The sequence below is a fragment of the Burkholderia cepacia complex sp. TUM26381 genome, from assembly GCF_057439935.1.
Window position 1 is genome coordinate 3276638 of the sequence record NZ_CM172006.1, and the last position, 56467, is coordinate 3333104.

Here is a 56467-nt window from a genome sequence, read left to right on the forward strand (position 1 = left end):
AGCGCGCGCCAGCCGGCCGCGTCGTGCGGGTTGTCGATGCCGATCTTCTTCAGGCTGCGCGCGAGCCGCTCCAGATGCGGGTCGATCCGGAACGGCACGTGCGCGCCGTCGTGTGCATAAACGGGGACGACTTCATACACGCCATCGCCGAAGATGAACCCGCGGTCGAGCACCGGGACACGGGCTTCGGACAGCGGCACCAGTTCCTCCTGCGCCGAGACGCTGAGGTAGACGATCGGTTCGAATTCGGCTTGGCTCATAGCTATGACAGATGGGGATGAAGTCGTAAAAACAAAGGCCCGTCGCGCTTACTTCTTCTTGCTGAACATCAGCAGGATCGAGTCCCAGATACGCCCGAAGATACCCGCTTCCGGCACCGCCTGCAGCGCGACGACCGGGAATTCCGACAGCGTCTTGCCGTCGGCGACGATCTTCACGGTGCCGACCTGCTGGCCTTCCGCGAGCGGCGCGATCAGCGGCGCGTTCACGTCGACTTCGGTCTTGACCTTGTCGCCGAGGCCGCGCGGCACGGTCGCCCACTGGTCGCCCTTCACGCCGACCTGCACGGTGTTTTCCTTGCCCTTGTAGATACGCGGCGTCGACATTGCCTGGCCGCCCTTGAACAGACGCACCGAATCGAACGCGCTGTAGCCGTAGTTCAGCATCTTCATGCTGTCCTGCGTGCGCTCGCCTTCCTTCTGCTCGCCCATCATCACCGACACCAGGCGGCGCTGGCCGTCGACGCCCGGGATCGCGCGCTTCGCCGATGCGATCAGGCAGAAGCCGGCCGCCTGCGTATGGCCCGTCTTCAGGCCGTCGACCGTCGGATCCAGCCACAGCAGGCGGTTGCGGTTGCCCTGGCGGATGTTGTTGTACTTGAATTCCTTCTCCGAGAAGATGCTGTAGTACTGCGGAAAATCGCGGATCAGGTGCGCGGACAGCTTCGCGAGGTCGCCGGCCGTCGTGTAGTGGTTCGGGTCGGGCATGCCGTTCACGTCGGCGAAGTGCGTGCCCTTCATGCCGAGGCGCGCCGCCTCGTCGTTCATCAGCGTGACGAACTGCCCTTCGCTGCCGCCGACGAGTTCGGCCAGCGCGATCGCGGCATCGTTGCCCGACTGGATGATCATCCCGTACACGAGGTCATGCACGGACACCGGCTTGTTCGCCTCGATGAACATGCGCGACTCGTCGCGGCCGACGCGGCGCACCGCGTCGCTCGGCGTGACGATCTGCTCCATCGAGATCTTCTTCTTGTCGAGCGCCTCGAACACGAGGTAGGCGGTCATCAGCTTCGTCAGCGAGGCCGGCTCGACGCGTTCATCCGCATTGCCCGACGCGAGCACCGTGTTGCTGGTCGCGTCGACGAGCACCCACGAGCGTGCGTTCACGCCCGGCGGCGGCACCGCGCCCGGCATGTAGGTCGCGGGCGCGCCGGTGAACTGCTCGGCGGCCGGCGCCGCATGCGCGGCCTTGGCCTTGGCGGCCGGCTTCGCCTCGGCGACGACGATCGTCGATGCGAGCGCGACGGGCAGCATCACGCCGAGCGCGACGTTGCGCGCGGCGGTGCCGAAGGCGATGGAGGAAGCGAGGGACTTGAGGCCTTGGGGAGACAGACGCATGATCGATTCAGGCTGATGGCAGAAAGTGCGGTGCGAAACGCGCAGGGTTGAACGGCAAGGCGGCGGGCGTTTCGGGCACTCGCCCGGAAATCGCCGGGCGACGCGAAACGCGCCGGTTGGACTCGTGCGGACGCGTTCGGTTCGCGGCCGTCGCGAGCGGGCGGACAGGCGGCGAAACGAGCGCCGCATGGGCCCAGCCGGGCCGCGGGCGACGCGGAATGCGGCCATTATACGTGGCCGCGAACGGCGTTTTCGCGAACCTGGCGCCGGACGGCCGCACACCGGCTTCGGGAGCATAGCGCGAGCAGGCTGCGGACCCGCGCACTCGAAGCCGCGCGAAAGGCGTGCGCAGGCGGTGTGCAAGACGGGTCGTGTCGCCGTGCGGCAGGCGGAACGCCGCGCGGTGCGGCGCGATGTCGCGCGACGTTTCGGGAAGGGTCGTGCATCCGGCCGGGTGCCGGTGCGCGGGACGGGCCGCCGGCGCTTACGCCGGCGCCCGCACGCAGGCCGGGGCCGGTTCGCGCGCTTGGCGGGCTTGCGCCGGCCCTAGCGCCACGCGTCGACGATGATGCGCTTCAGCACGTGCAGCTTGCGATGAAGGAAATGCTCGGCGCCGGGAATCACGACGACCGGCAGTTCCTGCGGCCGCGCCCAGTCGTACACCGACGCGATCGGCACCGTGTCGTCGGTTTCGCCGTGGATCACGAGCGTGTTCTCGGGCACGTCGGCCACCTGCCAGCGGCTCGCGGCCGTGCCGACGAACACCATCCGCTCGATCGACTCGCCCGCGTCGCGCAGCCGCTTCGCGACGTGCGACAGCACGAACGTGCCGAACGAGAAGCCCGCCAGCACGAGCGGCAGGTCCGCGTACGCGGGCTGCGCACGCATGTGCGCGAGCACCGCAACGAGGTCGTCGGCTTCGCCGGTGCCGTTGTCGTGCACGCCTTCGGTCGCGCCGACGCCACGGAAGTTCGACCGGTAGACGACGTAGTTCAACTGCACGAGCGTGCGCGCGAGCGTCTGCGCGACCTTGTTGTCCATCGTGCCGCCGAACAGCGGATGCGGATGCGCGACGAGCGCGATGCCGCGCGGCGCGGCGCCCTCTTCACGCACGGCATCAGGCAGGTCGACCGCGATTTCGATCTGCCCGACCGGGCCCGCGATCAGCGATTTCTGCGTATGAACGTTCATTCGGCCGGCCCGCTCAGATCTTCAGGCGGTCGACGACCTTGCCGTCGCGCAGGTGCGATTCGACGATCTCGTCGATGTCGGCCTGGTCGACGTACGTGTACCACGTGCCTTCCGGATACACGACCATCACGGGCCCTTCCTCGCAGCGGTCGAGGCAGCCGGCCTTGTTGATGCGCACCTTGCCGGGCCCCGCGAGGCCGAGTTCCTTCACGCGTTTTTTCGCGTATTCCTGCATGGTCTGCGCGCCGCATTGCGCGCAGCTCGGGCGTTCGGCGCCCGGTTCGCGCTGGTTCAGGCAGAAGAAGACGTGGTGCTGGTAGTAGGAATCCATGATGGTGGCGAGCGGCCCGGCGCGAGGCCGTGCGGAAAGAGGAGCGATTGCCGTTGCGCGGGGCAACGGAGGATGCCGAAGATTATAGCGACCGGCGCGCGCGGCTGCCCGCGATACGGCCGCCGCCGCGCGGCCCGGACCGCCGCGTCAGCGGCGCAGCGCGGCCGGCAGCCACGCATGCTCGACGCGCTGGCCGAGCCAGATCAGCGCCGCGTAGGGCCAGATCCAGGCGAGCCAGCGCGCGATGCTGTTGAAATGCACGTAACGCCCCTGCCGCCAGCCCGACAGCGTGAAGTCGAAGAACGGGTTGACCGGCAGCAGGTTCACGAGCGCGACGCCGGCCAGCAGCGCGAGCGCCGCGAGCGTCGCCCGCCAGGTCTCCGGCACGCGCAGCGCGACGAGCGCGGCCGCGAAGCCGAGCTCGATGCCGAGCCGCGCGCCAGGCGTCGCCCAGACGACGACGAGGCCGGTGGCCGACTGCATGAACGTCGCGGCCGCCTTCAGCACCAGCGTCGCCACGACGAGCGCGATCAGCAGCCGGATGCGCGGCGCGCGCGGCCGCATCGCGAGCGACGCGATCGCCAGCGCGGCGAACAGCATCAGCCCCCCGAGCGTGGCCTCCCACGCGGAATCGGACAGCCAGCCGTCGACCCGCTCGGGCCATTCGCTGACGCGCCACGCGTCCGGCAGCCACGCGAGCAGCGTGTCCTGCATCGACGCGTCGGCGCGCTCCCACAGCGCGGCCGGCCAGTCGCCGATGCCGAACAGGAACGGCGACGGAAACAGGATCGCGAACGGCCACAGCGCGGCGAGCAGCAGCGGCGTCGCGCCGTCGGCCTCGAACCATGCGAAGCGCAGCCGGCGCAGCGCGCCGCGATCGAGCAGCGCGCCCGTGGCCGGTGCGGCGAGCGCCGCGCCCAGCAGCGCGCCGAGTGCGTTGGCGCCAAGATCGAGATTCGATGCGACGCGCGTCGGCAGGTAGGTCTGCAGCGCCTCCATCGAGCCCGACAGCAGCACGCCGAGCCCGCCCGCGATCAGCGTCGCGGCCACACCGCGCCAGCGCGGGTGCAGCGCCAGCACGCCGAGCGCGCCGAACGGCAGATAGCCGAGCACGTTCGTGACCACGTCGAAGGCGGTCACGTAGCGCTGCATCGGCGCGAACAGGTAGTCGAACGGCCCGATGCCGAGCGACACCCAGCCTTGGAACGGATACAGCGACGCGTAGACGATGAGCGCCGCGTAAGCGGCGAAGGCCTGCCGCGCGAGCGGCGATGCGCGATGCGAGCCGGTCGCGTTCATCGCGGCTGCGCGGCGCGCGTCACGGGGTGCCCGCGTACGCCTGCATGCCGACCCACGCGGCGATCTGCGACACGAGTTCGTCGCTCGCCGTCGCGAGCGCGCGGGCGCCGCCGGCCGCGTCCGGCGTGCTCGACGGGGCGCGCGCGACGAACGTGCGCTGGCCGAGCACCTTGCCGTCGAGCGTCAGTGTCGCGCGGGCGGTCACCGCGCCGTGGCTCTGCGACTGCCCGTCGAACACCTGCTCGAATTCGTTCAGGTCGACCTTGAGGGTCGGCGCGCGCACGCCGTCGGACCCTTCGAGCACCGCGCCGCGCGACGACAGCGCGCCGCGCAGCCGCTGCGTGAGAAGTTGCGCGGGCGGCGCGGTCCAGCGGCTGTCGCGATAGACGGCTACATGCTGCGCATCCGCGTATGCGAGGCGGTACGCGAACTTGTCCGAGTCGAGCGCGTCGGGCGCGGCGACGTCGAGCACCTTCAGCGCGGGGCCCGAACCGGCCGTCACGACCGACGCGGCCGGCCCGAGGTCGTAGCGGACATTCGACAGCACCGCGCTGTTGCCGGCGCAGCCGGCCGCCAGCGCGAGCGTCAGCACGGCAAGCGCGGCCGCGGCGGGACGCAGCGCGCGGTCAAGGATTCGTGGCATGGCGTGTTCCTGCATGATGTTTCCGGTTTCGATGGGCGTCATGGCCCGGCCGTTTCCGGCCGGACGATCGATGGATTTGCGCTTCACTTCCCGGCCGTCGCACCCGGCCAGACGAAGCCCGCTTCGCCGGGCCCCGGCGCCGCGCCCGGCGAACCGAACAACAGACTGCGCGGGTTGCGGCCGAGTTCACCGGCCACGTCCTTCAATTGCCGCGACGCATCGCCGACGCTGCCGGCCAGCATATTGAAGCGCGGCAACGTGTCGTACTGCACGCGCGCGTTCAGGTCGTTCAGCGCGACGCCGACCTGCTCGGCGGCCGTGCCGGCCTTGTTCAGGTTCGACACGAGCGGCCCGTTCGGCTGCAGCAACGTGTTCGCCGACGCCATCGCGCGATTTACCTCGTGCATCGTTTCCGGCAGCGCGGAGACCGCCGGGCCGAGCTGCTTCGTCAGCGTCGTCGCGCCGTCGGCCGCGTGCTGCAGGCTTTCGGCCGTCGCACGCAACTGCTCGCGCATTTCGGGCGACATCAGCGCATTCGCGCTCTTCGCGGCCAGTTCGAGCTGCCGCAGCAGCACGTCGCCGCGCTCCTGGATCTGGTCGAACAGGCTCGGCCGCATCGGGATCTGCGCGATCGACTTCGCCGACGACGGCAGCGGCGCCAGGTCGCGCCCCGTATCCTCGAGCTGCACGAACGCGATGCCCGTCACGCCCTGGAAGCCGAGGCTGCCGTAGGTCGACTGCGTAATCGGCGCGTCGTGGTCGACGAGGATCCGGATCCGGATCTGGCCCGGATGCGTGCGATCGAAGCCGATCGACTGCACCTTGCCGACGTCGAGGCCGCGAAAGCGCACGGCCGCGTCCGGGAACAGCCCCGTCACGTTGGTGCGCGCGAGCAGGTCATACGGCACGCGCACGGTGCGGTCGACGTTGAACCAGAACACGGTGCCCGCGATCGCGAGCGTCAGCGCGATCGTGAACAGGCCGGCCCAGAACGCATGTGATTTGTTTTCCATCGGAGGGTTCCTTGTCCTTGCCTGTTACAGCTCGACGCTCGACAGCGCCGGTTCGAGGGCCGCCTTCGGCAGCTTCGCGCGCCGCTCGGGCGGCAGCGCCTGCAATGCGCGGCGCCCGCGCAGCCCCAGGAAATATTCGTGGATGAACGGATGATCGACGTTCGCGGCCTCCTCGACCGGCGCGGCGACCAGCACCTTGCGGTCGGCCAGCACCGCGACGCGCGTCGACAGCGCGACCATCGTGTCGAGGTCGTGCGTCACCATCACGACGGTCAACCCGAGCGTGCGATGCAGCGTCGCGATCAGCTCGACGAATTCGTCCGACGCCTGCGGATCGAGGCCGGCCGTCGGCTCGTCGAGGAACAGCAGCTCGGGCTCGAGCGCGATCGCGCGCGCGATGCCGACCCGCTTCACCATCCCGCCCGACAACGCGGCCGGCATCTTCGACGCGTGCTTGCACGGCAGGCCGACCATCTCGAGCTTCAGCATCACGATGTCGTGCAGCAGGTCCGGCGGCACGCGGCCGAGCTCGCGCAGCGGCTGCGCGACGTTGTCGAACACCGTCATCGACGAGAACAGCGCGCCCTGCTGGAACAGCATCCCCGAGCGCGTGCGCATCATCCGCGCGCTCGCGTCGTCGATCGTCGCCGTGTCCTCGCCGAACACCTTGATCGTGCCCGACGTCGGCCGCTCGAGGCCGAGGATCTGCCGCACCAGCGTCGTCTTGCCGGAGCCCGAGCCGCCGACGATCGCCACGATCTCGCCGCGCCGCACGTCGAAGTCGAGCTTCTGGTGAATGATGTTGCGCCCGTAGCGCTTGGTCAGGTTGCGCACCTCGATCACGAGGTCGCCGGCATCGGCCTCCCCGGCCGGCTGCGTGCCGACCGCCCCGGCGCCGCTGGCCGCCGCATGCGCCGACGTTTCGTTCGATGCGTTCATCCGAGCCCCACGTTCTGGAACAGGATCGCGAACACCGCGTCGGCGAGAATCACGACCGTGATCGACGACACGACCGACGTGGTCGTGCCTTCGCCGAGACTCTGCGAGTTCGCCTTGATCCGGAAGCCGAAATGGCACGCGACCAGCGCGATCAGCATGCCGAACACGACGCCCTTGCCGACGCCGATGTACAGGTTCGCGATCGGCACGACGCCCGGCAGCGAGCGCACGAAATAGTTGACGTCGATCCCGAGCACGAGCTTCGCGGCAAGCGCGCCGCCCGTCAGCGCGATGATGTTGGTCCACATGACGAGCAGCGGCATGGCGATGCCGAGCGCGAGCACGCGCGGCAGGATCAGCCGCAGCCCGTGCGGGATGCCCATCACGCGCATCGCGTCGAGCTCCTCGGTCACGCGCATCACGCCGATCTGCGCGGTGATCGCCGAGCCCGAGCGGCCCGCGACGAGGATCGCCGACAGCACGGGGCCAAGCTCGCGGATCACCGACAGCCCGAGGATGTTCACGATGTAGCGGTTCGCGCCGAACATCTGCAGCTGCTGCGCGGACAGGTAGCTGAGCACGATGCCGATCAGGAACGCGACGAGCGCGGTGATCGGCAGCGCCTGCGCGCCGGCGCTGTAGATGTTCGCCGAGGTTTCCTTCCACGGCATCGTCTTCGGGCGGCGCAGCACCGACAGCGCATCGAGGATCACGAGGCCGAACATCGCGATGCCGCCCTGCAGGTGCTCGCCGAACGCGAAGATCGCCTGGCCGAGCCGCGTGACGGGATCGAAGCGCACGACGCGCTCCGGCGCCTCGCGCTCGCTGTCGAGCCGTTCGATGCGCTCGAAGATCGTGCGCTGCGTGACGCTCAGCTCGACCCCGGCCGGCAGCTTGCGGCCCCACACGCGCCACAGCGCCTGGCCGCCGACGTGATCGAGCCGCTCGATGCCGGACAGATCCCATTCGCTCACGCGCCCGGTGGCGATGCTCGCGACGCGGCGCGCGACGGCGCCGCGATTGCGCGCAAGCGCGAGCGCGGTCCACTGGCCGTACAGGCGCACCGTCTGGCCCTGGCCGCCGGCGTCGACCGACAGGCCGGGAGGAGTCTCGAAGTCCAAGGGCAGGTTGTTTGCAAAAGGATGACAGCGGCCATTGTAGCGAACCGCCCGGCGCCGCGACGTGAGGATTTCCGTGGGGTGCCGGGCCGGGTGCACGCGGCCGGGGCACTGCGGCCGGGCCCGCCGGACGCCGCCGCCTGCCGCGGCCCGCGGCCGGTGTCGCGACCTTTCATTCTTCCGTCACGTTTCCTTTCGATACTCTCACGCGCCGCACATCAGGCCGTCGGCGCGCCGCGCCGCCATTTGTTGCGTACCTCGCGTTTCATAAAACAGAACACCGAACAGGACAACCGATGCGTTTCCCCCCGCTTTCCCGCCGCCACGTACCGGCCGCCGCCGCGCTCGCCAGCCTCGCCTTCGCCCTCGCCGGCTGCGGCGGCGACGACGTCACCGCCACGCCGCCGTCGCAACCGCAGGCCCAGGCGCCCGTCGGCACGACGGCCACGCTCGCGCTGCTCGAGACGACCGACCTGCACACCAACGTGCTGTCGTATGACTATTTCAAGCTCGCCGCAGACAATTCGCTCGGCTTCGAGCGTGTGTCGACGCTGATCGCGCAGGCCCGCGCGCAGTACCCGAACACGCTGCTGCTCGACAACGGCGACACGATCCAGGGCACCGCGCTGTCGGACTACCAGGCGCTCGTGAAACCGGTCGGCTGCGACCAGACGCTCGCGATCTACAAGGTGATGAACGCCGCGAAATTCGACGGCGGCGGGATCGGCAACCACGAGTTCAACTACGGGCTGCCGTACCTGTCGCAGGTGACCGGCAACACGTTCGAGGTCGACGGCCTGCCGGCCCCGGCCCAGCAGAAGAAGTGCGCGGGTCCGAATTTCCCGCAGGTGCTCGCGAACGTGATCAGCGCGAAAACCAACGCGCCGCTGTTCACGCCGTACACGATCCTGACGCGCACGGTGACGGCGACGACGCCGGACGGCAAGACGGTCAGCGCGCCCGTGAAGATCGGCATCATCGGCTTCACCCCGCCCGCGATCATGAACTGGGACAAGCGCTGGCTCGACGGCAAGGTCTACACGACCGGCCTGAAGGAAGCGGCCGAGAAGTACATTCCCGAGATGCGCGCGAAGGGTGCCGATCTCGTCGTCGCGATCTCGCACGGCGGCCTCGACAATTCCGCGTACTCGCCGACGATGGAAAACGGCAGCTGGTGGCTGTCGAAGGTGACGGGCATCGACGCGATGCTGATCGGCCATTCGCACCAGGTGTTCCCGGACGCGAACAGCACCGTGTCGCAGTTCAACCTGCCGGGCGTCGACAAGGTCAAGGGCACCGTCAACGGCGTGCCGACCGTGATGGCCAACTACTGGGGCAAGCACCTCGGCGTGATCAAGCTCGGCCTGAAGTTCGACGGCAAGACGTGGAGCGTCGACAAGTCGCAGACGACCGTCGAGGCGCGCTCGACCCAGAACGCCGACAAGAGCTACGTCGCGGCCGACCCGTCGGTGTCCGCGGCGATCGCCGGCGAACACCAGGCGACGATCGACTACGTGAAGACGCCGATCGGCTCGACCGACTACCGGATGAACTCGTACTTCGCGGATGTCGGCGATCCGGGCGCGATCCAGATCGTCAACGAGGCGCAGGCCGACTACGTGAAGACCTACGTGCAGGCGAACCTGCCGCAGTACGCGTCGCTGCCGGTGCTGTCGGTCAGCGCGCCGTTCAAGAGCGGCTTCGGCGGCGGCACCGACTACACCGACGTCGCGCCGGGCGCGCTCGCGATCAACAACGCGGCCGACCTGTACCTGTATCCGAACACCGTGTACGCGGTGAAGGTGAGCGGCGCCGACGTGAAGAACTGGCTCGAGACGGCCGCCAAGCGCTTCAACCGGATCGACCCGACCAAGGCGACCGTGCAGCCGCTCGTCAGCACCTTCCCGGGCTACAACTTCGACATGTTCACGTCGGCCGATCTCGCGTATGAAATCGACGTCACGCAGCCGCTCGGCAGCCGCATCAAGAACCTGACGTACAAGGGCGCGCCGATCGATCCGAACGCGCAGTTCATCGTCGCGACCAACAACTACCGCGCGAGCGGCGGCGGCAACTTCCCGGGCCTCGACGGCAGCAAGACGATCTTCGCGTCGCCCGACGCGAACCGCGACGTGCTGATCGCGTTCGTCAAGAAACGCGGCGCGATCACGCGCGCAGCCGACGGCGCGCAGCGCAGCTGGCGCTTCACGAAGCTCGCGAGCTCGGTCGCGCACGTGCAGTTCGCGTCCGCGCCGAACCGTCTCGGCGACGCCGCGGCGGCCGGCCTGACCGGCATCACGCAGGTCGCGGCCGACGACGGCTCGGGCAAGAACCTCGCCACTTACGAGATCGACCTCACGCAATGAGACACGCGATGCAACCGATCCGGACGATGCGGCCGGCCGAAACCGGCCTCGCCGCCGCCGCGCGGCGCGTGCTGCGCGCGAAACTCCCGCCGGCCGCGCTGCTCGCGGCGGCGGCCGTGACCGTCGCGGCGGTCGTCGCGACGGCCGGCCTGCGCGGCACCGGCCCCGCGCCGAGCGCCGCGCAGCTCGACGAGTGGCAGGCGATGGTCACGCAGGCGACCGAGCCGCACGCGCTGGCGCAGTTGCGCACGCTCGCGCGCCGCGGCTCGGGCGCCGCCCAGGCGGCGCTCGGCATCGCGCTCGTCGATGCGCGCGAACCGGGGCTGCGCGACGAAGGCCGCGGCTGGCTGGAAACAGCCGCGGCGGCGGACGCCAAGGCCGACGCACCGGCCGCACGGCGCGCGCAGCTCGCGCTCGGCAAGGCGCTGCTGCTCGGCAGCAGCGACATCCCGAAAGACTACGCACGCGCCCGCGCGCTGCTCGGCGCAGCGGCCGGACAGGGCGACCCGGCCGCCGCGTATTACCTCGGGCTGATCTACCGCAGCGGTTACGGCGTCGCCGCCGATCCCGTGCAGGCCGCGCACTGGTTCGAGGTCGCGTCGCAAGCCGACATCCCGGCCGCGGACTTCATGCTCGCGAACGCGTACCGCGACGGCAGCGGCGTGCCGCGCGACGACGCGCGCGCACTGGCGCTGTATCGCCGGGCCGCCGAGCACGAGTTGCCGGAAGCCGTGCAGACGCTCGCGATGGCCTATCGCAACGGCGAGCTCGGGCTCAAGCCCGACGCGGACGCGTTCCACGCGCAGTGGATCGAGACCGCGCATGCGCTGAAGCACCCGGTGGTGGCGCCGTGACGGCCGTCCGGCCAGGACGCGCGCGCGATCTGGCCGGCGGCGTGACACGCACCGCCCGTGCTCCGTGCATCGATCGTCCGGAAGCGGCATCGGGGCGCGGGGCGCGGGGCGCGGGCGCAGGCCCGCCCGCCCGCCGATACGCGCGCGGCAATGCCTTAACATGCAGCCTCACGATAAAACCTGAGAGCACTGCATCATGTCCGATCGCCTGTCGCGGCTTCGCGCCGCCCTTGGCGTGGCCGTCGTTTCCGTCACGGCCGCTCCGCTCGCTGCCCTCGCCGCGCCGCCCGCACACTACGACATCTTCAACGCCGCGCTCTGCAAGCCGCCGTTCACGTCGGACCTGATGGACTCGATCTACAACACCGCGAAGGCGGCCGATCCAAAGCCGGACGAGTCGATGCTCGGCGCCGCGGTCTATCGCCTGCCGGAGCCGATTCGCCGCGACGGCTTCACGACCCGGCACGTCGTATTCGTCAGTACCGGCATCGGCGTGCTCGTCGACGGCGAAGTCGCCAGCCAGCTCGCCGAGCGTTACCGGCTCACGCTCGAGAAGGGCCACCTGCTGGGCGCGTCGTCCGTCGGCTATTCGCGCCGGCTGACCGTCCGCGGTCCCGGTGGCGCGCTGATCCTCGTGTCGGCCCGCCAGGGCCCGGCGCTGAAGGGCAAGACGCTGCTCGCCTGCGAAATGACGTCCGAAGACGACATCAAAGCGCTGGAACGGATGGAAAAGCAACACTAGGCGGCGCGGCGGTGCTCCGCCGCCCTGCCGGTCGCATGCGCCGTCCGGCGCGCGCCAACGCCCCCTGTCGCTACAATACCCACCATGAACGCCCCCACCTCCCCCGACACGCCCGATTCCGGCGACGCGCACATCGCGCGCAACCGGCTCGAGGCCCATCTGGACGCCGCGCCGCGCGCGTGGCCGCTCGACATCGTCGCCGCCACCGGCTCGACCAACGCCGACGTCGCGACGCGGCTCAAGGCGCTGCCACGCAGCGCAAAAGCACTGCCCGCGCCACTCGTGCGCGTCGCGTTCGAGCAGACGGCCGGCCGCGGCCGGCAGGGCCGCCCGTGGTTCGCGCAGCCCGGCAATGCGCTGCTCTGCTCGGTCGGCTGCATCGTGCCGCGCCCCGTCGACGCGCTCGGCGGCCTGAGCATCGCGATCGGCGTCGCGCTCGCCGAAGGACTGGCGGCGCTGCCGCTCGACGCCCGCACGCGCGTCGCGCTCAAATGGCCGAACGACCTGCTGCTGACGGCCGACGACGACGGCACGCCGCGCATCGTCGGCAAGCTCGCCGGGATCCTGATCGAAACCGTCTGGACCGCCGCCGACGCCACCGCCGTCGTGATCGGCTTCGGCATCAACGTGCGCGGCGCGGAAGCGGTCGCCGCGCAGGTCGACGCGCTGCGTGCGCGCGAAGCGACACTCGCGAGCGGGCTGCCGCCGGCCGCACTGTCGATCGCGTGCGCGTCGGCCAACCTCACCGATACGCTCGCCGCATCGCTGAACGCGCTCACGCCCGCGCTCGCGCAGTTCGGCACCGACGGCCTCGCGCCGTTCCTGTCGCGCTGGCACGCGCTCCATGCGTACGCGGGCCGCGAAGTCGTGCTGCTCGAGCAGGGCGTCGAACGCGCGCGCGGCATCGCGACGGGCATCGATGCGACTGGGCAACTGCTGCTCGACACGCCGAACGGCGTGCAGACGATCGCGGCCGGCGACGTGTCGCTGCGCGAGGCGCAATGAGCGAACCGCACCTGCTGATCGACGCCGGCAACAGCCGGATCAAGTGGGCGCTCGCCGACGCGCAGCGCACGCTCGTCGACACGGGCGCGTTCGGCCACACGCGCGACGGCGGCGCCGACCCCGACTGGTCGCAGCTGCCGCAGCCGCGCGGCGCGTGGATCTCGAACGTCGCGGGCGCCGACGCGGCCGCACGGATCGACGCGCTGCTCGACGCGCGCTGGCCGGGCCTGCCGCGCACGACGGTCCGCTCGCGGCTCGCGCAATGCGGCGTGACGAACGGCTATACGACGCCCGAACAGCTCGGCAGCGACCGCTGGGCCGGCCTGATCGGCGCGCACGCGGCGTTTCCGGGCGAGCATCTGCTGATCGCGACGTTCGGCACCGCGACGACCCTCGAGGCACTGCGCGCGGACGGCCGCTTCACCGGCGGGTTGATCGCGCCGGGCTGGGCGCTGATGATGCGCGCGCTCGGCACGCACACCGCGCAGTTGCCGACGCTGACCACCGACGTCGCGAGCGGGCTGCTCGCGGGCGCGCAGGCCGAACCGTTCCAGGTCGATACGCCGCGCTCGCTGTCGGCCGGCTGCCTGTACGCGCAGGCCGGGCTGATCGAACGCGCATCGCGCGACCTCGCCGAAGCGTGGCAGGCGCCCGTGCGGCTCGTGCTGGCCGGCGGTGCGGCGGACGACATCGCGCGTGCGCTGACGGTCCCGCATACGCGGCATGACGCACTGATCCTGTCCGGGCTCGCGCTGATTGCCGCGGAAGCGGCGCAGGATTGATGGGAAGCGAAAGGCACCGCCATCGCGCCGGTGCGTGGCGATGCGGTACGGGCGGTACCGCGCCGGCGGCCCGCGCGAACGACCGGCGGAAACCATGAAAAAGCCGGCCCTGCGGCCGGCTCGACTGAATGACGTGAACCACGTCGATGACGACAAGGAGTTTCGACAATGCTGCGCTGGCTGATCGCTGTTCTCTTTCTCGCCAACATGCTCGCGTTCGTGGTGGCGCACGGCGTGTTCGGGCCGCTGCCGTCGGCCGGCCCGCGCGAACCCGGCGTGCTGTCGCGGCAGGTGCGGCCCGATGCGCTGCGCGTGACGCCGCTCGCGCAGGCGACCGACCAGCCCGTCGTCGGCGGCCCGATCGCGCCGCCGGCCGTCACGACCGCGCCGCTCGCGGCGTCCGCGCCCTGACGGCGCCGGTCCGCGCTCAGGACTGCTGCGCGCGCACCTTCTTCAGCAACGCGGTGGTCGAGCGGTCGTGCTCGAACGGAATCGCCAGCGCACGGCCGCCCCAGCCGCGCACGAGCGCCGATTCCGGCAGCGCATCCATGTCGTAGTCGCCCCCCTTCACGAGGATGTCCGGACGGACCGCCTCGATCAGCGACACCGGCGTCTTCTCCCCGAACGTCACGACCCAGTCGACGCTTTCCAGCGCCGCGAGCAGTGCCGCGCGATCCTCTTCGCGGTTGATCGGCCGGTCGTCGCCCTTGCCGAGCATGCGCACCGACGCATCGCTGTTCACGCCGACGATCAGGCACGCGCCGAGCGCTTTCGCGTCGGCGAGATACGTGACGTGGCCGCGATGCAGGATGTCGAATACGCCATTGGTGAACACGACGGGCGACGGCAGCGAGGCGCGCAGCGCGACGAGGGCATCACGGGTGATCAGCTTGCGTTCGAAAGTGGCGGACATGGCGAAGGTCGGACGGAATGAACAACGGCGCGCGCGACGCGCGGCGCCAGATAAAAAGCCCGCCGGACTCACCAGGCGGGCTTCATGCAACGGGCACGGCGCCGCACGGCCCGGCGCGATTCACGCCGGCGGCGGCACCTGCCGGCCTCAGGCCGGCTGCGCAGCCGACGACGGGCCGCTTTCGGCCTGCAGGCGGCCGGTGACTTCCTTGCGGTAGCGGTTCAGCTCCTGCGCGGTCGCGAACGTGCGCTCGAACAGGATCGACAGGTTGTGCAGAATGCGCTCGACGACCTTCTTTTCCCACTCGCCGTCGAAACGGATCTGCTCGTCGAGCCAGCGCTCGAGCCATTCCGGATCCGGCAGGCGCGACTGCACGGTGTCGCGCGGGAACAGCGCCTGGTTCACGTGCAGGTTGGTCGGGTGCAGCGGCTTCTCGGTGCGGCGCGCCGACGCCATCAGCACGCCGATCTTCGCGAATGCGGCACGCGCGACGTCGCCGCAGTTGTTCAGCGCCTTCTTCATGTAGCGCAGGTACGCGCCGCCATGACGCGCTTCATCGCGCGAGATCGTTTCGTAGATCTGCTTGATGACGGGCTCCGTGTGCCAGTCGGCCGCGCAGCGATACCAGTGGTTCAGGCGGATCTCGCCGCAGAAGTGCAGCATCAGCGTCTCGAGCGGCGGCGCCGGGTCGAACTGGAAGCGCACCGCGTGCAGCTCCTCCTCGGTCGGCACCATTTCCGGCTTGAAGCGGCGCAGGTATTCCATCAGCACGAGCGAATGCTTCTGCTCTTCGAAGAACCACACGCTCATGAATGCGGAAAAGTCGCTGTCGTGCTGGTTGTCGCGCAGGAACATTTCCGTCGCGGGCAGCGCCGACCATTCGGTGATCGCGTTCATCTTGATCGTCTTCGCCTGCTCGTCGGTGAGCAGCGAAGCGTCGAACTTGTCCCACGGAATGTCCTTCTCCATGTCCCAGCGGACAGCTTCGAGCGACCTGTAAAGTTCCGGATAAAGCATCGTGTTCATGATGGTCCCACCCCTGTTCTGCGCAATGCGACTTCTCTAAACGTGACTGTTGCCGCGCAAGCACGCCGAGCGCGCTTTTTGCAGCCAAGACTCTAATTTTACGCGGGAAACCGGCCCGCCGGACGGGGATTCCTCGTCCGGCAGCCGGGCGGCCGCGTCGCCGCCGTTGGGCATCCCGCAGCCCCGCTCCGTTCGGACGGAGCCGGCCGCGCTTGCCTGAGTGGGGGCCGGCGCTGGCCGGCTCGTTGACGCGCCCGTCCCCTGCCCCAGGCGGGTTCCCCGGAGGGTCCCGTGCGGATGCCGGATCGGCGGGCTGCTCGATATGGTGTATACGGCGGCGGCCATGATATCACGCGTCCATGACGGTTCCGAGACGCCTGCCCGGTCGCGCGCCGCCCACCGCGGGTGCGGCGATCCGTCGCGGTCGACCGTGGCGAAAACGCAACCTTACATTCCCCTGCGCGTGTCAGACCCGTATTTCGCCGGCAGCAAGACCGTCTTCCGGCGGCGTGCCGGCCGCCGGCGCGCTGCCGCCGTCCGCCTGCGCGATCCAGCCGGCCAGCGCGTCGCGCTGCGCGCGCCCGTCGACGTAGCCGAGCTCGATCAGTTCGCGCGTGAAGGCCTCCTCGAACAGCAGATAGCTTGCAAACGACGCGCCGGCCGGCTGGCTGCCGCCGATTGCGCCGAGCAGCCCGCGCATCGGCGCCGGCATCTGCTTCAGGTGTTTCGCGGCGATCAGCTCGATGCGCTCGGACGGCGCGATCGCGAGCACGTCGACATGCCGCCAGCCGCTGTCGATCTCGACCTGGTGCGGCAGGTGCTCGATCATCCGGTTGATGTGCTCGATGCGTTCGATGTCCGAGCCGATCGAGTCGAGGAACACGCTCGCGAGCACCTGCTGGCCGATCTGCGCGAGCGTCGGGTAGCCGCGCACCAGCCCGGCGCCGTTCGCAGCCGGGATCTCGGGCCGCGGGTCGGCCGCGCCGACGACGACGATCCGGTCGGCACCGAAGTGGATCGCCGGCGACAGCGGCGCGATCTGCCGGATCGAACCGTCGCCGAAGTATTCGATCTGCCCGTCGAGCACGAGCGGCACGGCCGGGAACACGAACGGAATGGCCGACGACGCGAGCAGGTGCGACGCCGACAGGTCGACGAGCCGCGCGGTACGCTGCGCGCGCCGCCACGCCTGGATCGGCTGCGCCGCCTGGTAGAACGTCAGGTGCCGGCCGCTCGAATAGCTGAGCGCGGTGATCGAAAGCGCATGCAGCAGGCGGGCCTCGAGCATCTGCTCGATCCGGTGGAAGCTCAGCTCGCGCTGCAGCAGGTGCGCGAGCGGCGCGTTGTCGAGCAGCCCGCGCGGCGAGCGGCGGGACGCCCAGCCGAACGTCATCGCCGCGAGCCAGCGTGCGCCGGCGGCCGCGATGCCGAGCCAGTCGCTGCGATACACGTAATCGGCGCGCAATGGCTCCCAGAATTCGAGCAGGCGCCGCACGCCGTGAGAGAAATCGTCCGCGTGACTCGCGATCGACGTCGCGTTGATCGCGCCGGCCGACGAGCCGCACACGACCGTGAACGGCAGCGTGTGCCGTTGCGGATCGGCCTCGCGCGCGATCTCGGCCAGCGCCTTCAGCACGCCGACCTGGTAAGCGGCACGTGCGCCGCCTCCCATCAGAACGAGCGCGAGCCGCATGATCGACCTGCTACCTGCGCCGCGTCACGTCGAGCGCTTCGGCGGACGCGTTTCGGGCGACGAAGCGGCGGCGGCGCGCGCCGCGGCCGAACCGGACGGCTTCGCGCGCTTCGCGGCCGGCTTGCGCGGCGCGGCGGCGGCCGGTGCGGGCTTGGCGGCCGGCTCAGGCGCGGCAGCGGCATCCGGCGGCGCGCCGTCCGGCGCAGCAGGCTGCATGCCCGGCTGCGCCATCGCAAGGCTTGCGAGCTGGTTGAACTGCGACTGCAGCAGGTTCCACCAGCCGGCCGGGTCGAACGCCTGCTGCTCGGCGTCGCCGGCGGGCACATCGGCGGCACCCGGCGCCGGCGATGCATCGCCGGACGGCGCGGCCTTCGCCGCCTGCGCGGCTGCAACGGCCGCTTCCTCGGCCGCCGACATCGAGCTTTGCGCGAACGCGCCGAACGCACGCAGCGTCGCGAGCGTCGCACGCTGCACCTCGAGCCCCTGGATCGCGGACTGCAACATGCTGAGGTTGAGCTTCAGCCACTGCTCGACCGCGCGCAGATCGGTGATCCGCTTGTCGAGCTCCTCGACACTCGTGAGCGGCGACATCATGTCGGACATGCTCGACAGCGACGGCGGCAGCCCTGACGTGGCGCCCGGGAAAGACGTCATCCCGCCGAACGGCGACATCCGGATCATGTCCCACATGCGGTCCATCATGTCGGCGGGCTTGAAGCCGGCAAAGCCGGCGAAAGGGTTGGCGCCGGAGGCATCGGTCGTCATACGGGCATCCTGGTTGACTGGGGGAGCGAGGCGGCCGCCATGCGTCGCGCAGCCGCGCGTGGTTCGATCATAGCGCGCGTCAGAACGGCGCGTCGCCGGGGAACGCGGGCGGGCGCCGCTCGCGCAGCGAACGGATGCCCTCCTGCACGTCGGGCCCCGAGAAGCCCATGAATTCGAGCGCGAGCGACGAATCGAAGGTCGGCCCGGCCGAGCGCAGCCAGTTGTTCAGCGCGTACTTGGTCCAGCGGATCGCCGACTGCGAACCGTGCGCGAGCCGCTCGGCCACCTCGTACGCCTTCGGCAGCAGGTCGGCCGGCTCGACCGCGAGCGAGACCAGCCCGATCCGCTCGGCTTCCGCGCCGCTCACGGGCTCGCACAGCAGCAGGTAGTACTTCGCCTTCGCCATCCCGCACAGCAGCGGCCACACGATCGCCGCGTGGTCGCCGGCTGCGACGCCGAGCCGCGTATGGCCGTCGATGATGCGCGCATCCTTCGCGGCGATCGAGATATCGGCGAGCAGCCCGGCGACGAGCCCCGCGCCGACGGCCGGGCCATGCATCGCCGACACGATCGGCTTGCTGCAGTTGATCACGTTGTAGACGAGGTCGCGCGCCTCGCGCCATACGCGGGCGCGCACGTCGAAGTCGTTCGCCATGTCCTCGACGAGCGCGAGATCGCCGCCCGCCGAAAAACCCTTGCCTTCGCCGCGGATCACCGCGACGCGCGTGTCGGGATCGCGATCGACGTCGCGCCAGATGTCGGCGAGCTCGCGATGCATGCGTGCGTTCGCGGTCGCGAGGCCGCTGCGGTTCGCGCCCTCGCCGCTCATCACGATGTCGAGCACGCCGTGGTCGCGGCGCGTCACCTTCAGTGCTTCGTAACCGCTGTACGCGGCGAGATCGGCCATGTGCCGCTCCTTGTTCGAGGCTCTTGAATCGAGTGTAGCCAAGCCCGCGCACTCAAACATCAGGCGAAACCCGGCGCGCGGGCCGGAGCCAGGTTCCGCCGTGGCGTGGCGTGCGCCGCGCCGCTTACGCCGTGCCGTCGGGCGGGGCGACCGACTGCTCGATCGCGCCGAAGATCGACTTGCCGGCCGCGTCGAACATCTCGATGCGCACGGTGTCGCCGTAGCGCATGAATTCGGTCTGCGGCGCACCGTGCTCGATCGTCTCGAGGCAACGCTTCTCGGCGATGCAGCAGTAGCCGCGCTTCGCGTCCTTGTTCGACACGGTGCCCGAGCCGACGATCGAGCCGGCACGCAGGTTGCGCGTCTTCGCCGCGTGCGCGACCAGCTGGCCGAAGTGGAACACCATGTCGGTGCCCGCATCGGGCTGGCCGACCTTCCTGCCGTTCCAGTGGACGATCATCGGCCGGTGCACGCGGCCTTCGCGCCATTCGTCGCCGAGCTCGTCGGGCGTCACGGCGACCGGCGCGAACGCGGTGGCCGGCTTGCTCTGGAAGAAGCCGAAGCCCTTCGCGAGTTCGGCGGGGATCAGGTTGCGCAGCGACACGTCGTTCACGAGCGTGACGAGCCGCACGGCCTTCAGCGCGGCGTCGGGCGACACGCTCATCGGCACGTCGCCGGTGATCACCGCGACTTCCGCCTCGAAATCGATGCCCCACGCTTCCGACGGGCACACGACGTCGTCGCGGGGCCCGAGGAAATCGTCGCTGCCGCCCTGGTACATCAGCGGATCGGTCCAGAACTCGGGCGGCATCTCCGCGCCGCGCGCACGGCGCACGAGCTCGACGTGGTTCACGTACGCGGAGCCGTCGGCCCACTGGAACGCGCGCGGCAGCGGCGCCATGCAGTTGGCCGGATCGAATGCGAACGTGTTGCGCGCGCGGCCGTGGTTCAGCGCGTCGTACAGGTCGCGCAGCTGCGGCGCATAGAACGCCCAGTCGTCGAGGACGCGCTGCAGCGTCGGCGCGATCGCGTCGGCGATCGCCGCGGTGTGCAGATCGCGCGACACGACGATCAGCTGGCCGTCGCGCGTGCCGTCCTTCAGCGAAGCAAGTTTCATAAGGGGGACTCTGCCGTTGTAGTGACGATGGAGGGAATCTATTTTACGATGGTGAATCCATGCGGCGCGCGACGATCGCGCCTGCCGTTTTCACCCCGATTCCTGCCGCATTTTCGCGCACCCGTTGCCCATGCCCGCCAACCCGCTTCCCGACGACGATCTCGCCGACTCCGACACCGACGACGCCGCCTCCGGCGAGAACGGCGAGAAGGTCCGTTCCGGCATCCAGTCGATCGAGGTCGGCTTCCGCCTGCTCGACGTGCTGACGAGCGAACCGCGCGCGATGATGCTGCGCGATCTCGCGCAGCGCGCGGGCATGAGTCCTGCGAAGGCGCACCGCTACCTCGTCAGCTTCTCGCGGCTCGGTGTCGTGTCGCAAGACCCCGTCTCCGGGCGCTACGAGCTCGGCGGCTTCGCGTTGCAGATGGGGCTCGCGCGGCTCGCACGCGTCGACGGCGTGAAGCTCGCGCGGATCGCGCTGACCGAATTCCGCGACCGCCTCGACCAGACGGTCGGCATCGCGGTGTGGGGCAACCAGGGGCCGACGATCGTGCACTGGATGGAATCGAGCCATCCGGCGAAGGCGTCCTTGAAGCTCGGCGACGTGATGCCGCTGCTCGGCTCCGCGACGGGGCTGCTGTTCGCCGCGTACCTGCCGCGCAGCAAGACCGCCGCGATGCTCGAGCGCGAACTCGCCGATACGCGCCGTTCGCCGCACCACGGCGGCCCGCGCACGCTCGACGAGGTCGACGCGGTGCTTGCCGGCGTGCGCCAGCACGAAGCCGCGCGCGTCGAAGGGATGCTGCTGCCGACGATCCACGCGTTCTGCATGCCCGTGTTCGACGCGGTCGGCGAACTCGCGCTCGCGATCGTCGCACTCGGCCAGGAAGGCTCGTTCGACATCGCATGGGGCGGCGAGATCGACACCGCGCTGCGTGCATGCGCGCAGAAACTGTCCTACGAACTCGGCTATAGTCCCGACGCGCGCGACGCCTGACGCCCCCCGGTTCGCCCCGTGTCACGCATCGCGAACGCGTAGCGCATCCGACGGTCCGATTCCTGTGGCGCGCTTGCGCGCCCGACGTCACGCGACCGCCCCGATCCTGTTCCGATGCCCATGCAGCCTGCCGACATCCGCCCGAGTCACGCCCTGCCCCGCCGCTGGCTGCGCGTGGGCATTGCGCTCGTCGTCGTGCTGGTGCTGCACGCGCTCGCCGCGTTCTGGCTGATGCGCAATCGGGAATCGTTCACGCCGCCGCCGCCCGCCGAGATCCCCGTGCAGATCGAGCTGCTGAAGCCGCAACCGATCGAGCGCCAGAGCGCGCCGAAGCCCGTCGAGCATCCGGCCGCCCCCGCGCCGGCTGCGCCCGGGGCGGCCGCGCCGAAGCCCGCACCGTCGCCCGAGCCGGTCCTCACGGCAACGCAGACGGCCGAGCGCGGCGAACCGCCGGCCGCCGCCTCCGCTGCGAGCGGCGTACCGGGCGCATCGGGCGCGTCGGATGCGCACGCCGCATCGGCCGCCGGCGCCAGCAGCGCCGCAACGCCCGGCCCCGCGACGCATGGCGTGAAGTTCGCCGCGCCGCCGTCCGGCGACCTGCAGTACGACACGTTCTACAACGGCATGCAGAACATGATCGGCACGATCCGCTGGCGCACCGACGGGCACACCTACGACCTGTCGGTGTCGATGCCGGTGCCGTTCGTCGGCCCGTTCACCTATCGCAGCGAAGGCCGCATCGACGCGTTCGGCGTCGCGCCCGACCGGTACGTCGAGAAGCGCGGCAAACGGCCGGAAGACATCGCGATCTTCAATCGCGAGATCCGCCAGGTCGTGTTCACGCGCACGCCGAACAACGCACCGCTGCCCGACGGCGTGCAGGACCGCTTCAGCATGCTGATGCAGTTGTCGGGGCTCGTGCGCGGCAACCCTGCCGCGTACCAGCCGGGCGTCACGCAGCAGTTCTTCGTGATCGACAACAACAGCGGCGAGACCTGGCCGATCACCGTGATCGGCGACGAGCAGGTGCAGACGCAGACCGGCATCATCGACGCGCGGCACTTCATGCGCCTGCCGCGCCGCGACGGCGACACGCGCCGCATCGACATGTGGCTCGCGCCGTCGCTCGGCTGGCTGCCCGCGCGGCTCGTGCAAACCGAGCCGAACGGTGCGCAGATCGAGCTACTATGGCATGGTCGGCTCGCGGCACCGGATGTGCCTGCCGACACCGCGCCGACAGGCGGCGCAACGAACGCGCCCGCCGGCGCAACGCCACCCGATGCAACGTCCGCACCGCCGACGGAACCGGCGCAACCCGCGCCGCCGGCGAGCGGGCAACCGCCTGCATCGTCGGCTGTCACACAGTGAACGCGCACGGATCGGCAAATTCGACCGATTACAGATTTCGTCGAAATGGCCGATGACACTCTTTAACAACTATTTCCGTCCACCGGCAGACAATAAGAAACGTTTCATAGACATCGGCTTCTAACCGATACACCCCAGCAAACGGGAACGGGGTGTGCAGCGCAAGCCCCTTGAAACCGGCAAGGCCCGCCCCACCTAGGGGACAACAAGGCCAGATGCCACTGCGAAGAGGAGTGCCGCCATGCAAATGATCTACAACAGCCCCAACTACTGCGTCGTCGAATTTGCGCCGCAGGCCGGCCATCACCTGATGAATGCCGGTGGCTACGAAATCGTCGACAAGAACGCGCAGCGCGAGATCTTCATCGACGGCGAACTTGCCGAACGATTCCGCGCGCACGTGAAGCAGCTGATCGAGGATGAGCCGTCGCTCGACGAAGTCGACGAATTCCTCGGACAATTCGACAGCCTGATGATGATGCCCGTCGTGCTGCACTGACGACCCGCGGCCCGGCGCCTCGCGCGGCCGGGCCATTCGCCGCGCAGCGACGCGGCGCCGCGAGCACTCCGATCCTGCCCCCGCCCGGTTCGCCGGCGGGGGTTTTCATTTGGCGCGCCGCCCGGCGCCGCGCAAGGCCGGGCGGCACCCAGGCGCACCGGCTACAATGGCGGTTTTCCCGTCTTCGCCGGTCTTTCGCCCATGTCTGCGACTCCTCTCGCCGCTTCCGCCCCGCTCGACGCGCCCTACACGCGCGGCGCCGCCCTGCCCGCGCTGCTGAAATCGCGCATCCTGATCCTCGACGGCGCGATGGGCACGATGATCCAGCGCTACAAGCTCGACGAAGCTGCGTATCGCGGCAAGCGCTTCAAGGATTTCCCGCGCGACATCAAGGGCAACAACGAGCTGCTGTCGCTCACGCAGCCGCAGATCATCCGCGAGATCCACGACCAGTATTTCGCGGCCGGCGCCGACATCGTCGAAACCAACACGTTCGGCGCGACGACCGTCGCGCAGGCCGACTACGGGATGGAAGATCTCGTCGTCGAGATGAACATCGAATCGGCGAAGCTCGCACGCGAAGCCGCCGCGAAATACGCGACGCCGGCCAAGCCGCGCTTCGTCGCGGGCGCGATCGGGCCGACGCCGAAGACGGCGAGCATCTCGCCGGACGTCAACGATCCGGGCGCGCGCAACGTCACGTTCGACGAGCTGCGCACGTCGTATTACCAGCAGGCGAAGGCATTGCTCGACGGCGGCGTCGACCTGTTCCTCGTCGAGACGATCTTCGACACGCTGAACGCGAAGGCCGCGCTGTTCGCACTCGACGAGCTGTTCGAGGACACCGGCGAACGCCTGCCGATCATGATCTCGGGCACCGTCACCGATGCGTCGGGCCGGATCCTGTCGGGCCAGACCGTCGAGGCATTCTGGAATTCGCTGCGTCACGCGAAGCCGCTCACGTTCGGCCTGAACTGCGCACTCGGCGCGGCGCTGATGCGCCCGTACATCGCCGAGCTGGCGAAACTGTGCGACACCTACGTGTCGTGCTACCCGAACGCGGGCCTGCCGAACCCGATGAGCGACACGGGCTTCGACGAAACGCCGGACGTCACGTCGGGCCTGCTGAAGGAATTCGCGCAGGCCGGGCTCGTGAACCTCGCGGGCGGCTGCTGCGGCACGACGCCCGAACACATCGCCGAAATCGCGAAGGCGCTCGCCGACGTGAAGCCGCGCCGCTGGCCGAACCAGTACAGCGACAACGCCTGACCCGACCGTCCCCACGCCCTTCATCACCAGAATTCGCACCGCCATGACCGATCACATGATGCGCCTTGCCGGCCTCGAGCCGTTCAACGTCACGTCCGGGACGCTCTTCATCAACGTCGGCGAACGCACCAACGTCACCGGCTCGAAGGCGTTCGCACGGATGATCCTCAACGGCCAGTTCGACGAGGCGCTCGCCGTCGCGCGCCAGCAGGTCGAGAACGGCGCGCAGGTGATCGACATCAACATGGACGAGGCGATGCTCGATTCGAAGGCGGCGATGGTGCGCTTCCTGAACCTGATCGCATCGGAGCCGGACATCGCGCGCGTGCCGATCATGATCGACTCGTCGAAGTGGGAAGTCATCGAGGCCGGCCTCAAGTGCGTGCAGGGCAAGGCGATCGTGAACTCGATCTCGCTGAAGGAAGGCGAGGACGCGTTCCGCCACCACGCGAACCTGATCCGCCGCTACGGCGCAGCCGCCGTCGTGATGGCGTTCGACGAAACGGGCCAGGCCGACACGTACGAACGCAAGACCGAGATCTGCAAGCGCTCGTACGACTTCCTCGTGAACGAAGTCGGCTTCCCGCCGGAAGACATCATCTTCGACCCGAACATCTTCGCGGTCGCGACGGGCATCGAGGAGCACAACAACTACGCGGTCGACTTCATCGAGGCGACCCGCTGGATCAAGCAGAACCTGCCGTACGCGAAGGTGAGCGGCGGCGTGTCGAACGTGTCGTTCTCGTTCCGCGGCAACGACCCGGTGCGCGAGGCGATCCACACCGTGTTCCTGTATCACGCGATCCAGGCCGGGATGGACATGGGCATCGTGAACGCGGGCCAGCTCGGCGTGTACGCCGATCTCGACGCCGAGCTGCGCGAGCGCGTCGAGGACGTGATCCTGAACCGCCGCGACGATTCCACCGACCGCCTGCTCGAGATCGCCGACAAGTTCAAGGCGGGGGGCGCGAAAAAGGAAGAGAACCTCGAGTGGCGCAACCAGCCGGTCGAGAAGCGGCTCTCGCACGCACTGGTGCACGGCATCACGACCTTCATCGTCGAGGACACCGAAGAAGTGCGCGCGAAGATCGACGCGGCCGGCGGCCGTCCGATCAACGTGATCGAAGGCCCGCTGATGGACGGGATGAACATCGTCGGCGACCTGTTCGGCCAGGGCAAGATGTTCCTGCCGCAGGTCGTGAAATCGGCGCGCGTGATGAAGCAGGCCGTCGCGCACCTGATTCCGTTCATCGAGGAAGAAAAGCGCCTGCTCGCGGAAGCGGGCGGCGACGTGCGCGCGAAGGGCAAGATCGTCATCGCGACCGTGAAGGGCGACGTGCACGACATCGGCAAGAACATCGTGTCGGTCGTGCTCCAGTGCAACAACTTCGAAGTGGTCAACATGGGCGTGATGGTCCCGTGCAACGAGATCCTCGCGAAGGCGAAGGTCGAGGGCGCGGACATCATCGGGCTGTCGGGCCTCATCACGCCGAGCCTCGAGGAAATGGCGTACGTCGCATCCGAAATGCAGCGCGACGACTACTTCCGCGTGAAGAAGATTCCGCTGCTGATCGGCGGCGCGACGACGTCGCGCGTGCACACGGCCGTGAAGATCGCGCCGCACTACGAAGGTCCGGTCGTCTACGTGCCCGACGCATCGCGCTCGGTGTCGGTCGCGTCGAACCTGCTGTCCGACGAAGGCGCGGCGAAATACCTCGACGAGCTGAAGTCCGACTACGAACGCATCCGCGACCAGCACGCGAACCGCAAGGCGCAGCCGATGGTCACGCTCGAGCAGGCGCGCGCGAACAAGACGAAGGTCGACTGGGCCGGCTATACGCCGGTGAAGCCGAAATTCATCGGCCGCCGCGTGTTCAAGAACTACGACCTGAGCGAACTCGCGAACTACATCGACTGGGGTCCGTTCTTCCAGACCTGGGACCTCGCGGGCCCGTACCCGGCGATCCTGAACGACGAGATCGTCGGCGAATCGGCGCGGCGTGTGTTCTCCGACGCGAAGTCGATGCTCGCGCGCCTGATCCAGGGCCGCTGGTTGACCGCGAGCGGCGTGATCTCGCTGCTGCCGGCGAATACCGTCAACGACGACGACATCGAGATCTACAGCGACGAGTCGCGCTCGGAAGTGCTGCTCACGTGGCGCAACCTGCGCCAGCAGAGCGTGCGCCCGGTGGTCGACGGGGTGATGCGGCCGAACCGCTCGCTCGCCGACTTCATCGCGCCGAAGGAATCGGGCGTGGCCGACTACATCGGGATGTTCGCGGTGACGGCCGGCCTGGGTGTCGACGTGAAGGAAAAGCAGTTCGAAGCCGACCACGACGACTACAGCGCGATCATGCTGAAGGCGCTTGCCGACCGCTTCGCCGAAGCGTTCGCCGAAGCGATGCATGCACGCGTGCGGCGCGAGCTGTGGGGCTATGCGAGCGGCGAGACGCTCGACAACGACGCGCTGATCGCGGAGAAGTACGCGGGCATCCGCCCGGCGCCCGGCTACCCGGCCTGCCCCGACCACCTCGTGAAGCGCGACATGTTCGACGTGCTGCGCGCGGACGAGATCGGCATGAGCGTGACCGACTCGCTGGCGATGCTGCCGGCCGCGAGTGTGTCGGGCTTCTACCTCGCGCATCCGGACAGCCGCTATTTCTCGGTCGGCAAAATCGGGCAGGATCAGCTCGAGGACTACGCGCAGCGCATGGCGCTGTCGCTCGACGACGCGCGACGCGCGCTCGCGCCGCAGCTCTGAGCGACGCGAACGGGCGGCCAGCGGCCCGCCTTCGTTTGGTCAGACAAAAGAAAAAGCCCGCTCGAAAGCGGGCTTTTTCTTGTCTGGCCAATCTGTCGTGTTGCCAGGCAAGGACGCTCAGAAGCCCCAGTGCACGTCGGCCTCGCCGGCCTTCGCTTCGCGCAGCATCGTGAGGAACGGCGCGACGCGCTGGGCCAGGCTCGGCGGCACTTCGTGGTGCGCGTGGTCGGCTTCGTCCTCGTGGAAATGGCCGGCATGCTCGGCGCGCTCCTGCTTCGCCTGCGCGACGGCGCCTTCCAGCTTGGCGATCGCGTGGTCCAGCTCATCGTGCGTAATCACACCGCGCTCGCCCAGCTGCTTGCCGACGAGACCCAGCACATACACGGCGAAATCCTTCAGCACGTCGAGATCCTGTGCCGCCTTGCTCTTGAACGTAATCATGACAATTCCCTTTTCATCTTGTTGTGCCTGCGCGGCGCGGTTGGGGAACGCCGGCAGACCGGCGTCCGGCCTCGCGGACGCGGGCCGCCTGAGCGGCATATTAGCACCTGTTAAAATTCTGCGATCCCTGAAACGCGCGCTTAAAAAGCGCGCCGGCGGGCCGGCGTTTCCGGCCGCCACCAACGAAGCCTTCTACCAGCATGCTGCCAGCACACAAACAGACCCTCGAAGCCCTGCTCGCGGATAGCGTCAAGCAGGTCGCACACGCGCTGAAAGGCGCCGACGGCGCGTCCGTCGCCCCGACCATCACGCTGGAGCGCCCGAAGGTCGCCGCGCACGGCGACGTCGCGTGCAACGTCGCGATGCAGCTCGCCAAGCCGCTCGGCACGAACCCGCGCCAGCTCGCCGATCAGATCGTCGCCGCGCTCATCGCGCAGCCGGCCGCGCAAGGCCTCGTCGAAGCCGCCGAGATCGCCGGCCCCGGCTTCATCAACCTGCGCCTGTCGGCCGCCGCGAAGCAGGCGGTGATCGCCGCCGTGTTCGACCAGGGCCGCGCGTTCGGCACGTCGGATCGCGAGAAAGGCAAGCAGGTGTTGCTCGAATTCGTGTCGGCGAACCCGACCGGCCCGCTGCACGTCGGCCACGGCCGCCAGGCCGCGCTCGGCGACGTGCTCGCGAACGTCATCGCGAGCCAGGGCTACGCGGTGCACCGCGAGTTCTACTACAACGACGCAGGCGTGCAGATCGGCAACCTCGCGATCTCGACGCAGGCGCGCGCACGCGGCCTGAAGCCGGGCGACGCGGGCTGGCCGGAAGCCGCGTACAACGGCGAATACATCGCCGACATCGCGCGCGACTTCCTGAGCGGCGAAACGGTCGCCGCATCGGACGGCGAGCCGGTGAAGGGCACGGGCGACGTCGAGGATCTCGACGCGATCCGCAAGTTCGCGGTCACGTACCTGCGTCGCGAGCAGGACATGGACTTGCAGGCGTTCGGCGTGAAATTCGACCAGTATTACCTCGAGTCGTCGCTGTACAGCGAAGGCCGCGTCGAGAAGACGGTCGACGCGCTGATCAAGGCCGGCATGACCTACGAGCAGGACGGCGCGCTGTGGCTGCGCACGACCGACGAAGGCGACGACAAGGATCGCGTGATGCGCAAGTCGGACGGCACGTACACGTACTTCGTGCCGGACGTCGCGTACCACGTGACGAAGTGGGAGCGCGGCTTCACGAAGGTGATCAACATCCAGGGCTCGGACCACCACGGCACGATCGCGCGTGTGCGCGCCGGCCTGCAGGGGCTGCACATCGGGATCCCGAAGGGCTATCCCGACTACGTGCTGCACAAGATGGTTACCGTGATGCGCGACGGCCAGGAAGTGAAGATCTCGAAGCGCGCGGGCAGCTACGTGACGGTGCGCGACCTGATCGAATGGTCGGGCGGCGCAGCGGCGGGCCAGGAAGCGGCCCCCGACCTGATCGACGAGGCGACCATCACGCGCGGCCGCGACGCGGTGCGTTTCTTCCTGATTTCGCGCAAGGCCGATACCGAGTTCGTGTTCGACATCGACCTCGCGTTGAAACAGAACGACGAAAACCCGGTCTATTACGTCCAGTACGCGCATGCGCGGATCTGTTCGGTGCTCAACGAGCTGAAGTCGCGCTACAACGTCGACGTCTCGCAACTGCCGGGCGCCGACCTGTCGCAGCTGACGAGCACGCAGGCGGCGTCGCTGATGCAGAAGCTGGCCGAGTATCCGGACATGCTCACGCACGCAGCGAACGAGCTTTCGCCGCACGCGGTCGCGTTCTACCTGCGCGATCTCGCTGGCGAATTCCACTCGTTCTACAATGCGGAGCGCGTGCTGGTCGACGACGAAGCGCCGCGCAATGCGCGCGCCGCGCTCCTCGCCGCGACCCGGCAGGTGCTCGAAAACGGTCTGGCGGTGCTCGGCGTGTCCGCGCCCGCCAAGATGTAAGGATGTAAGCGGCCCGAACCGGGCAGCGAATGGCCGTGGCAGAAGCGCCTGCCACGGCCCTTTCACGATTCTTTTTGCAGGTGACTCAAGCAATGGCACAACCACGCCGAACTTCGAAGCAATCGAAACAAGCCGGAGGGACATTTCTTGGAATCGTGTTGGGCCTGATCGTCGGCCTCGCGATCGCCGTGGTGGTGGCGCTCTACATCACGCGCTCGCCGTCGCCGTTCGTGTCGAAGGTCGCGCCGCCGCCGGCCGACAACGGCGCGAGCCAGCCGCAGCAGTTCGACCCGAACCGCGCGCTGCAGGGCAAGACGCCTGGTCAGCCGGTACCGCAGGCCGCACAGCCCGCCCCGCCGAACACCGCGCCCGGCCAGGCCGCGAACCAGACCCAGGGCGGCCTGCTGCCCGAACCGCAGATCGTCGAAGTGCCGCCGTCGGCCAACGGGTCGAGCGGTTCGAACAACACCGGCAGCTCGAACAACACGACCGCGTCGAACAATCCGTCGTCGGGCAATGGCGTCGCCGTCGCACCGAAGCCGGCTGACACCCCGCCGCCGCCGAAGAAGACCCAACAGGCGCAGCAACAGCAGCAAGGCGGCGAGGACGACCTCGCCCGCTTCGCCGCGCAGAAGCAGGCGCAGCAGGCTGCCGCACAAAAGCAGCAGCAACAGCAGCTGGCCGCGAACACGCCGAAGCCGACGTCGTCGGCCACGGCCGCAGCCGCAGCGAAGCCGCCGACCGCGGCCGACGCGAACACCGGCTACTTCCTGCAAGTGGGTGCGTACAAGACCGAAGGCGACGCCGAGCAGCAGCGCGCGCGCCTCGGCTTCCAGGGCTTCGAGTCGAAGGTGTCGAAGCGCGACGTCAGCGGCGTGACCTATTTCCGTGTACGCGTCGGCCCGTTCTCGAAATTCGAGGATATGAACTCGGCCCGTCAGCGCCTGTCCGATGCAGGTGTCGACACGGCGGTGATCCGCTTCACGAAGCAGTAAGCCAACCGGCCGAGCCCACGCAGAACCCGTTACGTTCCGTAACCCGAGCAACTGATTCGACGTTCACAACATGAAAAAACTGCTTAGCACGCTCCTTCTGTCCCTGGGCCTGGCCGCCGGTCTCGCCCAGGCTTCGCCCGCCGCACCGGTCGCCGGCAAGGACTTCGAGGTGATGAAGTCGCCGCAGCCGGCGTCCGCGCCGGCCGGCAAGGTCGAGGTGATCGAGTTCTTCTGGTACGGCTGCCCGCACTGCTACGAATTCGAGCCGACGATCGAGGCCTGGGTGAAGAAGCAGGGCAACAACATCGACTTCAAGCGCGTGCCGGTCGCATTCCGTGACGATTTCGTCCCGCACTCGAAGCTGTACTACGCGGTGTCCGCGCTCGGCATCTCCGAGAAGGTCACGCCGGCGATCTTCAACGCGATCCACAAGCAGAAGAACTACCTGCTGACGCCGCAGGCGCAGGCCGACTTCCTGGCCACGCAGGGCGTCGACAAGAAGCAGTTCATGGACGCGTACAACTCGTTCAGCGTGCAGGGCGAGGTGAACCAGTCGGCCAAGCTGCTGAAGGACTACGCGATCGACGGCGTGCCGACGGTCGTCGTCAATGGCAAGTACAAGACGGGCCCCGCTTACACGAACAGCATCCCGGGCACGGCCCAGGTGCTCGACTTCCTCGTGAAGCAGGTTCAGGACAAGAAGCTCTGATCCCCGTCCGCGCACCGGCATGACTACTCCACTGAAGGTCTTCATCACCGGTGCGTCGAGCGGCCTCGGCCTCGCGATGGCCGAGGAATACGCCCGCCAGGGCGCCACGCTCGCCCTCGTCGCGCGACGCACCGATGCACTCGAGGCGTTCGCGCGGCGATTCCCCAAGCTGACCATCTCCGTCTATTCCGCCGACGTGCGCGACGCCGACGCGCTCGCGACGGCCGCCGCGTCGTTCATCGCGACGCACGGCTGCCCCGACGTCGTGATCGCGAACGCGGGCATCAGCCAGGGCGCCGTCACGGGCCAGGGCGATCTCGCGACGTTCCGCGACGTGATGGACATCAACTACTACGGGATGGTCGCGACGTTCGAGCCGTTCGTCGGCCCGATGACGGCCACGCGCCACGGCACGCTGGTCGGTGTCGCGAGCGTCGCCGGCGTGCGCGGCCTGCCCGGCTCCGGCGCGTACAGCGCGTCGAAATCGGCCGCGATCAAGTATCTCGAATCGCTGCGCGTCGAGCTGCGTCCGGCCGGCGTCGGCGTCGTGACGATCGCGCCCGGCTACATCCGCACGCCGATGACCGCGCACAACCCGTACCGGATGCCGTTCCTGATGGACGCCGACCGCTTCGCCGCACGCGCGGCGCGCGCGATCGCGCGGCAGCACGCGTTCCGCGTGATTCCGTGGCAGATGGGCGTTGTCGCGAAGGTGTTGCACGTGCTGCCACGCTGGCTGTACGACCGCCTGTTCGAAAAGGCGCCGCGCAAGCCGAAGGCCGGCGCGCACTGACGATCCGCCGAAGCGGCCTCGCGCGACGTGCGCCGGGCCGTATCGTCGCGCCGTGACGCGTCGGTTCTGCGTCGGTTCTGCGTCGGTTCCGCGTCGGTTCCGCGTCGGTTCCGCGCCGGTTCCGCGTCGGTTCCGCGTCGCCTTCCGTTGCAGCTTCACCACCCCATCCCCCGCTCCGCCCGCCGGCTCTCCCGCCCCCGCCGCACCTTCCGCCGCATCAACACCCGTTCCGTCGCGAACGCAGCCGTTTTTCGGTCAATTCGCCGCGTTCCGTCGCCTTTTTCCACGCGTCGCGCGCTTTGACGGTATGCTATTCGCCAGCCGCGCCGGCCCTGCCCGCTTCCGGGCCGCGCCCGCATCCCGTCACCCAGCAAAAAACACAAGCCACGTGGGAGATCCTATGCACGTCAAGCTGTTCGCCGCGGCCGCCGTTGCCGCCGCCCTTGCCGCCCCCGGCCTCGCCGCCGCCAAGCCGCTCACCGTCTGCACGGAATCGAGCCCGGACGGCTTCGACGTCGTGCAGTACAACTCGCTCGTCACGACCAACGCGTCGGCCGACGTGATCTTCAACACGCTCGTGTCCTACGACGAAGCCGCGAAGAAGGTCGTGCCCGCGCTCGCCGACAAATGGGAAGCGAGCGCCGACGGCCTCACGTACACGTTCCACCTGCGCCCGAACGTCGCGTTCCAGACCACCGACTATTTCAAGCCGGGCCGTGCGCTCGACGCGGACGACGTCGTGTTCACGTTCACGCGCATGCTCGACGATTCGAACCCGTGGCACAAGGTCGCCGGCGCGAGCGGCTTCCCGCATGCGCAATCGATGGGCCTCGTGAAGCTCGTGAAGTCGGTCACGAAGGTCGACGACAGCACGGTGAAATTCGTGCTGAACGAGCCGAACGCGACCTTCGTGCCGATCCTGACGATGGGCTTCGCGTCGATCTACTCGGCCGAATACGCGGACCAGCTGCTGAAGGCTGGCAAGCAGGCCGACCTGAACGCGAAACCGGTCGGCACCGGCCCGTTCGTGCTGAAGAGCTATACGAAGGACGCGCTGATCCGTTACGACGTGAACCCGACGTACTGGGGCACGAAGCCGAAGGTCGACCGGCTGATCTACGCGATCACGCCCGACCCGTCGGTGCGCCTGCAGAAGGTGAAGGCCGGCGAATGCCAGATCGCGCTGTCGCCGAAGCCGCAGGACGTGCTCGCCGCAAAGGGCGAAAGCGCGCTGAAGGTCGTGCAGACGCCCGCGTTCATGACCGCGTTCGTCGCGCTGAACACGCAGAAGAAGCCGCTCGACAATGACAAGGTGCGCGAAGCGCTGAACCTCGCGTTCGACCGCGCGACCTACCTGAAGGTCGTGTTCGACAACACTGCGACGGCCGCGAACAACCCGTATCCGCCGAACACGTGGAGCTACGCGAAGGACATCGCGCCGTATGCGTACGATCCCGCGAAGGCGAAGCAGCTGCTCGCGCAGGCCGGCTTCCCGAACGGCTTCTCGACGACGATCTGGACGCGCCCGACCGGCAGCGTGCTGAACCCGAACCCGAAGGTCGGCGCGGAACTGCTGCAGGCCGACCTCGCGAAGATCGGCGTGAAGGCCGAAGTGAAAGTGATCGAATGGGGCGAGCTGATCAAGCAGGCGAAGCTCGGCCAGCATGACATGCTGTTCATGGGCTGGGCCGGCGACAACGGCGATCCGGACAACTATCTGTCGCCGCTGTTCAGCTGCAACGCGGTGAAATCGGGCATCAACTTCGCGCGCTTCTGCGATGCGCAGCTCGACAAGCTGATCGCCGACGGCAAGTCGACCGCCGACCAGGCGAAGCGCGCGAAGCTGTACGAATCGGCGCAGAAGATCATTCACGACCAGGCGCTGTGGATCCCGCTCGGCTACCCGACCGCCGCGGCACTGACGCGCACGAACGTGAGCGGCTATCACGTGAGTCCGTTCGGACGCCAGAACTTCACGACGGTCGCCGTGCAGTAACCGTGCGTGGCGCGCAAGCGACGGCGTTCGCGCCGCCCGCTTGCGGCCCGCGCGTTTCGCTTGCTACACTGCGCGCCTGTTCCTCATACCGGACGCCAGCCAAAGTGAACAACTAAGCCTTCCCGAAATGTTTTCGCCGCCCGTGCCACGCACGCCGCGCGCGAAGGTCTTCACGCATTTTTGGAGGTGCTTATGGCTGCAGCCACGCCCACCGGCGCGCTCGTCGCGCTTCATCACGTTTCCTTCCGCTTCGACGACGGCATCACGCTGTTCGATTCGCTCGACCTGTCCATCGATCGCACGCCGACCGGTATCGTCGGCCGCAACGGCATCGGCAAGAGCCTGCTCGCGCAACTGATCGCGGGTCGCTGCGCACCGAGCGCGGGGACGATCGAGCGGCATACGCCCGTCGTCTACGTCGCGCAGCAGCATGACGACGACGCGGCCGGCCCCCGAACCGTCGCGCAGGTCGCCGCGCTCGATGCGCCGCTCGGCGCGCTCGCGCGTCTTGCGAATGGCCGCGCGGCGCCACACGACTTCGACCTGATCGGCGATCGCTGGGATCTCGCGGAGCGGCTGCGCACCGCGCTCGACGCAGCCGGCCTGCACGACGTGCACGCCGGCACACCCGCGCACGCGCTGAGCGGCGGCCAGCTCGCACGCGTCGCGCTGATCGGCGCGCTGCTGTCCGGTGCCGGCTTGCTCGTGCTCGACGAACCGACCAACCATCTCGACGCGCCGGGCCGCGCGTGGCTGCAGGCGGCGCTCGACGGCTGGCGCGGCGGCGTCGTGATCGTGAGCCACGACCGTGCGCTGCTCGCCGGCGTGCAACGCATCGTCGAGCTGACGCCGCACGGGGCGCGCTCGTATGGCGGCAATTACGCGCTCTACCGCGCGCAGCGCGACGCGGAACAGGATGCGGCGCACGCCGCGCTCGACCATGCGCGCACCGAGCGCGGACGCGTGCGGCGCAGGCTCGAACAGGAACACGACACGATCCAGCGCCACGCGGCCGCGTCGCTGCGCGACGCGAAGACGGCCAACCTGTCGTCGATGGCGCGCCAGAGCCGCAAGGGCGCGGCGCGCAGCATCATGGGCCATGTGCGGCGTCATCAGGACACGTTCAAGACGGCGCTCGACGAACGCGTGCAGCAGGCGGCCGCGCGCGTCGAAGCCGAGGCACCCGTGCTCGTGTCGCTGCCGGGCACCGAAGTCAGCGCACGGCGCCAGCTGTTCACGCTCGACCGCGCGCAACTGCCGTGGCACGTCGCGGGCAACGCCGACGCAATCACGTGGTCCGCGAGCGGCGCAGTGCGCATCGCGCTGACGGGCCCGAACGGCTGCGGCAAATCGACATTGCTGAGGATGCTCGCGGGCGAACTCGCGCCGCGTTCGGGGGAATGCACGACACACGTGAGCGCCGCGTATCTCGACCAGCGCCTCGCGCTGCTCGATCCCGAGCGCTCGATCGTCGAACAGTTGGGGCTGCTCGATACGCCGCTTGCCGAAGGCGACCTGCGCAGCCGTCTCGCGTTGTTGCAGCTCGACGCAACACGCGCGACGCAGGCCGCCCGGCAGCTGAGCGGCGGCGAACGGCTGAAGGCCGCGCTCGCGTGCGCGTTGTGGCGCGGCACGCCCGCGCAGCTGTTGCTGCTCGACGAGCCGACCAATCACCTCGACCTCGAATCGGTGCGCGCGATCGAAGCGGCGCTGGCCGGCTTCCCGGGCGCGATCGTCGTCGCATCGCACGACCCCGCGTTTCTCGCGGCGCTCGAACCGACGCACACGATGCAATGGCATCACGACGGGTGGCGCTACGAACCCGTCGTGTAAGGACGACGCAGCGCGCTCAGCCGGCGGTGCGGAACCGCAGCACGCCGTCGTCGCCCTGCTCGCGCACGAGTTCGCCCGCGAGCCACAGCAGGTTCAGGTGCGCGAGCGCCTCGCCGAGCGCGAACGTCATCTGGTGGATGTCGAGCTCGCGGCGGCGGAACATGACCGGCACGATGTCGGCTGCGCTCATCGGCTTCTCCGCGCACGCGACGCGCACTTCCGCGAGCCGCGCGTCGTGGTGTTCGCGCAGTTGCGCGATGCGCGTGCGCACGCCGCGGAACGGCTTGCCGTGCGACGGCAGCACGAGCGTGTCGGGCGCCATCGTCTCGTAGCGGCCGAGCGACTGCAGGTACAGCGCGAGCGGGTTCCCTTCCGGCTCGAGGTCGAACACGGACACGTTCGTCGAGATGCGCGGCAGCACCATGTCGCCGGAAATCAGCACACCGTCCGCGTCGCTGTGCAGCGCGCAATGTTCAGGCGAATGGCCGAAGCCGGTGACGACGCGCCAGGTGCGCGCGCCGATCGTCACCGCGTCGCCTTCGCGCAGGCGCCGGTAGCGCGGCGGCACGGCCGGCACGAGATCCGAGTAATAGTTGCGGCGGTTGCGCAGCTTGTCGAGCGCGGCCGGATCGGTCAGCCCGTGGCGCGCGAAGTGGTCGGCGGCCGCCGCGCCGCCCGCGTTCGAGCCGTTGCCGGCCGCCATCAGGCAGCCGAACATGTATTCGCCGAGCGTCATCCACAGCCGCACGTTCCAGCGACCCTGGTCGCCGCCTTCGCACAGCCAGTTCGCGAGGCCGAAGTGATCGGGGTGGCAGTGCGTGACGAGCACGCGCAGCACCGGCAGGCCGTCGAGATGCGTGTCGAAGATCTGCTCCCAGTGCGTGCGGATCGCGTCCGACGAGATCCCGCAATCGACGATCGTCCAGCCGGCCTGCCCGTCGATCTCGTCGCGCAGCAGCCACAGGTTGATGTGGTCGAGCGAGAACGGCAGCGGCATGCGCAGCCAGCGCACGCCGGGCGCAACCTCGAACGTGTCGCCCGCGGCGGGCAGCGTGTCGGCGAAGGGGTAGTCGAGTTGGTGTTCCAGTGCGTTCATCGGTGGGGTGTCTCGTCGTTATCGGTGCGAATGCGCGCCGGCAGCGGGCACGGCGGGCGTTGCGTCGATTCTATCGCCGTCGCACGAAACGCGTGCCCGGCCGCCGCCGGGCGGTCAAAAAAAGTTCGTGCCAGAATCGGTCCCGTACCCGTATCTTTACGCGAAGATGCACCGAACGGTACGCAACGGTGAACAACGCGCCGATTGCCGACCGTTGGCGCGTCACCCCGAAAGTCATTGAAACGCCGACTTGGGCGCTAAAATGGCGAGTGCTTACAGCCCCTCCCGAACGAGCCTGCACGCGATGAATCACTTCCCCAAACTGCTGTCGTCGCAGATCGGTTTCGACGTCGCGCAGACGATGCTCGAATACTTCGATCGCCACTACCGGATCTTCCGTGAAGCGGCGGTCGAGGCGAAGACGCTGTACGAGCATGGCGACTGGCACGGGCTGCAGCGGCTCGCGCGCGAGCGGATCACGTCGTACGACGATCGCGTGCAGGAATGCGTCGAGGTGCTGGAAGACGAATACGACGCGGAGAACATCGACGACGAAGTGTGGCAGCAGATCAAGCTGCACTACATCGGCCTGCTCACGTCGCACCGCCAGCCCGAGTGCGCGGAAACCTTCTTCAATTCGGTGTGCTGCAAGATCCTGCACCGCTCGTACTTCAGCAACGATTTCATCTTCGTGCGCCCGGCGATCTCGACCGAGTACCTGGAGAACGACGAGCCGGCCGCAAAGCCCACCTACCGCGCGTACTATCCGGGCACCGACGGGCTCGCCACCACGCTCGAGCGCATCGTCACGAACTTCCAGCTCGAACCGGCGTTCGAGGATCTCCCGCGCGACATCGGTTGCGTGATGCAGGCGATCGACGACGAGTTCGGCCACTTCGACGAAGCGCCGAATTTCCAGATCCACGTGCTGTCGTCGCTGTTCTTCCGCAACAAGAGCGCGTACATCATCGGCCGCATCATCAACGCCGACCGCGTGCTGCCGTTCGCGGTGCCGATCCGCCACGTGCGGCCGGGCGTGCTCGCGCTCGACACGGTGCTGCTGCGCCGCGACCTGCTGCAGATCATCTTCAGCTTCTCGCACTCGTACTTCCTCGTCGACATGGGCGTGCCGTCCGCGTACGTCGACTTCCTGTGCACGATCATGCCGGGCAAGCCGAAGGCCGAGATCTACACGTCGGTCGGCCTGCAGAAGCAGGGCAAGAACCTGTTCTACCGCGACCTGCTGCACCATCTGTCGCATTCGAGCGACCGCTTCATCATCGCGCCCGGGATCAAGGGCCTCGTGATGCTCGTGTTCACGCTGCCGTCGTTCCCGTACGTGTTCAAGATCATCAAGGATCACTTCCCGCCGCCGAAGGAAACGACGCGCGCGCAGATCATGGAGAAGTACCAGCTCGTGAAGCGCCACGACCGCCTCGGGCGGATGGCCGACACGCTCGAATATTCGAGCGTCGCGCTGCCGCTCGCACGGCTCGACCACGCGCTCGTGCGCGAGCTCGAGAAGGAAGTGCCGTCGCTGCTCGAATACGAGGACGACAACCTCGTGATCAGGCACCTGTACATCGAGCGCCGGATGACGCCGCTGAACCTGTACCTGCAGAACGGCAGCGACGCGGACGTCGAGCACGGCGTGAAGGAATACGGCAACGCGGTGAAGGAGCTGATGAAGGCGAACATCTTCCCCGGCGACATGCTGTACAAGAACTTCGGCGTCACGCGCCACGGCCGCGTCGTGTTCTACGACTACGACGAGATCGAGTACCTGACCGACTGCAACGTGCGCCGCGTGCCGCCGCCGCGCAACGAGGAAGACGAGCTGTCCGGCGAACCGTGGTATACCGTCGGCCCGCACGACATCTTTCCGGAGACCTACGGACCGTTCCTGCTCGGCGACCCGCGCGTGCGCAGCGTGTTCATGAAGCATCACGCGGACTTTTTCGATCCCGCGCTGTGGCAGGCGAGCAAGGACAAGCTGATGCAGGGCGAATTGCCCGATTTTTACCCGTACGACGCGGCGCTGCGCTTCAGCGTGCGCTACCCTGCGCGCTTCGGCGCGTCGGACCAGAACGACGGCGAAGGCAACGCGCAGCGCGCTGCCTGACGCCGGTGACACCGAACCGATATCGACCCGATTTCCGCCAACGGAAGCCACACCGATGAATACCCAAGACAATCCGCTTTCACATCTGTTCGACAACAACGAAGCCTGGGTCAAGCGCAAGCTCGAGGACGATCCGCAGTTCTTCGCGCGCCTCGCCGACCAGCAGGCGCCGGAATACCTGTGGATCGGCTGTTCGGATTCGCGCGTGCCCGCAAACCAGATCATCGGCCTGCCGCCGGGCGAAGTATTCGTGCACCGCAACATCGCGAACGTCGTCGTGCACAGCGACCTGAACTGCCTGTCGGTGATCCAGTTCGCGGTCGACATCCTGCGCGTGAAGCACATCATGGTCGTCGGCCACTACGGCTGCTCGGGCGTGAACGCGGCGCTGCTCAACCGGCGCGTCGGCCTCGCGGACAACTGGCTGCATCACGTGCAGGACGTGCGTGAGCGCCATGCGGACCTGCTCGACGACTGGCCGGTCGGCGAAGCGCGCTATCGCCGCCTGATCGAGCTGAACGCGATCGAGCAGGTCGTCAACGTGTGCCGCACGACGATCGTCAACGACGCGTGGGCCCGCGGCCAGTCGCTCACCGTGCACGGGCTCGTGTACGGCGTGCACGACGGCCGGATGCGCAACCTCGGGATGGCCGTGTCGAACTTCGAAGCGCTCGACGAGACCTACAAGCGCTGCGTGGCCGCGCTCACCGCCGGCGGCGAGCATGCGCCGGACAACGACATGATCGCGGCGGACGCCGCGCGGCTCGAAGGCGTCGCGCAGGCGGTCGCCGCCACGCTGAAGCCGTGCGACGACGCGAAGTAACGCGGCATTCGCCTGGCGGCCGCTGCGACGCGGCCGCGACACGCATCGAACGGATCTGACACCGGCGCCGCCGCGGCGGCGCCACGGAAAGGAGCGACGGGCATGAAAACCGTATTGATCGTCGGCGCATCGCGCGGCCTCGGCCGCGAATTCGTCCGGCAATACCGGCGCGACGGCTGGAACGTGATCGCCACCGCGCGCGACGATGCGTCGCTCGACGCGCTGCGCGCGCTCGGTGCGCAGGCGCATGCGCTCGATATCGCGCAGCCCGAGCAGATCGCGGCGCTCGGCTGGAAGCTCGACGGCGAACGGCTCGATGCGGCCGTGCTCGTGTCGGGCGTGTACGGGCCGCGCACCGAAGGCGTCGAGACGATCACCGCCGAGGATTTCGACGCGGTGATGCATACGAACGTGCGTGGACCGATGCAACTGCTGCCGATCCTGCTGCCGCTCGTCGAAGATGCGCGCGGCGTGCTGGCCGTCGTGTCGAGCCGGATGGGCAGCATCGCCGAGGCGACCGGCACGACCGGCTGGCTGTACCGCGCGAGCAAGGCCGCGCTGAACGACGCGCTGCGCATCGCGTCGCTGCAGACACGCCATGCCGCGTGCATCTCGCTGCATCCCGGCTGGGTGCGCACCGACATGGGCGGCGCGCAGGCCGCGATCGACCCGGAAACCAGCGTGACCGGCATGCGCCGCGTGATCGCCGAATCCGGTTCGGACGTGTCGCAGGCCAACGGCCGCTTCTTCCAGTACGACGGCATCGAGCTGAGCTGGTGAGCCGAACCGACAACCGATCGTCGTTAATTCCCGTTTCGCATGATTTTGACCCGACCTGACGCGTGCCCGTGCGGCGGCGCGTCCCCCGCCGCCGCCGGTAAAGCGGCGCCGCCGCGCTATGCGGCCTGCTGCGGCCGCTTCATCGACGGCGGCGAAGCCGCGCCGACCGCGCTCGAGTTGATGCGTTCGCGGTACAGCGCATACGTGCTCGGCGCGACCGACTACCTGCGCGCGACGTGGGCGGCGCGCACCTGCCCGCCCGATCTCGACACCGACCCCGAAGCACCCGACGCGCCGCGCTGGCTCGGCCTCGCGGTCAAACGCCATGCGCCGCTCGACGAACGCCACGCGGAGGTCGAATTCGTGGCGCGCTACAAGGTCGGCGGACGCGCCTACCGGCTCCACGAGACGAGCCGTTTCGAGCGCGACGAGCACGGTTTCTGGCGCTATGTCGACGGCGAAGTAAGCGAACGCTGACAAATAGTTGCTGTGTCAGACGCCGGGTAATTCCCGCATTGCACAACCCGATTTTGTCGGGCTACGATGACCTCGAATTGGTCATGTTGCATGGCAGGGCTTACGAATGGCGTTCAGCAAGGTATTGGTGGGATGGATGGCGGCCTGTGCGCTGTCGGCCGCTCAGGCCGGTACGCTGCCGAACGCCAATACAGGTACCAGCGTATCGCTCGCCCATGCCGAGCGCTTCGACTACAGCGACGCGAACCTGCCGCAGGTCGCGGCCGATCTCAACGAACAGATTCTCCGCATCCCGGCCGATGCTTCGGGCGCCGTAACGCTCGAGGCGACGCTCTTCAAGCCGGACGGCCCCGGCCCGTTCCCGCTCGTCGTCTTCAACCACGGCAAGAACACCGGCGATCTCCATCTGCAGCCGCGCAGCCGGCCGCTCGCGTTCGCACGCGAATTCGTGCGCCGCGGCTATGCGGTGATCGCGCCGAACCGCCAGGGCTTCGCCGGCTCGAGCGGCACGTACCAGCAGGAAGGCTGCAACGTCGGCAAGAACGGCCTCGCGCAGGCCGCCGACGTCGATGCGACGGTGCGCTACATGTCGCACCAGCCGTACGTCGATGCGTCGCGCATCGTCGTCGCCGGCACGTCGCACGGCGGCCTCGTATCGGTCGCGTACGGCACCGAAGCCGCGCCGGGCGTGCGCGGCATCATCAACTTCTCGGGCGGGCTGCGCCAGGACCTGTGCGACGGCTGGCAGCGCAACCTCGTCGATGCGTTCGACCAGTACGGCGCGCACACGGCCGTGCGGTCGCTGTGGCTGTACGGCGACAACGATTCGGTATGGACCCCGGCGCTCGTCGCGCAGATGCACGACGCGTACGTGTCGCATGGCACGCAGGCCCAGTTCATCGATTTCGGCCGCTACAAGGACGACGCGCACCGGCTGATCGTCGATCGCGACGGCGTGCCCGTGTGGTGGCCGGCCGTCAATGCATTCCTCGCGCAACTGAACCTGCCGACCTCGGTACGCTACGCAGTCGCGAACCCGCACGAGCCGAAGGCCACCGGCTATGCGTCGATCGATGCGGTCGGCGCGGTGCCGTTCGTCGACGAAGCCGGCCGCGAAGGCTATCGCCGCTTCCTGAACCAGCATCCGAGCCGCGCGTTCGCGGTGTCGTCGGAAGGGGCGTGGTCGTGGGCAGAAGGCGGCGACGACCCGATGGCGCTTGCACTCGACAACTGCGCGAAGCAAGGCGCGGGGGCATGCCGGCTGTACGCGGTCAACGACCGTGTCGTGTGGAACGCGAACACGACGCAGACGGCCGACAACGGCGACGACACCACGCGCGACACCGACACGCGCGCGCTGGCCTCGCGCTGACGCGCGGCGGCCCGTCCGCCGCCGGCCCGCTCAGCTGACGCTCCTTCCTGCGTTTTCTCCTGTCCGCGTGCACCTCGCGCGCCGTCGCACGCCGTTCCGGCGCGCCCGTTTTCGCACCTGATTTCACGCCCGATTCCGCAGATCATTCGACCGCCGCCTTGTGCGCGCGACGTCGCCCCGTTCGCCCGTTTCCCCCTTCGCTCCCCGATTTTTTGCAATCGTGCCGCGTGCCGTCCCGCGATTTTTTTCTGTCGGGGGGTGTCACTCGAACGTCGTCATCTGCGGCCATTTCCCCCCTTCCGCCGCGTTCCGTTCCGAGCCGCCATGAACTGCGCCGAACTCCCGCCCAGTAAGGCTTTGCAGGGTTTGTAACCGCTAGTGCAACGTCCCGCGGAACACGCTAATCTCAGCGCGTTTCGTATCCCGCCGCGCGGCATCCCGTCGATGCCGCGCGGTCGTTTTACCCCCGGAGTCGCCTTGAGTACGCCAGCCACCGACGACTGGGTCGCGCGCAGCCTGCGCGCGGTCTGGCATCCCTGCACCCAGATGAAGCATCACGAGCGCCTGCCGCTCGTCCCCGTCGCGCGCGGCGCGGGCGTGTGGCTGTACGACCGTGACGGCCGCCGCTACTTCGACGCGATCAGCTCGTGGTGGGTCAACCTGTTCGGCCATGCGAACCCGGACATCAACGCGGCGCTGAAGGACCAGCTCGATACGCTCGAGCACGCGATGCTCGCCGGCTGCACGCACGAGCCCGCGATCGAGCTCGGCGAGCGGCTGCACACGCTCACCGCGCGCAACCTCGGCCATGCGTTCTTCGCGTCGGATGGCGCATCGGCCGTCGAGATCGCACTGAAGATGAGCTTCCACGCGTGGCGCAACCGCGGCCGCGCGAACAAGCAGGAATTCGTCTGCGTCGCGAACAGCTATCACGGCGAGACGATCGGCGCGCTCGGCGTGACCGACGTCGCGCTGTTCAAGGATGCGTACGACCCGCTGATCCGCCATGCGCACGTCGTCGCGTCGCCCGATGCGCGCGGCGCGCTGCCGGGCGAGACGGCTGCCGACGTCGCGGGCCGCGCGCTCGCGGACGTGCGGCGCCTGTTCGCCGAACGCGGCGACCGGATCGCCGCGCTGATCGTCGAGCCGCTCGTGCAGTGCGCGGCCGGCATGGCGATGCATGATCCGTCGTACGTGCGCGGGCTGCGCGCGCTGTGCGACGAATTCGGCGTGCACCTGATCGCCGACGAGATCGCGGTCGGCTGCGGCCGCACCGGCACCTTCTTCGCCTGCGAGCAGGCCGGCGTCTGGCCCGATTTCATGTGCCTGTCGAAAGGCATCAGCGGCGGCTACCTGCCGCTGTCGCTCGTGCTCACGCGCGACGACGTGTTCGCGGCGTTCTACGACGACGACACGACCCGCGGCTTCCTGCACTCGCATTCGTACACCGGCAACCCGCTCGCGTGCCGCGCGGCGGTCGCGACGCTCGACCTGTTCGCGCGCGACGACGTGCTCGCGGGCAACGCGCGCAAATCGGCGACGCTGCGCGCCGCGCTTGGCTCCCTCGACGCGCATCCGCAGGTGCGCCACCTGCGCGAACGCGGCACGCTGTTCGCGTTCGACGTCGCGCTCGACGGCGACGCGGCACGCGGCTTCTCGCGGCGCTTCTTCGAACGCGCGCTGGAGCGCGAGCTGCTGCTGCGCCCGATCGGCACGACCGTGTACCTGATGCCGCCGTACGTGATGAGCGACGACGACATCGCGTGGCTCGCGCAGCGCACGCGCGACACGCTCGACGCGACCCTGGAGGAAATCGGCCGATGAGCCTGCTCGACACCCTGCAACGCGGCCTCGCCGATCTCGACGCGCAAGGGCTGCGCCGCGTGCGCCGCATCGCCGACACCGCGTGCGACGCGCGCATGACCGTGAACGGCCGCGAGATCATCGGCTTCGCGAGCAACGACTACCTCGGCCTCGCTGCGCATCCGGCGCTCGTCGCCGCATTCGCCGAAGGCGCGCGGCGCTACGGCTCCGGTAGCGGCGGCTCGCACCTGCTCGGAGGCCATTCGCGCGCACACGCGACACTCGAGGACGAACTCGCGGGCTTCGCGGGCGGCTTCTCGGATGCCCCGCGCGCGCTGTACTTCAGCACCGGCTACATGGCGAACCTCGCCGCGATGACGGCCCTGGCCGGCAAGGGCGCGACACTCTTCTCCGACGCGCTGAACCACGCCTCGCTGATCGACGGCATGCGGCTGTCGCGCGCGAACGTGCAGGTCTATCCGCACGCGGATACGGCGGCGCTCGCCGCACTGCTCGACGCATCGGATGCCGAAACGAAACTGATCGTCAGCGACACCGTGTTCAGCATGGATGGCGATATCGCGCCGCTCGCCGAACTCGTCGCGCTGGCCGAACGCCACGGCGCGTGGCTCGTCGTCGACGATGCGCACGGCTTCGGCGTGCTCGGCCCGCAGGGCCGCGGTGCGCTCGCGGCCGCCGCGCTGCGTTCGCCGCATCTCGTCTACGTCGGCACGCTCGGCAAGGCGGCCGGCGTCGCGGGCGCGTTCGTGATCGCCCATGAAACCGTGATCGAATGGCTGATCCAGCGCGCGCGCAGCTACATCTTCACGACGGCCGCACCGCCGGCCGTCGCGCATGCGGTATCGGCCAGCCTGAAGGTGATCGCGGGCGACGAAGGCGACACACGACGCACGCACCTCGCCGCCCTGATCGAACGCACCCGCGCGCTGCTGCGCAACACGCGCTGGCAACCGGTCGATTCGCACACGGCCGTGCAGCCGCTCGTGATCGGCAGCAACGACGCGACGCTCACCGCGATGCGCGCGCTCGACGCGCACGGCCTGTGGGTACCCGCGATCCGGCCGCCGACGGTACCCGCCGGCACGTCGCGGCTGCGCGTGTCGCTGTCGGCCGCGCATTCGTTCGACGATCTTGCGCGGCTCGAAGCCGCGTTGCTGGCAGCAAGCAAGGACGCAGCATGACGGCCCCCCTTTCCCTTTTCGTCACCGGCACCGACACCGAAATCGGCAAGACCTTCGTGTCGGCCGCGATGCTGCACGGGTTTGCGCGGCACGGCCTGCGTGCGGCCGCACTGAAGCCCGTCGCGGCCGGCGCGTACGAACGCGACGGCATCTGGCGCAACGAGGACGCCGACCAGCTCGATGCCGCCGCGAACGTCGTGCTGCCGCCCGAGCTGCGCACGCCGTTCCTGCTGAAAGCACCGGCCGCGCCGCATATCGTCGCCGCGCAGGAAGGCGTGACGCTCGACATCGACACGATCGTCGCGTGCCATCGCGAAGCGCTCACGCGCGCGGATATCGTCGTCGTCGAAGGCGCCGGCGGCTTCCGCGTGCCGATGAACGACACGCAGGACATGGCCGATCTCGCCGTCGCGCTCGGCGTGCCGGTCGTGCTCGTGGTCGGCGTGCGGCTCGGCTGCATCAACCACGCGCTGCTCACCGCCGACGCGATTGCCGCACGCGGCCTCAAGCTCGCAGGCTGGGTTGCGAACCACGTCGACGCGGCCATGTCGTTCCCCGACGAGAACATCGCAACGATGCGCGACTGGCTCGCGCGCGAGCACCGCGCGCCGCTGCTCGGCCGCATTCCGTACATGAGCCCGGCCGCCTCCGAATCCGCCGCGGCGATGCTCGACATCGCCGCGCTCGTCGAGACGCTGCGCACCGCGCAGCATTGACCCAACCGATCCCCCAATCCCGCCCAGGACAGGAAAACGAAATGACCCAAGCCCAGACCGCCGCCGTGCAACCCGACGCGATTCCCGTGGCTGCACCGGCCTCGCAGCGCTGGCGCGTCGCCGACGTCGTCGCGCTGTTCGCACTGCCGTTCAACGACCTGCTCTTCCGCGCGCAGCAGGTGCATCGCGAGCACTTCGACGCGAACGCAGTGCAGCTGTCGACGCTGCTGTCGATCAAGACGGGCGGCTGCGAGGAAGACTGCGGCTACTGCTCGCAGTCGTCGCATCACGACACGGGCCTGAAGGCCGAGAAGCTGATGGACGTCGACGCGGTGCTCGATGCCGCGCGCGCGGCGAAGGCGAACGGCGCGAGCCGCTTCTGCATGGGCGCCGCGTGGCGCAACCCGAAGGAGCGCCACATGCCGGCGCTGACCGAGATGGTGCGCGGCGTGAAGGAGCTCGGCCTCGAGACCTGCATGACGCTCGGCATGCTCGAGGACGAACAGGCACAGGAACTCGCGAACGCGGGCCTCGACTACTACAACCACAACCTCGACACGTCGCCGGAGTTCTACGGCCAGGTGATCTCCACGCGCACGTACCAGGACCGCCTCGACACGCTCGACCGCGTGCGCGACGCCGGCATCAACGTGTGCTGCGGCGGCATCATCGGGATGGGCGAATCGCGCCGCGAGCGCGCGGGCCTGATCTCGCAGCTCGCGAACCTGAACCCGTATCCGGATTCGGTGCCGATCAACAACCTCGTCGCGATCGAAGGCACGCCGCTCGAAGGCACCGCGCCGCTCGACCCGTTCGAGTTCGTGCGTACGATTGCAGTCGCGCGCATCACGATGCCGAAGGCCGTCGTGCGCCTGTCGGCCGGCCGCGAGCAGCTCGACGACGGGCTGCAGGCGATGTGCTTCCTCGCCGGCGCGAACTCGATGTTCTACGGCGACCAGCTGCTGACGACCAGCAATCCGCAATCGCAGAAGGACCGCGCGCTGTTCGAGCGCCTCGGCATCCGCTCGAGCGACGCGGACGCGATGTCGGCCAGCGCGTAAGCGCCACGCATGGCGGATTCGTCCGCCATACACAAAAAAAGCCGGGATGCGTCCCGGCTTTTTTCATGCGCGTTCGCCGCGCGCTCAGGTCGCGCCGCCCAGCGCGCGCGGCTCCATGAACGTGTGCCGGAAGTAATCGCGCACCGCGTGCATCGCGGGGCTCAGCTCGATGTTCTTGCGCCACGCGAGGCCGACGCTCATCGGCGGCACCGGGTCGCGCAGCACGATCGTCTCGATGCGCCGCCCTTCGAGCGACCACGGGCGATACACCATGTCGGACAGGATCGCGACGCCGCTGCCGTTCGCGACCATGCTGCGCACGGCCTCGACCGACGACGTGCGCAGGATCACGTTCGGCCGGTACGGCGTCTCGTTCCAGTAGCGCAGCGCCGTCTGTCCGGCCTCGTCGACCGTCAGCATCACGAACGGCTCGTGCGCGACCTCCGCGAACGTGACGCTCTCGCGCCTGAGCAGCGGATGATGCGCGCCGACCCACAGCCGGCGCACCGAATGGATCACCGGCTCCAGCACGAGCTCGGGATTCGACACGTTCGACGTCAGCAGCACGGCCATGTCGTAGCGGCCCGCGATCAGCCCTTCCTCGATCGACTCGCGGTTCAGCTCGTGCAGGTGGATCGTCAGGCGCGGATAGAGCGTATTCAACCGCAGCACGTGGTGCGGCAGGAAGTAGCCAAGCACCGTGTAGCTCGCGGCGATCGCGAGCGTGCCGGTCAGCGTGCTTTCGAGGTTCGGGATCCGCATCGCCTCGTCGACCGACGACAGGATCGTGTACGCGTGATTGAGAAAGCGCCGCCCGGTGTCGGTGAGCGTCACGCCCGCCGGCGTGCGCAGGAACAGCTGCGTGCCGAGGCTGTCCTCCAGCTCCTTGATCGCGCTCGTCACGGCCGACTGCGAGATCGTGAGCTGGATCGCGGCCTGCGAGATCTGTCCGAGCTCGGCGGTCGCGACGAAGTACTTGAGCTGTCTGAGAGTCAGGGCCATGTCCGGTGGAAAACTGATGGGCACACGGCAAACATCATATCAACCGCCCCGCCGGCGGCAATCCGTGACCGCCCACCCTGCGCACACCCGCCTGCGGCGGCGCTGCGCGGCCGCTTCGCGCGATATCTAAAAAATCGATACGGTCGCATACAAAAATAGAACTATTTTGACGCACCCCGCACGGCTAACCTGCGTTCAACACGGTTTCGGCCCGCGCCCCCGGCGCAAACGACACCGGAGAACCTGGAGGAACGATCCGTATGAGGAAGCACAGTGTCGACCTGAATTCCGACATGGGCGAAGGTTTCGGCCCGTGGACGATCGGCGACGGCGTCGACGAGCAGATCATGCCGCTCATCAGCTCGGCGAACATCGCCACCGGTTTTCACGCCGGCGATCCGAACATCATGGCGCGCACGGTGCAGCTTGCGCGCGACGCCGGCGTCGGGATCGGCGCGCATCCGGGCTTTCGCGATCTGGTCGGCTTCGGCCGGCGCACGATCACCGAAACGCCGCAGGCGCTCGTCCACGACATCCTGTACCAGCTCGGCGCGCTGCGCGAGTTCGCGCGGCTCAACGGCGTGAGCCTGCAGCACGTCAAGCCGCACGGTGCGCTCTACATGCACGCGGCAACGAGCGAAGCGTTCTCCCGGCTGCTGATCGAGACGCTGCAGCGCGTCGACCCCGGCCTGTGGCTGTACTGCATGGAGGCATCGGTCACCTATCGCGTTGCCAGGGAGTACGGACAGCCGGTGATCCGCGAGTTCTACGCCGACCGCGACTACGACCGCAGCGGCTCGATCGTGTTCACGCGCCGCGTGGGCCGCCTCGACCCGCAGCAGGTCGCCGACAAGGTGTTGCGCGCGTGCATCGACGGCAAGGTGCGCACGGTCGACGGCGACGACATCGACATCGATTTCGATTCGGTCTGCATCCACAGCGACACGCCGGGCGCGCTCGACCTCGTCCGCGACACGCGCGATGCGCTGGTCCGCGAAGGCATCCGGACCGCGGGCCCGCGACCGCTCGCCGCCCATCACTGAACCCGATTCAAGGAGACGCCAGATGGCATTGCACGATATCGTCAGCCCGTTGCCGGGCACGTTCTACCGGCGCCCGTCGCCCGATGCGGCCTACTACGTCGCGGTCGATGCGACGGTCGCCGCGGGCGCCGTGGTCGGCCTCGTCGAAGTGATGAAGCAGTTCACCGAGATCGAAGCCGAAGCGGCCGGCCGCGTGGTCGAGCTGCTCGTCGAGGACGGCGAACCGGTCGACGCGGGCCAGGTCCTGATGCGGATCGAGGGGTGACGCGATGAAGCCGGCCACCTCCCCCGACACGTTCTATCGCCCGGCGCGGATCAAGACCGTGCTGGTCGCGAATCGCGGCGAGATCGCGGTGCGCGTGATCCGCGCGGCGCGCGAGCTCGGCATGCGCGCGGTCGCCGTGGTCAGCGACGCCGACCGCGACAGCCTCGCCGCACGCATGGCCGACGAGGCGATCCACATCGGCTCGTCGCATGCAGCGAAAAGCTATCTGAATCCCGCCGCGATCCTCGACGCCGCGCGGCAATGCGGCGCGGACGCGATCCATCCCGGCTACGGCTTCCTGTCCGAAAATGCCGCGTTCGCCGCGCAGGTCGAAGCGGCCGGGCTGATCTTCGTCGGACCGGACTCGCAGGTCATTGCGACGATGGGCGACAAGGCGCGCGCCCGCGACACCGCGCGGCGCGCCAACGTGCCGACGGTGCCCGGCAGCGACGGCGTCGTGCAATCGCTCGACGAGGCCCGTGCGGTCGCCGCGCGCATCGGCTATCCGATCATGATCAAGGCGGCCGCGGGCGGCGGCGGGCGCGGCATCCGCGTCGCGCACGACGCCGCGCAGCTCGACGCCGAACTGCCGCTCGCGCAGCGCGAAGCGCAGGCTGCGTTCGGCGACGGCGGAGTCTATCTCGAGCGCTTCATCGCACGGGCGCGGCACATCGAGGTGCAGGTGCTCGGCGACGGCCGCGACGTCGTCCATCTGTTCGAGCGCGAATGCTCGCTGCAGCGGCGCCGCCAGAAGATCCTCGAGGAAGCGCCGTCGCCGTCGCTCACGCCGGCGCAGCGCGACGCGCTGTGCACGTCGGCCACGCGCCTCGCGCGCGAAGTCGGCTATCGCAGCGCGGGCACGCTCGAATACCTGTTCGACGACGCGCGCGGCGAGTTCTACTTCATCGAGATGAACACGCGCATCCAGGTCGAGCATCCGGTCACGGAGGCGATCACCGGCATCGATCTCGTGCGCGAGACGCTGCGCATCGCCGACGGCGAGCCGCTGCGGTTCGCGCAGCCGGACATCGCGATGCGCGGCGCGGCGCTCGAATGCCGGATCAACGCGGAAGATCCGCTGCAGGATTTCCGCCCGAATCCCGGCCGGATCGACGCCCTGGTGTGGCCGACCGGCCCCGGCGTGCGCATCGATTCGCTGCTCTATCCGGGCTACGTCGTGCCGCCGTTCTACGATTCGCTGCTCGCGAAGCTGATCGTGCACGACGAGAGCCGCGCGGCCGCGCTGCGGCGCCTGTCGCGCGCGCTCGGCGAACTGCACGTGGGCGGCCTGAAGACGACCGCGCCGCTGCACGTCGCGCTGCTCGCGGACGACGACGTGCGCGCGGGCCGCTATCACACGAATTTTCTCGAAGCATGGATGCCGCAATGGCGCGAGGCCGCGACGGCCGCCGCCCGGCAGCACGCAACCGCGGACGCCGCGCGCGTCGGGGAGGCCCTGTGACGACCCGTTATACGTTCGGCGGCGACGAGTTCGTGTTCGTCGAGATCAGCGAGGCGATGTCGCTCGACGCCTTCTTCAAGGGCACGGCGATCACGCGCGAGCTGCAGCGGCGCGCGGTGCCGGGCATCACCGAAATCTGCCCGGCGAACGCGTCCTACCAGGTGCGCTACGACCCGGACGTGATCGAGCCCGACGCGCTCGTCGCGCTGCTGAAGGCGATCGAGGCCGAGGTCGGCGACGCGCCGCTCGAACTCGACACGCGCATCGTCGAGGTGCCGGTGCTCTACAACGACCCGTGGACGCACGAGACGCTGATGCGGTTTCGCGAGCGTCACCAGGACCCGTCGTCGACCGATCTCGAATACGCGGCGCGGATCAACGGCAAGCGCGACGTCGACGACTTCATCGCCGCGCACTCGGGTTCGCCGTGGTTCGTGTCGATGGTCGGCTTCGTCGCGGGCCTGCCGTTCATGTACCAGATGGTCGAGCGCGAACGGCAGCTCGAAGTGCCGAAATACCTGCGGCCGCGCACCGACACGCCGAAGCTGACGGTCGGCCACGGCGGCTGCTTCGGCTGCATCTATTCGGTGCGCGGCGCGGGCGGCTACCAGATGTTCGGCGTGACGCCGGCGCCGATCTTCGATCCCGCGCAACGGCTCGACTACCTGCACGATTTCATGGTGTTCTTCCGGCCCGGCGACATCGTGAAGTTCCAGCCGATCGATCGCGACGCATACGACGCGGCAGTGGCGGCCGTCGAGGCCGGCACGTTCTCGCTGCGCGTGCGCCCGGTGAAATTCTCGCTCGACGCGTTCCTGCGCGATCCCGATGCGGTCAACCGTTCTCTCGTCGAGGTGCTGCATGCCAGCTGACGCGCACAACCTGATCGAGGTCATCAAGCCCGGCCTCGCGACGTCGGTCCAGGATACGGGCCGGCAAGGCTACTACCACGTCGGCATCCCGCCGTCGGGCGCGCTCGACCAGTATGCGTCGCGTGCGGCGAACCTGCTGGTCGGCAATCCCGAAGAAGCGGCCGTGCTCGAATGCACGCTGCTCGGCCCGGAGCTGATGTTCCATGCGGACGCGCTCGTTGCCGTCACGGGCGCCGAGATGACGCCGAAGATCGACGGCGTCGGGCAGTGCTGCAACATCGCGCTGCGCATCCGCGCGGGCAGTGTGCTGTCGTTCAACTACGTGAAGGGCGGTGCGCGGGCCTACCTGGCCGTCGCGGGCGGCATCGACGTGCCGGTCGTGCTCGGCAGCCGCTCGACCTATGCGCTCGGCGCGATCGGCGGCCATGCGGGCCGGCGGCTGCAGAAAGGCGACCGGCTGCCGATCGGCGCCGCGCGCGGCATGCATCGCGAAGGGCGCGAGCTGCCGGCGGCGGTCGTCCGGCCGCTCGACAGCCAGGTCGAACTGCGCGTGCTGACGGGCCTGTACCACTACCGGCTCACCGACGCATCGGCGCACACGTTCTTCGACGACGAATGGACGGTCGCGCCTGAAGCCGACCGCATCGGCTACCGCTACAAGAACGGGCGCCCGCTGCAGTTCCGGCCGCGCGAACAGCCGTTCGGCGCGGGCGCCGATCCGTCGAACATCGTCGACGCGTGCTATCCGATCGGCTCGATCCAGGTGCCGGCCGGGCTCGAGCCGATCATCCTGCATCGCGACGCGGTGTCGGGTGGCGGCTACGCGACGATCGGCACGGTCATCAGCGCCGACATGGACCTGATCGGCCAGATGCAGCCGAACCATCGCGCGCGCTTCGTGCGCGTGACGATGGCCGATGCGCTCGCGGCACGCCGCGAGTACCAGCGGCGCCTCGCGCTGCTGCGCGCCGTGCTGCAGGACTGAGCGCCGGACGCCCGGCCACCCTGCCGGGCGCCGTTCGCCGCCCGCCGTTTTCATCCTTCGCTTTCGTTTCCCGCCCGTGCGGCCGCGCGCGGCGCGGCGGGGACGCTTGCGCGCCGTTTCTGCCGGACCGGTTGCCCGCCCGACGTCGGGGCAACCCTGCGGATCGCCTGACCCGCGGCCCAGACGTCGTCCGCTGTTTTGCTCATCGAGGAGCACGCTCATGGCCAACCTGGCTCAGGCCCGCACCGACGAGGATCTCGACCTGTCGACGCTCGCCATTCCCGATCACGCGCGCATGCCGCCCTTTTCGCTGACGATGGCGTGGTGGGCCGTCTGCAGCGCGGTGTTCTACATCGTCGTCGGCGCGACGCTCGCGCTCACCTACGGCGCGCGCAACGCGCTGATCGGCATGGCGCTGTCGGTGGTGTCGTACGGCGTCGTCAATTCGATCATCAGCCGCTATGCGATTCGCACCGGCCTGTCGGTCGCGCTGTTCTCGCGCGTGCTGTTCGGCAGCGCGGGCGCGGCGCTCGCGACGCTGATCTTCTTCGCGACGGCGATCTACTACGCGGTGTTCGAGGGCTCGGTGATCGCGGTCGCCGCGCATCACCAGTTTCCGGCGCTGGACTACCAATGGGCCGCGCTGATCGTCGTCTGCTACAGCGTGCCGCTCGTGTTCGGCAGCGTGCAGCACTGGCTCGACAAGTTCAACGGCGTGCTGCTGCCGTTCTACCTGTTCGGGCTGCTCGCGGCGGTCGGGCTCGCGACGGCCGAGTACGGCTATCACGCCGCGTGGCTCGATTTCGGGCCGGCGGGCGGCGCACCGGCCGGCGGCTGGTGGCAGTGCTTCGTCTACTACATGGGTGTGTGGGTGCTGATGATGTTCACGTTCGACTACGCGCGCTTCGGCCGCAAGGAGGACGCCCGCTATCACGGCCGCTTCAACTTCGGGATGCCGTTCTATCTCGTCACGTTCCTCGTCAACGGCGCGGCCGGCATCTATCTCGTCGCCACGATTCCCGGGCTCGGCACGCTGTCGGAAGTGTCGGTCGTGCTCGCGCTGCTCAAGCTGATGGGCGTGTGGGGGTTGCTGTTCGTATGGGTCACGCAGTCGCGCATCAACACCGCGAACTACTACCTCGCGACCGTCAACATGCAGGCGTTCTTCCAGAAGGTCGCCGGGCTGCGCGCGCCGAAGTTCGTATGGGCGCTCGTGGTCGGCGCGGTCGTCTACGCGCTGATGATGGCCGACATCTTCTCGCGGATCCTGCAGGCGCTCGCGTACCAGGGCATCTTCGTCGTCGCGTGGGTCGGCGTCGCGCTCGCGCACATCCTGTCGGCGCGCTACGGGCAGCTCGTCGGCGACGATGTCGAGTGCCGCGACGCGCATGTGCCGGTGTTCAATCCGGGCGGGCTGACTGCGTGGTTCGCGGGTGCGTTCGCGGGGCTCGCGCTGAACCAGGCGACCGGGTTCGCCGCGTCGCTGTCGGCACCGGCGACCTTCGTCGTGTCGTGGGTCGTCTATCGCGCGCTGCTCGGCACCGCGAAGCGGGCCTGGTTCGTGCGGAATACGTAACGCCGCCGCGCCTGCGACGGCGCGGCAGCGGCTTACCCGATCGTCTGTACCGGGTTGCCCTTCGCGTCGCGGATCACCGTCTTCTCGACGCGCCAGCGCACGCCGTCGAGCCCGTCGATCGCATACTCGCCCGCGCGCGGCTTCAGCGTGCGCGCCAGCGCCTGCACCGTCGCGTCGGTGAGCCGCAGCGTCAGCGTGCCGTCTTCGTCGGTCACGGCGTTCGCGTCGCCGTGCACGAACCGCAGCGCGCCGTCGTGACCGACCAGGCGGAACGCGCGGTCGAACGGCAGCCGCAACGGCAGCAACGCGACGAGTTCCTCGACCTGCCGCGCGCCGACGGTAATCTCGATCACGGGCGCGCGCAGCAGCCGCTTGCGCGTGTCCCATCCGAGCACGTCGGTGAACAGGTAGCCGCTCGCCGAGCCGTCGCGCTGCGTACCCGCGTCGACCTGCTCGCGCACGTCCGCGCGTTCGAGCAGCGATGCGCGGCCGAGCTCGGTCACCCAGAGCGGCATGTGCGGCAGCAGCGTGTCGAGCAGCGCGCGCGTGCGCCAGCGCTTCGCGGCGCGCTCTTCGTCGAGCGTCAGCCCGACGACCTGCAGGAACGCGAGGCGGCCGTGCGGCGTGTCGATCGACGGCAGTTCCGGATCGAACGCGAAGCCCATCGAGCAGAGCGCCGTGCCGGTATCGAGCGCGATCGGGCCGTTGGCCGTCATCCAGTGGCCGTCGTCGAACGCGTTGCCGCTCTGGAACACGTAGCGCGCGAGATTCTGCAGGAAGCTGAACACCCAGCGCGGCGGCTCCTCTTCGCCCACCGCGCACGCGACGCGCATCGTCAGCTCGAACCCGAAGCCGCTGACGGCCGGATCGTCGGACTCCTTCGCATACAGCTCGCTCAGCCCGTACGTGACGAAGTGCCAGTGCGGCACGGGCCCCGCGCGCTTCCACACGCTGATCCCGTCGAGCGGATCGGGGCCGCCGAGCCGCCACTTGACCAGCGTGCCGTAGTGCTTCGGCTCCTGGCCCGGATAGAGGCGTGCAAGCGCACCGTCGATCGCGTCCCAGCCGGGCGCGGCGTCATCGTCCGCGCCGTCCTGCGTGTCGTGTGTTGCGTCGGTCATGTGGCCCTCTGTCGCGTTTCATGTTCCGGTGCGTGGTGGCGCCAGCGCACGGGGCAGCGGCTGCGGCCGCCGCCGGGCGCGTCACACGTGCGCCGCCGCGCCGTCGAGCGCCGCGCGCACGCGCTCGACGCGCTGTTCGTCGACGGGCGCGAGCACCTCGCCGCGCGGCCGCACGCCCGAGCCGAAATGCACCGCGCGCACGCCGGTCGCACGGACGAAATCGCCGACCGCATCGATCGTGAGCCCCGAGCCGGCCAATACCGTGCAGGTCGAACCGGCCGCCTGCCGCACGAGCCGCGTGATCGTCGCGACGGCATCGAGTACCGACGGATGGCCGCCCGACGTCAGCACCGACGTGACGGCCGGCACGCGCAGCAGCGCGTCGAACGCGGCGTTCAGATCGCGCGCGACGTCGAACGCCCGGTGGAACGTGAGTGCCCGGCCGTCCGCGGCGGCCGCGATGCGGGCCAGCGCGCCGAGATCGATGTCGCCGTGCGCGTCGAGCGCGCCGAACACGACGCCGTTCGCGCCGGCCGCGACGGCCGCGCGCACGTCGCGTTCGATCACGCGCAGGTCGTCGGCGTCATAGACGAACGACCGGCTGTGCGGACGCACGATCACGTTGACGGGAATCGGCACCGCGGCCACGACGGCCTCGATCAGGCCGACGCTGGGCGTCAGCCCGCCTTCGGTGATCGCGGTCACGAGCTCGAGGCGGTCGGC

52 protein-coding genes (2 of these 52 cut by a window edge) are annotated in these 56467 nt (G+C 68.9%); 32 read left to right on the forward strand and 20 right to left on the reverse strand.

What is annotated here, in order from left to right; all coding sequences use genetic code 11:
• The 9 genes from ACWMMN_RS15385 to ACWMMN_RS15425 all read right to left on the reverse strand — a co-directional run.
• Positions 1-260: the start of a D-amino acid aminotransferase gene (locus tag ACWMMN_RS15385; protein WP_059233092.1), read on the reverse strand. The gene continues 667 nt to the left of window position 1, outside the view; the window shows 260 of its 927 coding nt (coding positions 1-260); the start codon lies at positions 258-260; its stop codon lies beyond the left edge, outside the window.
• A gap of 48 nt (positions 261-308) precedes the next feature.
• Positions 309-1619 carry a D-alanyl-D-alanine carboxypeptidase family protein gene (locus ACWMMN_RS15390; protein ID WP_059233091.1) on the reverse strand — a complete coding sequence of 437 codons (1311 nt, stop codon included), beginning with the start codon at positions 1617-1619 and terminating at the stop codon, positions 309-311.
• Between the two features lie 546 nt (positions 1620-2165).
• Positions 2166-2810 (reverse strand): alpha/beta hydrolase, encoded by a 645-nt coding sequence (locus ACWMMN_RS15395; protein ID WP_059233090.1) that lies wholly within the window; start codon positions 2808-2810, stop codon positions 2166-2168.
• Between the two features lie 13 nt (positions 2811-2823).
• On the reverse strand, positions 2824-3141 hold the full coding sequence (locus ACWMMN_RS15400; protein WP_059233089.1) for a (2Fe-2S) ferredoxin domain-containing protein: 318 nt from the start codon (positions 3139-3141) through the stop codon (positions 2824-2826).
• Between the two features lie 147 nt (positions 3142-3288).
• Entirely contained in the window at positions 3289-4440 is a 1152-nt protein-coding gene (locus ACWMMN_RS15405) for a VanZ family protein (protein ID WP_226197026.1), read from the reverse strand.
• Between the two features lie 19 nt (positions 4441-4459).
• The gene (locus ACWMMN_RS15410) at positions 4460-5098 is read right to left on the reverse strand and encodes an ABC-type transport auxiliary lipoprotein family protein (RefSeq protein WP_407045125.1); all 639 of its coding nucleotides are present in this window, start codon (positions 5096-5098) and stop codon (positions 4460-4462) included.
• 68 nt (positions 5099-5166) lie between these two features.
• A complete protein-coding gene (locus tag ACWMMN_RS15415) occupies positions 5167-6096 on the reverse strand; it encodes an MlaD family protein (RefSeq protein ID WP_486422826.1) in 930 nt (309 codons plus the stop codon).
• A gap of 24 nt (positions 6097-6120) precedes the next feature.
• Complete coding sequence (locus ACWMMN_RS15420; protein WP_059233086.1) at positions 6121-7035, reverse strand: ABC transporter ATP-binding protein; 915 nt, start codon at positions 7033-7035, stop codon at positions 6121-6123.
• Positions 7032-8156, reverse strand: a complete 1125-nt coding sequence (locus ACWMMN_RS15425; protein ID WP_059233085.1) for an MlaE family ABC transporter permease — start codon at positions 8154-8156, stop codon at positions 7032-7034. The genes ACWMMN_RS15420 and ACWMMN_RS15425 overlap by 4 nt, the downstream gene beginning before the upstream one ends.
• A gap of 293 nt (positions 8157-8449) precedes the next feature.
• Between ACWMMN_RS15425 and ACWMMN_RS15430 the strand changes: the two genes are divergently transcribed.
• The 6 genes from ACWMMN_RS15430 (at position 8450) to ACWMMN_RS15455 (ending at position 14313) form a co-directional block, all read left to right on the forward strand.
• Positions 8450-10519, forward strand: a complete 2070-nt coding sequence (locus ACWMMN_RS15430) for a bifunctional 2',3'-cyclic-nucleotide 2'-phosphodiesterase/3'-nucleotidase (protein WP_059233084.1) — start codon at positions 8450-8452, stop codon at positions 10517-10519.
• Positions 10520-10527: 8 nt separating this feature from the next.
• On the forward strand, positions 10528-11373 hold the full coding sequence (locus ACWMMN_RS15435) for a tetratricopeptide repeat protein (RefSeq protein WP_342702991.1): 846 nt from the start codon (positions 10528-10530) through the stop codon (positions 11371-11373).
• Between the two features lie 196 nt (positions 11374-11569).
• Positions 11570-12115: a hypothetical protein gene (locus tag ACWMMN_RS15440; RefSeq protein WP_059233082.1), complete on the forward strand. Its 546-nt coding sequence runs from the start codon at positions 11570-11572 to the stop codon at positions 12113-12115.
• An 84-nt stretch (positions 12116-12199) separates the two neighbouring features.
• Complete coding sequence (locus ACWMMN_RS15445; protein ID WP_486422827.1) at positions 12200-13120, forward strand: biotin--[acetyl-CoA-carboxylase] ligase; 921 nt, start codon at positions 12200-12202, stop codon at positions 13118-13120.
• Positions 13117-13902 (forward strand): type III pantothenate kinase, encoded by a 786-nt coding sequence (locus tag ACWMMN_RS15450; RefSeq protein WP_486422828.1) that lies wholly within the window; start codon positions 13117-13119, stop codon positions 13900-13902. The genes ACWMMN_RS15445 and ACWMMN_RS15450 overlap by 4 nt, the downstream gene beginning before the upstream one ends.
• A 168-nt stretch (positions 13903-14070) precedes the next feature.
• The gene (locus ACWMMN_RS15455; protein ID WP_059233079.1) at positions 14071-14313 is read left to right on the forward strand and encodes a hypothetical protein; all 243 of its coding nucleotides are present in this window, start codon (positions 14071-14073) and stop codon (positions 14311-14313) included.
• Between the two features lie 16 nt (positions 14314-14329).
• Here the strand turns inward: ACWMMN_RS15455 and rfaE2 are convergent, their stop codons facing one another.
• The 6 genes from rfaE2 to ACWMMN_RS15485 form a co-directional block, all read right to left on the reverse strand.
• Entirely contained in the window at positions 14330-14815 is a 486-nt protein-coding gene (gene rfaE2, locus ACWMMN_RS15460) for a D-glycero-beta-D-manno-heptose 1-phosphate adenylyltransferase (protein ID WP_012329309.1), read from the reverse strand.
• Between the two features lie 147 nt (positions 14816-14962).
• Positions 14963-15841, reverse strand: coding sequence for a ferritin family protein (locus tag ACWMMN_RS15465; RefSeq protein ID WP_011353352.1), 879 nt, complete (start codon positions 15839-15841; stop codon positions 14963-14965).
• Positions 15842-16307: 466 nt separating this feature from the next.
• Positions 16308-17534 (reverse strand): patatin-like phospholipase family protein, encoded by a 1227-nt coding sequence (locus ACWMMN_RS15470; protein WP_059233078.1) that lies wholly within the window; start codon positions 17532-17534, stop codon positions 16308-16310.
• Between the two features lie 24 nt (positions 17535-17558).
• Positions 17559-18299 (reverse strand): PhaM family polyhydroxyalkanoate granule multifunctional regulatory protein, encoded by a 741-nt coding sequence (locus ACWMMN_RS15475; protein ID WP_059233077.1) that lies wholly within the window; start codon positions 18297-18299, stop codon positions 17559-17561.
• A 79-nt stretch (positions 18300-18378) separates the two neighbouring features.
• The gene (locus ACWMMN_RS15480) at positions 18379-19206 is read right to left on the reverse strand and encodes an enoyl-CoA hydratase/isomerase family protein (RefSeq protein ID WP_174994215.1); all 828 of its coding nucleotides are present in this window, start codon (positions 19204-19206) and stop codon (positions 18379-18381) included.
• A 124-nt stretch (positions 19207-19330) separates the two neighbouring features.
• Positions 19331-20323 (reverse strand): fumarylacetoacetate hydrolase family protein, encoded by a 993-nt coding sequence (locus tag ACWMMN_RS15485; RefSeq protein ID WP_059233075.1) that lies wholly within the window; start codon positions 20321-20323, stop codon positions 19331-19333.
• Positions 20324-20453: 130 nt separating this feature from the next.
• Here ACWMMN_RS15485 and ACWMMN_RS15490 point away from each other — a divergent pair, with 130 nt between their 5' ends.
• The 5 genes from ACWMMN_RS15490 (at position 20454) to metH (ending at position 27217) form a co-directional block, all read left to right on the forward strand.
• The gene (locus ACWMMN_RS15490; protein ID WP_059233074.1) at positions 20454-21320 is read left to right on the forward strand and encodes an IclR family transcriptional regulator; all 867 of its coding nucleotides are present in this window, start codon (positions 20454-20456) and stop codon (positions 21318-21320) included.
• A 114-nt stretch (positions 21321-21434) separates the two neighbouring features.
• A complete protein-coding gene (locus ACWMMN_RS15495) occupies positions 21435-22688 on the forward strand; it encodes a DUF3108 domain-containing protein (protein ID WP_486422829.1) in 1254 nt (417 codons plus the stop codon).
• Between the two features lie 241 nt (positions 22689-22929).
• A complete protein-coding gene (locus ACWMMN_RS15500; protein WP_006477667.1) occupies positions 22930-23187 on the forward strand; it encodes a BTH_I0359 family protein in 258 nt (85 codons plus the stop codon).
• Between the two features lie 201 nt (positions 23188-23388).
• Positions 23389-24456, forward strand: coding sequence for a homocysteine S-methyltransferase family protein (locus tag ACWMMN_RS15505; protein ID WP_256085309.1), 1068 nt, complete (start codon positions 23389-23391; stop codon positions 24454-24456).
• Between the two features lie 43 nt (positions 24457-24499).
• Positions 24500-27217, forward strand: a complete 2718-nt coding sequence (metH, locus tag ACWMMN_RS15510; protein ID WP_059233071.1) for a methionine synthase — start codon at positions 24500-24502, stop codon at positions 27215-27217.
• Between the two features lie 117 nt (positions 27218-27334).
• Here the strand turns inward: metH and ACWMMN_RS15515 are convergent, their stop codons facing one another.
• Positions 27335-27658, reverse strand: a complete 324-nt coding sequence (locus ACWMMN_RS15515) for a DUF1840 domain-containing protein (protein ID WP_011353361.1) — start codon at positions 27656-27658, stop codon at positions 27335-27337.
• Between the two features lie 200 nt (positions 27659-27858).
• On the opposite strand from ACWMMN_RS15515, the gene argS reads away from it, so the two are divergent.
• The 6 genes from argS (at position 27859) to ACWMMN_RS15545 (ending at position 35966) form a co-directional block, all read left to right on the forward strand.
• Complete coding sequence (gene argS, locus ACWMMN_RS15520; RefSeq protein WP_342703004.1) at positions 27859-29640, forward strand: arginine--tRNA ligase; 1782 nt, start codon at positions 27859-27861, stop codon at positions 29638-29640.
• A gap of 92 nt (positions 29641-29732) precedes the next feature.
• The gene (locus ACWMMN_RS15525; RefSeq protein WP_059233069.1) at positions 29733-30635 is read left to right on the forward strand and encodes an SPOR domain-containing protein; all 903 of its coding nucleotides are present in this window, start codon (positions 29733-29735) and stop codon (positions 30633-30635) included.
• 70 nt (positions 30636-30705) lie between these two features.
• A complete protein-coding gene (locus ACWMMN_RS15530) occupies positions 30706-31344 on the forward strand; it encodes a thiol:disulfide interchange protein DsbA/DsbL (RefSeq protein WP_059233068.1) in 639 nt (212 codons plus the stop codon).
• Positions 31345-31363: 19 nt separating this feature from the next.
• Positions 31364-32137, forward strand: coding sequence for an SDR family oxidoreductase (locus ACWMMN_RS15535; protein ID WP_059233067.1), 774 nt, complete (start codon positions 31364-31366; stop codon positions 32135-32137).
• A 400-nt stretch (positions 32138-32537) separates the two neighbouring features.
• Positions 32538-34133: an ABC transporter substrate-binding protein gene (locus ACWMMN_RS15540; protein WP_256085310.1), complete on the forward strand. Its 1596-nt coding sequence runs from the start codon at positions 32538-32540 to the stop codon at positions 34131-34133.
• A gap of 192 nt (positions 34134-34325) precedes the next feature.
• Positions 34326-35966 carry an ABC-F family ATP-binding cassette domain-containing protein gene (locus tag ACWMMN_RS15545; RefSeq protein WP_340624512.1) on the forward strand — a complete coding sequence of 547 codons (1641 nt, stop codon included), beginning with the start codon at positions 34326-34328 and terminating at the stop codon, positions 35964-35966.
• Between the two features lie 16 nt (positions 35967-35982).
• Here ACWMMN_RS15545 and ACWMMN_RS15550 read toward each other — a convergent pair whose 3' ends face one another.
• Positions 35983-37062: an MBL fold metallo-hydrolase gene (locus ACWMMN_RS15550; protein WP_256085312.1), complete on the reverse strand. Its 1080-nt coding sequence runs from the start codon at positions 37060-37062 to the stop codon at positions 35983-35985.
• Positions 37063-37366: 304 nt separating this feature from the next.
• Here ACWMMN_RS15550 and aceK point away from each other — a divergent pair, with 304 nt between their 5' ends.
• From aceK to bioB, 9 genes are all read left to right on the forward strand, one after another.
• Entirely contained in the window at positions 37367-39184 is a 1818-nt protein-coding gene (aceK, locus tag ACWMMN_RS15555; protein ID WP_174994221.1) for a bifunctional isocitrate dehydrogenase kinase/phosphatase, read from the forward strand.
• A gap of 55 nt (positions 39185-39239) precedes the next feature.
• On the forward strand, positions 39240-40007 hold the full coding sequence (gene can, locus ACWMMN_RS15560) for a carbonate dehydratase (RefSeq protein WP_059233062.1): 768 nt from the start codon (positions 39240-39242) through the stop codon (positions 40005-40007).
• Between the two features lie 102 nt (positions 40008-40109).
• Entirely contained in the window at positions 40110-40787 is a 678-nt protein-coding gene (locus ACWMMN_RS15565; protein ID WP_174994222.1) for an SDR family oxidoreductase, read from the forward strand.
• 39 nt (positions 40788-40826) lie between these two features.
• The gene (locus ACWMMN_RS15570) at positions 40827-41264 is read left to right on the forward strand and encodes a YchJ family protein (RefSeq protein ID WP_059233060.1); all 438 of its coding nucleotides are present in this window, start codon (positions 40827-40829) and stop codon (positions 41262-41264) included.
• 106 nt (positions 41265-41370) lie between these two features.
• Entirely contained in the window at positions 41371-42636 is a 1266-nt protein-coding gene (locus ACWMMN_RS15575) for a dienelactone hydrolase family protein (RefSeq protein WP_174994223.1), read from the forward strand.
• Positions 42637-43113: 477 nt separating this feature from the next.
• The gene (gene bioA / locus ACWMMN_RS15580; RefSeq protein WP_486422830.1) at positions 43114-44460 is read left to right on the forward strand and encodes an adenosylmethionine--8-amino-7-oxononanoate transaminase; all 1347 of its coding nucleotides are present in this window, start codon (positions 43114-43116) and stop codon (positions 44458-44460) included.
• Positions 44457-45641: an 8-amino-7-oxononanoate synthase gene (gene bioF / locus ACWMMN_RS15585; RefSeq protein WP_059233057.1), complete on the forward strand. Its 1185-nt coding sequence runs from the start codon at positions 44457-44459 to the stop codon at positions 45639-45641. Before bioA ends, bioF begins: the two co-directional genes overlap by 4 nt.
• On the forward strand, positions 45638-46357 hold the full coding sequence (gene bioD / locus ACWMMN_RS15590) for a dethiobiotin synthase (RefSeq protein ID WP_059233056.1): 720 nt from the start codon (positions 45638-45640) through the stop codon (positions 46355-46357). Before bioF ends, bioD begins: the two co-directional genes overlap by 4 nt.
• A 41-nt stretch (positions 46358-46398) precedes the next feature.
• Positions 46399-47418 (forward strand): biotin synthase BioB, encoded by a 1020-nt coding sequence (gene bioB / locus ACWMMN_RS15595; RefSeq protein WP_059233055.1) that lies wholly within the window; start codon positions 46399-46401, stop codon positions 47416-47418.
• An 84-nt stretch (positions 47419-47502) separates the two neighbouring features.
• On the opposite strand, the gene ACWMMN_RS15600 is transcribed toward bioB, so the two are convergent.
• Positions 47503-48420 carry a LysR family transcriptional regulator gene (locus ACWMMN_RS15600; protein ID WP_059233054.1) on the reverse strand — a complete coding sequence of 306 codons (918 nt, stop codon included), beginning with the start codon at positions 48418-48420 and terminating at the stop codon, positions 47503-47505.
• A gap of 260 nt (positions 48421-48680) precedes the next feature.
• On the opposite strand from ACWMMN_RS15600, the gene ACWMMN_RS15605 reads away from it, so the two are divergent.
• From ACWMMN_RS15605 to ACWMMN_RS15630, 6 genes are all read left to right on the forward strand, one after another.
• Positions 48681-49463, forward strand: a complete 783-nt coding sequence (locus ACWMMN_RS15605; RefSeq protein ID WP_059233053.1) for a 5-oxoprolinase subunit PxpA — start codon at positions 48681-48683, stop codon at positions 49461-49463.
• Positions 49464-49485: 22 nt separating this feature from the next.
• Positions 49486-49728, forward strand: a complete 243-nt coding sequence (locus tag ACWMMN_RS15610; RefSeq protein ID WP_059233052.1) for an acetyl-CoA carboxylase — start codon at positions 49486-49488, stop codon at positions 49726-49728.
• A 4-nt stretch (positions 49729-49732) separates the two neighbouring features.
• Entirely contained in the window at positions 49733-51190 is a 1458-nt protein-coding gene (locus ACWMMN_RS15615) for an acetyl-CoA carboxylase biotin carboxylase subunit (RefSeq protein ID WP_059233051.1), read from the forward strand.
• Positions 51187-52062 (forward strand): 5-oxoprolinase subunit B family protein, encoded by an 876-nt coding sequence (locus tag ACWMMN_RS15620; RefSeq protein WP_059236589.1) that lies wholly within the window; start codon positions 51187-51189, stop codon positions 52060-52062. The genes ACWMMN_RS15615 and ACWMMN_RS15620 overlap by 4 nt, the downstream gene beginning before the upstream one ends.
• The gene (locus ACWMMN_RS15625) at positions 52052-53047 is read left to right on the forward strand and encodes a 5-oxoprolinase subunit C family protein (protein WP_059233050.1); all 996 of its coding nucleotides are present in this window, start codon (positions 52052-52054) and stop codon (positions 53045-53047) included. Before ACWMMN_RS15620 ends, ACWMMN_RS15625 begins: the two co-directional genes overlap by 11 nt.
• 220 nt (positions 53048-53267) lie before the next feature.
• Positions 53268-54623, forward strand: coding sequence for a purine-cytosine permease family protein (locus ACWMMN_RS15630; protein ID WP_174994228.1), 1356 nt, complete (start codon positions 53268-53270; stop codon positions 54621-54623).
• A gap of 32 nt (positions 54624-54655) precedes the next feature.
• Here ACWMMN_RS15630 and ACWMMN_RS15635 read toward each other — a convergent pair whose 3' ends face one another.
• On the reverse strand, positions 54656-55744 hold the full coding sequence (locus ACWMMN_RS15635; RefSeq protein WP_486422831.1) for a suppressor of fused domain protein: 1089 nt from the start codon (positions 55742-55744) through the stop codon (positions 54656-54658).
• A gap of 81 nt (positions 55745-55825) precedes the next feature.
• A protein-coding gene (locus tag ACWMMN_RS15640; protein ID WP_059233047.1) for a copper homeostasis protein CutC crosses the window boundary here: on the reverse strand, positions 55826-56467 show its 3' portion. Its footprint extends 84 nt past the window's final position; 642 of the gene's 726 nt are visible here — the last part of the coding sequence; its start codon lies beyond the right edge, outside the window — the gene reads right to left on this strand; its stop codon occupies positions 55826-55828.

Bases quoted from the DNA above. Each gene is read 5' to 3' on its own strand.
- aceK (WP_174994221.1), top strand. From the start codon at position 37,367: ATGAATCACTTCCCCAAACTGCTGTCGTCGCAGATCGGTTTCGACGTC.
- argS (WP_342703004.1), top strand. From the start codon at position 27,859: ATGCTGCCAGCACACAAACAGACCCTCGAAGCCCTGCTCGCGGATAGC.
- ACWMMN_RS15390 (WP_059233091.1), bottom strand. From the start codon at position 1,619: ATGCGTCTGTCTCCCCAAGGCCTCAAGTCCCTCGCTTCCTCCATCGCC.
- bioB (WP_059233055.1), top strand. From the start codon at position 46,399: ATGACCCAAGCCCAGACCGCCGCCGTGCAACCCGACGCGATTCCCGTG.
- ACWMMN_RS15540 (WP_256085310.1), top strand. From the start codon at position 32,538: ATGCACGTCAAGCTGTTCGCCGCGGCCGCCGTTGCCGCCGCCCTTGCC.
- ACWMMN_RS15450 (WP_486422828.1), top strand. From the start codon at position 13,117: ATGAGCGAACCGCACCTGCTGATCGACGCCGGCAACAGCCGGATCAAG.
- ACWMMN_RS15395 (WP_059233090.1), bottom strand. From the start codon at position 2,810: ATGAACGTTCATACGCAGAAATCGCTGATCGCGGGCCCGGTCGGGCAG.
- ACWMMN_RS15570 (WP_059233060.1), top strand. From the start codon at position 40,827: ATGATTTTGACCCGACCTGACGCGTGCCCGTGCGGCGGCGCGTCCCCC.
- ACWMMN_RS15470 (WP_059233078.1), bottom strand. From the start codon at position 17,534: ATGCGGCTCGCGCTCGTTCTGATGGGAGGCGGCGCACGTGCCGCTTAC.
- rfaE2 (WP_012329309.1), bottom strand. From the start codon at position 14,815: ATGTCCGCCACTTTCGAACGCAAGCTGATCACCCGTGATGCCCTCGTC.
- ACWMMN_RS15445 (WP_486422827.1), top strand. From the start codon at position 12,200: ATGAACGCCCCCACCTCCCCCGACACGCCCGATTCCGGCGACGCGCAC.
- ACWMMN_RS15630 (WP_174994228.1), top strand. From the start codon at position 53,268: ATGGCCAACCTGGCTCAGGCCCGCACCGACGAGGATCTCGACCTGTCG.
- ACWMMN_RS15530 (WP_059233068.1), top strand. From the start codon at position 30,706: ATGAAAAAACTGCTTAGCACGCTCCTTCTGTCCCTGGGCCTGGCCGCC.
- ACWMMN_RS15480 (WP_174994215.1), bottom strand. From the start codon at position 19,206: ATGGCCGATCTCGCCGCGTACAGCGGTTACGAAGCACTGAAGGTGACG.
- ACWMMN_RS15545 (WP_340624512.1), top strand. From the start codon at position 34,326: ATGGCTGCAGCCACGCCCACCGGCGCGCTCGTCGCGCTTCATCACGTT.
- ACWMMN_RS15410 (WP_407045125.1), bottom strand. From the start codon at position 5,098: ATGCAGGAACACGCCATGCCACGAATCCTTGACCGCGCGCTGCGTCCC.
- ACWMMN_RS15465 (WP_011353352.1), bottom strand. From the start codon at position 15,841: ATGAACACGATGCTTTATCCGGAACTTTACAGGTCGCTCGAAGCTGTC.
- ACWMMN_RS15575 (WP_174994223.1), top strand. From the start codon at position 41,371: ATGGCGTTCAGCAAGGTATTGGTGGGATGGATGGCGGCCTGTGCGCTG.
- ACWMMN_RS15535 (WP_059233067.1), top strand. From the start codon at position 31,364: ATGACTACTCCACTGAAGGTCTTCATCACCGGTGCGTCGAGCGGCCTC.
- ACWMMN_RS15515 (WP_011353361.1), bottom strand. From the start codon at position 27,658: ATGATTACGTTCAAGAGCAAGGCGGCACAGGATCTCGACGTGCTGAAG.
- ACWMMN_RS15615 (WP_059233051.1), top strand. From the start codon at position 49,733: ATGAAGCCGGCCACCTCCCCCGACACGTTCTATCGCCCGGCGCGGATC.
- ACWMMN_RS15605 (WP_059233053.1), top strand. From the start codon at position 48,681: ATGAGGAAGCACAGTGTCGACCTGAATTCCGACATGGGCGAAGGTTTC.
- ACWMMN_RS15505 (WP_256085309.1), top strand. From the start codon at position 23,389: ATGTCTGCGACTCCTCTCGCCGCTTCCGCCCCGCTCGACGCGCCCTAC.
- ACWMMN_RS15565 (WP_174994222.1), top strand. From the start codon at position 40,110: ATGAAAACCGTATTGATCGTCGGCGCATCGCGCGGCCTCGGCCGCGAA.
- ACWMMN_RS15625 (WP_059233050.1), top strand. From the start codon at position 52,052: ATGCCAGCTGACGCGCACAACCTGATCGAGGTCATCAAGCCCGGCCTC.
- ACWMMN_RS15525 (WP_059233069.1), top strand. From the start codon at position 29,733: ATGGCACAACCACGCCGAACTTCGAAGCAATCGAAACAAGCCGGAGGG.
- ACWMMN_RS15490 (WP_059233074.1), top strand. From the start codon at position 20,454: ATGCCCGCCAACCCGCTTCCCGACGACGATCTCGCCGACTCCGACACC.
- can (WP_059233062.1), top strand. From the start codon at position 39,240: ATGAATACCCAAGACAATCCGCTTTCACATCTGTTCGACAACAACGAA.
- ACWMMN_RS15635 (WP_486422831.1), bottom strand. From the start codon at position 55,744: ATGACCGACGCAACACACGACACGCAGGACGGCGCGGACGATGACGCC.
- ACWMMN_RS15455 (WP_059233079.1), top strand. From the start codon at position 14,071: ATGCTGCGCTGGCTGATCGCTGTTCTCTTTCTCGCCAACATGCTCGCG.
- ACWMMN_RS15495 (WP_486422829.1), top strand. From the start codon at position 21,435: ATGCCCATGCAGCCTGCCGACATCCGCCCGAGTCACGCCCTGCCCCGC.
- ACWMMN_RS15435 (WP_342702991.1), top strand. From the start codon at position 10,528: ATGCAACCGATCCGGACGATGCGGCCGGCCGAAACCGGCCTCGCCGCC.
- metH (WP_059233071.1), top strand. From the start codon at position 24,500: ATGACCGATCACATGATGCGCCTTGCCGGCCTCGAGCCGTTCAACGTC.
- ACWMMN_RS15420 (WP_059233086.1), bottom strand. From the start codon at position 7,035: ATGAACGCATCGAACGAAACGTCGGCGCATGCGGCGGCCAGCGGCGCC.
- ACWMMN_RS15550 (WP_256085312.1), bottom strand. From the start codon at position 37,062: ATGAACGCACTGGAACACCAACTCGACTACCCCTTCGCCGACACGCTG.
- ACWMMN_RS15485 (WP_059233075.1), bottom strand. From the start codon at position 20,323: ATGAAACTTGCTTCGCTGAAGGACGGCACGCGCGACGGCCAGCTGATC.
- ACWMMN_RS15600 (WP_059233054.1), bottom strand. From the start codon at position 48,420: ATGGCCCTGACTCTCAGACAGCTCAAGTACTTCGTCGCGACCGCCGAG.
- bioD (WP_059233056.1), top strand. From the start codon at position 45,638: ATGACGGCCCCCCTTTCCCTTTTCGTCACCGGCACCGACACCGAAATC.
- ACWMMN_RS15405 (WP_226197026.1), bottom strand. From the start codon at position 4,440: ATGAACGCGACCGGCTCGCATCGCGCATCGCCGCTCGCGCGGCAGGCC.
- ACWMMN_RS15475 (WP_059233077.1), bottom strand. From the start codon at position 18,299: ATGACGACCGATGCCTCCGGCGCCAACCCTTTCGCCGGCTTTGCCGGC.
- ACWMMN_RS15610 (WP_059233052.1), top strand. From the start codon at position 49,486: ATGGCATTGCACGATATCGTCAGCCCGTTGCCGGGCACGTTCTACCGG.
- ACWMMN_RS15440 (WP_059233082.1), top strand. From the start codon at position 11,570: ATGTCCGATCGCCTGTCGCGGCTTCGCGCCGCCCTTGGCGTGGCCGTC.
- ACWMMN_RS15400 (WP_059233089.1), bottom strand. From the start codon at position 3,141: ATGGATTCCTACTACCAGCACCACGTCTTCTTCTGCCTGAACCAGCGC.
- ACWMMN_RS15500 (WP_006477667.1), top strand. From the start codon at position 22,930: ATGCAAATGATCTACAACAGCCCCAACTACTGCGTCGTCGAATTTGCG.
- ACWMMN_RS15415 (WP_486422826.1), bottom strand. From the start codon at position 6,096: ATGGAAAACAAATCACATGCGTTCTGGGCCGGCCTGTTCACGATCGCG.
- ACWMMN_RS15430 (WP_059233084.1), top strand. From the start codon at position 8,450: ATGCGTTTCCCCCCGCTTTCCCGCCGCCACGTACCGGCCGCCGCCGCG.
- bioF (WP_059233057.1), top strand. From the start codon at position 44,457: ATGAGCCTGCTCGACACCCTGCAACGCGGCCTCGCCGATCTCGACGCG.